Genomic DNA, 57,671 nt, shown 5'->3' with positions numbered 1-57,671 from the left:
GATGTCAACATCTGTGCTATCTTGTCGGAAATCTCTTCATCGGTGAAGGGAGCGTAAATATTCTTTACATAATTCACAATATGCTCCTTCTTCATATGCCGCTGTGCTATCGATTTTTTATATGTTTCGTCGATCACGGACTGCATGCCGCGTTCTTTTAGGAGTTCTATGGCTGCTTTGAAAGCGATGAATTCGCTCATTCTCGACATGTCTATACCGTAGCAATCGGGATAGCGTATCTGTGGTGAAGAGGATACGATGATGATCTTTTTCGGATTGAGTCTGTCCAGTATTTTGATGATGCTCTGTTTGAGTGTAGTCCCGCGGACAATACTGTCGTCGATAATCACCAGACTGTCTACACCTCTCCTCAACGAGCCGTAGGTCACATCATAGACATGTGCGGCCAGGTCGTTCCTTGTATTTCCCTGCGCGATAAAGGTACGTAGTTTGATATCCTTGATCGCCACCTTCTCAGAACGTACCCGTTTGGAAAGGATTGTGTCGATTTCATCCTTACTCAGCGAACTTCCTTTTTCGAGGATAGTGAGTGCCTTTTTATGATTGAAATGATCCTCTAACCCCTGGAGCATCCCGAAATAGGCTACCTCCGCCGTATTAGGGATAAAGGAAAATACCGTATTGTCGAAATCCCCGTTTACGGCATCCATGATCTTGGGAACCAGCAGTTCTCCCAGTTTTTTTCGTTCCAGATAGATGTCATGGTCGGAGCCGCGTGAAAAGTAGATCCGTTCGAAAGAGCAAGGGGTGATCTTTTTCTTCTTTTCCTGTATCTGATGCAGGTTGATAGAGCCGTTGCGCTTTACAATCAGGGCTTCGCCCGGATTGAGTTCATGCACATCTTCTTTCTTCAGGTTGAATGCCGTCTGGATGACCGGGCGTTCCGACGCTACTACGGCCACTTCATCGTCGTGGTAATAAAATGCAGAGCGGATGCCCCATGGATCACGCAGTACAAAAGCATCGCCACAACCGATCAGCCCGCAGAGGGCGTAGCCGCCGTCCCAGATTCCGGATGCCCGTTTCAGCAAAAAAGGGATGTCTAGTTTTTCCCCGATCTGACGGCTCACTTCCTGGCCGTTCATCTGCTCTTTTCCCAGGTGATCATACTGGTATTGTACCTCCCGGTCAAGATAATGGCCGAGGGATTCCAGCATGACAAAGGTATCGGCATAATCGCGCGGATGCTGTCCCTCCTGAAGGAGTTGATGGAACATTTCATCCACATTGGTCATATTGAAATTCCCCGCTAAAGCAAGGCTTCTTGAAGCCCAGTTGTTACGGCGCAGGAGCGGATGCACGTAGCTGAGACCGCTCTTCCCGGTAGTACTGTACCGCAGGTGTCCGATAAAGAGTTCCGCGGCAAAGGGAACTGATGTCTTGACAAATTCAATATCGCTCAGTTGTTCTTTTGAGAATTGTTGAAATGATGCATGCACATGGGAGAATATCTCCGATATGGCACCCGATCCCAGCGCCCGTTCCCTGAAAATATACTCGTTGCCGGGGGAAGCCTCCAGCTTCACAGCACCCAGTCCCGCTCCTTCCTGTCCACGGTTGTGCTGCTTCTCCATGAGCAGGTACATTTTGTCCAGTCCGTATTGCCACGTTCCGTACTTATTGTAATAATAATCGAGGGGTTTGAGGAGGCGAATTATCGCAATCCCGCATTCGTGCTTGATAATATCAGTCATTGAAAAACCTTTCTGTATTAAGGGTACAAATTTACTCTTATTTGTGGAAATTTTGCCGGTATCAGCACGATAATCTTATCAAAAAAATGTCAACGAACCGGTTTTTCGGATAGTTTAATTACTTAGGCGTTTTCTGCGCTCGGCAAAACAAATTTATTTGTTTTGCTCTTGCTTAACGAAAACGTTGGTGTTATCTTTGTCTATATAAACAAAAACGTATGGATTGGGAACGCTTATTATCTGCAAAGAGGTTTGGGATGGAGCATTATGAGAATGCGAAGAAGCATGAACGAACGGAGTATCAGCGCGATTACGACAGGTTGATCTTTTCGTCGCCTTTCCGTCGGTTGCAGAACAAAACGCAGGTATTTCCATTGCCGGGAAGTATTTTTGTCCATAACCGGTTGACACATAGTCTGGAGGTTGCCAGCGTGGGACGTTCGATGGGAGAAAACATAGGGCGTGAATTACGCAAAAAATATCCCGGCTCGGATGCTCATTTCGAAGAGATCGGCTCAATTGTTGCTGCTGCATGCCTGGCGCATGACATGGGAAATCCACCGTTTGGACATTCCGGTGAAAAGGCCATTTCCACTTTCTTTTCTGAGGGAAAGGGTGCTTTTCTCAAGAGCGAGGTGGAGCAGGAAGGGGGCCGCTGGAGCGATTTCACCTGCTTTGAAGGGAATGCCAATGCCATACGCTTGCTGATGCACCAGTTCAGGGGAAGGCGGGAGGGAGGTTTTGCAATGACCTATTCCACGCTGGCTTCTATCGTGAAATATCCCTACTCTTCGGAATTAAGCGGAGGGAAAAATAAATTCGGTTTTTTCGCTTCAGAGGAGGACGATTACCGTCAGATCGCGGAAGACCTTGGTATACTCAAACAAAACGAGTCTCCGTTGAAATTTGTCCGCTATCCATTGGTTTATCTGGTGGAGGCCGCCGACGATATCTGTTATCAGGTGATGGATATAGAAGATGCGCACAAGTTACGTCTACTCACCACTGAAAAAGCCATAGAACTGTTACTGGATTTTTTTGAAGGGGAGAGCCGGGAACGATGTATGAGAATTTTATCGTATGTAACCGATGTGAACGAGCAGATCGCCTATTTACGTTCCGCTGTCATCGGCCTGTTAGTCGGTGAGTGTTCGGTACTGTTCCTTGCAAATGAAGAACATATCCTGGCAGGAGAATTCTCCGGCACACTTATCGGAAATGTTTCCCCTGTGGTAGCAAAGGCTTATGGTCGGTGTGCAGAATTTGCCCTGCAGTATATATATCGCTCTAAAGATGTGCTTGATATTGAATTGGCTGGTTATCGGATAATAGGATATTTGCTGGAGGTATTTACAGATGCCATTCGGAATCCCAAACACGCCTATTCGAAACTCCTTCTTGACAGGATTCCGGAACAGTATGAAACGAATTCCCGGAGCCTGTACGGAAAGACTCAATCCGTGATTGATTATATTTCAGGTATGACGGATGTCTATGCGCTTGATTTATATCGCAAAATAACAGGCATTGGTTTGCCCGTTGTTTGATTCTACTTACGATTTGATAAAAATAGACATTTTTTTATTTTTTATTGAAATTATTTGCGTGGATTTAATTTCTTTTTTATATTTGCATCGTGGTTTTTTCATAATAGTATTAGATTTAAGGTTAACATGTTTGGCAGAGTGTCGAGAGACATTCTGCCGAATGCTTTTAACAAGTTGAAATTTTGATTATAGGAATAGGATGTTGAATTAAAATTTAGTCAAGGGTGAAAATCAACAAACACAAAAACGTTATTAGCATCTTCTTCTTTACTTAGTGAAGCAACCAATTCCTTCAACTTACCACTTAGCTGGTTTGCATTATATGCTTCTTCGAGTTCGGTAAAGTCCAATTCAAAATGGTACTCTTTTTCATAATAATTCGAAAGACGCGGATTAATATAGAAATCTTTTCCCTGATAGTCAGGTAGAGTAATTTTCTGACGGAATATTTCACCCGTTTTTTTGTCACGCATATAATATTTTGGAGAAGGAGAGCTTCCGGTCTTCAAATAGGGATAAACAGACATGAATTGAAATCTACCTGCATCCATGCAAATATCCATGACGGTCATTGGATTAAAATCGCTCAATAAAGGTTTTTTATGCATATATGGAGTTAAGGACTTGTCTTTGCCATAAAGAAAGACCGTGTCAGCTTCCGGATTATACAAAAGAAGTCCATCCGGGCATTTTCTCACACGTCCATAGTTAACCTGACCAATGAAAGTATCGCCTAAGTCCCTATAACTCAAATTTATGTTCTTATTTGGCAATTGAATGTAGTCTGACACAGTCCCATCTGTTTGGGAAATAAGGAAGAAAGATGAATCGCCACCTTGTTCCGTAAAAGTGATTTTCTCCGCAGAATTATTTTGGACGATAGTTTGCCATAATTTAGTGTTGTCATACACCAATATGGATTGGTCATCGAACAAGGCCATTTGTCCATTGATATTTATTTGCGGCAAGGTTATTTTTCTTTTGTATTCACCGGAAGAAGAATAAACCATTATATGATCACTAAAATCCGGGGAAACAAAAACATCATCCCTCGCTTCGTCATACATTACAGAAGCCGCATCCCGATACTCTTCCGGCCCTTGACCCCTATGATTAAAACGCGACCTGGGATTTCCATCTTTTGAAAAGAACAGCAAGCTATGAGAAGAGCGATCTATGACAACTATCCTGTTTTGTGTTACATAATCGATACTTCCTTTAAAAAGATAGTCATCACTTTTCGAAGTTAGATGCACATAAGTAATATCAGCAATATCCGTCAAAACAATTCCTTTTTCAGGATACTCTTTCGAGACGTCAATGAACGGCAATTCTTCATGTGATTGTTTGTCTGAAGAACAACCTATCACAAAGATTGACAGGATCAAATACAATACAACTCCTTTTTTCATATTTTCGATTCAATAATTGACATACTTAACTTCGATCCTATGTAAAAGCAATATTTACATCCTTAACATCGGAGAGTTATTAGACTTCGTATACTGCGCAAAATCATCAAGGCAGGATATCCTTGGTCCCGTTCGTTCCCTTCAGGTCAGGGCTTTTCACTCGGCTTAATTCACATTACCCTCGTGGGGGACATTATTTCATCGGCTAATGGTTGGCAACTGCCGCCCCATAGTAGATTTGTACCACCAAGTAATTATTCAACTTCTTAGGGTAACCACAAATATAAACTTTTTTGTTATATTGAGTGATATTTCATTGAAAATTATGAGATTCTATACAATTTATTCGGAAGCTTATGATAATTTAGTGGCGAAGCAGAAAAAATGCTTTATATTTTTTATCTCTCCTAAACTTTTTTATTTTTGTAGTATAAAATTAAAGTATGCGAAAAATAATTTTCATTCTTTCTATTGTCTTCCTTTCTTTGTCTTTTATGCAGTGTAACTCGAATGAAAAAGCACTTACAAAGAAACTCGAGGAGATGGCTGTCAACCTCAATACGTCGGCTCCGGTGATGCTTGATCAGTACACCCGGTTTGAAGAGGCTTCGGTGATACAGGGGAATATATTTCGCTATCGGTATACGGTATTGAATACATCAAATCCCGATTCGTTAGTCGAAAACGGATTGCAATCATTAAAGGAAAATATCGGAAAAGAATTTTCATCGAATCCCGATCTCCGTATTTTCAAGGAGAACAATGTGACCATTGAATATGTTTACAACGATGAAAACGGGCGGACTATCCGTTCATTGCAAATTACACCGGAACTATTTCGTTAAGCGAATACAGAGGCAAAACTTGTTTTGACTATGTTGAGCGTAGAATTGAAAATCGAGGAGCGAAGGTGACTCAAATAGCTAATATAATTGAAGATTACCAGTAAAAGAAGGATATATGAATCGTTATTTTTATATTGACGCTGAAGGAAAGCAAAAAGGAACCTTTTCGCCCGAAGAATTGAGACAAGAAGGAATAAAACGCGATACACTTGTGTGGACACAAGGGATGGAACAGTGGAAACGGGCTGAAGAGACGGAAGAGTTAAACTTCCTGTTTTCCGACGCGTACAGGAAGCCTCTGGCAAGTGAGGACCAGCCCCCTGTCCGGTATGACCGGCCCGGAGAATCTACCGAAACACAGCAAATTCAGCCGATGCCCAGGACATGGTTGGTGGAGTCGATCCTGGTCACCATCCTCCCGTTTATGCTTTGCAGTAGTATACTAAGCCTCCTTGGAATTATCGGTATCGTGTATGCTGCGCAAGTAGAATCTTTTTATAACAGGGGTGATTACGCTGCTTCGCTGGAATCTTCCCGTTCTGCGGCAAAATGGACTAAGATCGCCATGTGGATTGCCATCGGATGGATCGCACTTATCATCATTGCTATCATACTGTTTGCTGTATTTATCGGTTCGATTTCGGGCCTTGCCGGTATGGAGGATCTGTTGAATACTTAATCGTAGAAAAATATTGTAATGGAATATCGAAATGACCCGGAGGGACAAGATTCCCGGTATGAAGAAAACTATTCTTCGACCACTCCTCCTCCTCCTCTGCCGCCTCAAGAGCAGCAAGAGTACGACATACCCCCGTTGAAACCCGGCAACTGGCTGTGGCAATCCATTTTGGCGACTCTCTTTTGCTGTATGCCTTTTGGAGTTGCGGGGATTATCTATGCCGTAAAAGTCGATTCACTTTACTTTAACGGAAAATATGAAGAGTCTGAGCGGATGGCCCGGAAAGCAAAAATGTGGACGCTGATTTCCGTAGGAGCAGCACTGCTGTATTGGATCTTATGGATAATCATGTTCGCTACCGGTAATTTGCCGGAATATATGGAGAATATTATTGAGAACAATGCAAGCGGTTATAATTTTTAGGCGCTGTTGTGCGTAAAGAGCTAAAAATAGGAATAGGCGCTGTCGTAACTGTATTAGTTGCGGCAGCGCTTTATATTTTTTACACTTTTGATCCGGAAACACAACCTCTTTTTCCGAAATGCCCTTTTCTTCTCGCTACCGGTTATGAATGTCCGGGATGTGGCTCGCAGAGAGCGGTCCATAGTCTTCTGCATTTTAATATAGGAACTGCGTTGAAGTACAATGCATTTATGGTATTGGCGATTCCCTATATTTTTCTGGGCATTTACCTTCAATATTTTGGAGGAAAAAAACGATTCCCCTCAGTCGAAAAAATTTTGTTTGGAAGATGGGCAGCACTTGCCTTACTGGCTTTTATCCTTGTTTTCTGGATAGCCCGGAATGTATAGGAAAGAGTTAATATATACTTTTATAACCTGTCCAGTTCACTGCCGGCCGCTCCCTGGCCTTTATATGCATTACGTGCGGGATTGAATGTATAGGTTAGTTGCAGGTAAACTCCCCGTGAATCCCGATTATTCCATTTCCAAAAAGAAACATTGTCCAGAAAAAGTTCCCACTGTTCCCGTTCCGTATTAAAGACATCCGTAAACGCGACTGTCATATTCAATGCATCATTGAAAATTTTTTTATTGAGCCTTATATCCGTGCGAAAGTTGGAGTGTGCTGATATTAAATCAGTGTTCCCCGGCCTGTTTCCCAAAAGATTGACCATCAAAATATAGTTGTGCGGTAGAGTGAACGTATTATTAAGCCTATAATGCCAATAAGGTCTGTTGTATGTCTCCCCTTTGTAGGTGAGATCCTGAATGATTACCCCTAATTCTGCATTGGGTTTCCACCATGCTATGGTGGGTGAGTAGGATAGACTGCCCTGGAATGCACCGCTATGTGCTATATTTTTTGGTTGGGCCAATAACATCGCTTTGTCCTGGAATTGTTCCAGTGTTATGATGATATTGTCTTTATACCAATTATAGGATAGATCGACATTCAGGTTCTTCCACCCGAAAAGATAGGAAACGCGGCTGGTGAAAAGGGGGCGGAGCGCCGGGTTTCCTCCTTCGTAAGTATAGGGATCGATATACATGATACTGCTGCGCAATTGCCCATAGGAAGGCCGGCGCACAGTACTTCGGTAGCTCAGCGACATATTGACCGTTTCTCCTTTGTAGCCAAGGGAGACGGAAGGAAGCACATTATTGTACTTACGGCTTTGCTCGTCGCTTCGTTCCCCCATATAGTAATAATTGAAGTCGATGTATTCATACCGCAATCCTGCCTGTAAAGAGAGTAATTCCCATGTGCGGTCATAAAATAAGAATCCGGCGGCCAGTGTCTGTTCGGATCTGTTATCGTTCGACGGCAGGTCTTCGGCAACCTCTTCATTCAGCATACGGTATTCCTGATCGTTTTCCGTATATGACGTTTCCGTGCCGACGGTTATCTTTCCTGAAAACAAGGGGGTTGTGAGCATCAATTTGCCGGCATACAGAAAATAATTATTTGAATTTTCACTGTCTACCTGGGTTGTTTCATTGCTTTGCTTGTCGGTGTTCGTCGTGTAGATAGGTGTTTCATTGCCGCCGTTCAGCCAATCCCCTTCGAACCTGAGTTCAGTTTCTTCATTTAATTTACCATTGTAGTATGTATTCAGGTAATGGCGGTGATTTTCTCCCCCATTCCATGTGTACATATCCATATTCCGGTCATTTACTCCGTCGGTGAAATGTTGGGATATTCCGCTCATTGTAAATATATTGCCGAAAGAGCGATCGTGGTTGTAACGTATTCCAAATGTATGTTCCGGAGAGATATTGTAATTAAAGCCTGCATTCATCGACCAATCTTTCGTGGTTTTTGTATTCATTTCAAGCTCCTGGGCGATGGTATGAAGCTGTTCGGCTTGTAGTTGGATGGTGTTTTTCTGTTTCTGATAAGAATTATACTGGCTGAATTCGAGCCCGCCGAAAATATCCAGTCCGCTTTTCCGGTAATTGAGTTGGATACTTTCGTTGTGATCAAATCGACTTCGTTGACGGATAAAAGAGTATAGCGACCCGCTCAGCCCTTCACCAACCGCCTTTACAGTGGTTATACGGATCACTGCGCCGACCGTAGCATCGAACTGGGCTCCCGGATTTAGTATCACTTTTACATCTTTAATGTCGGAACTCTTCAGTCGACGCAATTCGTTTTTATCACGTACCAGACGATTATTTATATAAATAAGGGGTTCGCCACGTCCGAATATACTAAAAGTACCGTCTTCCCCGCTGACAAAAGGGAGTTGCGCCAGTACCTCGTTGGCTGTTCCCAACCGGCTGAGAAGCGTATTCTCAATATTTGCCGAAAGTCCGTCAGAATCCATTTTGAAAGAGGGACGGACTGCCGTTACCGTCACTTCTTCCAGTTGGGTGGTTTCCGCTTTTAGTACGATTATCTGTTCCGGTATTGCAGCTACGGTTTTGGTTTCATATCCTATAAAGGATATTTTCAGAAATTCATTGGCTGAATTTTCCGATATGAGTGAAAACTTGCCTTCGCTGTTGGTGGTGGTTCCGGACACCAATGAGGAATCGGGTAGAGAGTACAACGCTATATTAGCGAATTCAACGGGATCGTCATTCTGGTCCTTGACGGTTCCATTCAGTTGAGCATTTAAAGATAAGAGTGAGCAAAAAGTTAAATATATCAAAATTATTGTCTTCATATAGCGTTTTTCCGATTAGACACGACGGAAAAGAATGTCGTTACAAAAAATCGAAAAACTTTTTTCTACCCGTTCAAAAGATCACGGTTCAGCTACAATATCAGACTCTAACGGTTTACCCATTTCATATACGGTTTCAGGCACAATATCAATAGTGCCATCTTTCCACTCCAGAGTGTCCGTTACTTTAAAATTCCTAAAACACTCCCTGTCGCGTAATGGTCGGCATAATCCGACAAATATAAATTGGTTTGATTTAATAACCAGATAATTACCTCGTTATTAATGTAGTTTTTCCTTCAAAAAACGGCCTGTATGAGACTGCTTGCATTTCACGATTTGTTCCGGGGTTCCTTCAAATACTATGTATCCTCCGGCTTTACCTCCTTCCGGTCCGATATCGATAATATGGTCGGCACATTTGATGATTTCCATATTGTGTTCGATAATGATTACCGTATGGCCGCGCTCTATCAACGCGTTGAATGCCTGAAGCAGTGTTTTGATATCGTGGAAATGGAGACCGGTAGTGGGTTCGTCGAAGATGAAAACAGTCGGCTGCGCCTTTTCTTCACCCAGGTAGTAGGCAAGTTTTACCCGCTGGTTTTCACCGCCGGAGAGGGTAGAGGATGACTGTCCCAATTTGATATATCCCAACCCCACATCCTGAAGGGGTTGCATTTTCTTTATTATTTTTTTCTCTGTCGACCCTTTCTGTTGTCCGAAAAAGTCGATCGCCTGGTTGACCGTCATCTCCAGAATGTCGTGAATGGTCGCTCCCTTATATTCTATCTCCAGCACTTCGGGTGAAAACCGTTTGCCGTGGCACGACTCGCATTCCAGCCGGATATCAGCCATAAACTGCATCTCAACGGTAATGGTCCCTTCGCCTTTACATTCACTACAGCGTCCTCCTTCCACATTGAATGAAAAATAGGCTGGCGAGAAACCCATCTGTTTGGCTAATGGTTGTGCTGCAAAAAGTTTCCGGATCTCGTCGAATGCTTTGAGATAGGTGACCGGGTTGGAACGTGACGACTTCCCGATGGGATTCTGGTCTACATATTCCACTCCTTTCATCAGGTTGAGATCGCCTCCGATGCTGTTGAACTCGGCATGTTCCAGTGCAGTACCTTTATAATGATGTTGCAGTGCGTTGAAAAGAACATCGTTCACAAGTGATGATTTACCTGAACCGCTGACGCCCGTCACTACAGTCATCACGTTCAGCGGGAATTTCACGTCGATATTTTTCAGGTTGTTCTGCCGTGCCCCTTTCACTTCTATATAGTTATTCCACTTACGGCGAATCTTCGGTATTTCGATCTGCTCTTCGCCCGTAAGATATTTAACAGTGTAGCTGTCGCTTTTTTCCTGCAGTTCGGCCACATTACCCTGATAGATCACCTCGCCTCCCAGTCGACCCGCCTTGGGACCTATGTCGATGATATAATCCGCTGCACGGATGATTTCTTCATCGTGTTCCACTACCACAACCGTATTCCCCATCTGTTGCAATTCACGCAGTACGCCGATCAGCAGATAGGTGTCACGTGAATGGAGTCCTATACTCGGCTCATCGAGGATATAGAGTGATCCCACTAAACTGCTGCCCAGCGACGATACCAGGTTGATACGCTGGCTTTCACCACCCGAAAGAGTATTTGAAAGCCTATTGAGCGTAAGATAGCCGAGGCCGACGTCTAAAAGGAACTGTACCCGGTTCCTGATCTCTGTGAGGAGCCGTTCCGCGATGGCAGCATCGGTTTCGTTTAATGTGAGTTGATCGAAAAACTCCTTTAGTTCTGTGACCGGTATTACCACCAGTTCTGTGATCGCTTTTCCGCCTACCTTTACGTAAGATGCTTCTTTCTTGAGTCGCGAACCTTTGCACAAAGGACAACCGGTCTTACCACGGTAGCGTGCCAGCATGACGCGGTACTGTATCTTGTAAAGGTTTCTCTCAAGCATCCCGAAAAAATCATTGATGCCATAAATGCCGAGGTCGTGGCGACCGTTCCAGAGGATATCTTTTTCGGCATCTGTCAGATCGTAATAGGCGCGGTGGATAGGGAAATCGACTTTATAGGCATTGTGTACGAATTCCTGCCGCCATTCGCTCATCTTTTCCCCTCTCCAGCACTGTACGCACTCCTCCTTTACCGAAAGGCTCTTGTCGGGGATTACTAAATTCTCATCAATACCTACTACCTTTCCAAACCCTTCGCACTTGGGACAAGCACCGGCAGGACTGTTGAAGTTGAACATCATTTCGGTGGGTTCTTCGAAAGTGATACCGTCCGCCTCAAAACGATTGGAAAAGGTAAACGACTCAATCCCGTTCTCACTCCAGAAACGGACAATACATTCACCGTTACCTTCCAGAAAAGCAGTCTCCACCGAGTCGGACAACCGGTTCACTGTTGCCTTGTCGGAGGAGCAGGAGAGGCGGTCGATCACTAATAAGACTTCATTTGCTGCCGGCAGTTTTTTCTGTTCCAATAGTTCGTCGATCCGGTAAAACTGTTCTCCCACATCCACACGGGTAAACCCCTCTTTCAGCAGTATCTCCAATTGACTTCGCAGGTCGCGCCCGTTCCGCAACTGGACATGCGACAGTACCGTCATACGGGTGCCTTCACGGTATTCCTCCATTTTTGTCACTACATCGTGCACGTAATGGCGTTTTACCTCCACACCGGAAATAGGGGAGATGGTTTTGCCAATGCGGGCATAAAGCAATCGTAGATATTCATAAATTTCAGTGGAAGTGCCTACCGTAGAACGTGGGTTGCGTGAGGTGGTCTTCTGTTCGATGGCAATAGCGGGTGGAATACCCCTTATATAATCGCACTCCGGCTTATTCATGCGCCCGAGGAACTGCCGTGCATAAGCCGAAAGGCTTTCTACATAACGGCGTTGTCCTTCGGCATACAACGTGTCGAATGCCAGTGATGATTTTCCTGATCCGGAGAGTCCCGTGATAACTGTAAAAGTGTTGCGGGGAATGTTTACGTCGATGTTTTTGAGGTTATTGACGCGTGCCCCTTTTATTTCGATCTGTTTTGAATTACTCATATAACCTTTGCTATAACCCACAAAGATAACTATTTTATCTCCAAAAAACAATGTGCATCCATCATATTCGCCAAATCTGCCGGTAAAGGTCCTGGGTGATAAAAAGAGGCCAGTCGCCCGATAAATCAAAGAAAATAATTATTTTTGTCGATCAATATGGAAATCTCACTTCCGGAATCTGTTTCCCAAAACTCTCAAGAATCACTCTATGGAAGCTTTTCTGTCAGAATTACAACATGAGTTTACTTTACCGTTTTCCAATCCGGTATTGATATTCGCGCTGCTTCTGTCGATTGTGCTTCTGGCGCCTATCCTCCTGAAACGGATCAATGTGCCGAGCATCATCGGGTTGATCGTGGCAGGTGTGATTATCGGCCCGCACGGGCTTAACTGGATAGACAATACCCATGCCGGTGTGGAGATGTTCTCCACCATAGGACTGTTGTATATTATGTTTATAGTGGGGCTGGAACTTGATTTGGGAGAGTTTGTACTGCATAAGAACAGAAGTCTCGCTTTTGGGTTTTATACTTTTGTTATCCCGCTGCTTGTCGGTTATCCTGTTTGTCATTACCTGCTCGGTTACAGTGCGGATGCCAGTTTTCTTACAGCAAGCATGTTTTCTACCCATACTTTAGTGGCCTATCCCATCGTGAGCCGTATGGGAATTGCGCGTAACCAGGCGGTCGCGATTACAGTGGGAGGTACCATCCTTACCGATACGGCCGTACTGATCATCCTTGCGCTGGTCTTGTCAAACAGCAATGGTGGATTAGATGCCGGTTTTCTTATAAGGTTGCTGCTCTCGCTACTGCTCTTCTCTCTGATTATTTTCCTGATCGTGCCCCGTATTACCAAATGGTTTTTTAAAAGGGCCACCCCCGAGAAATATTCTACCTTTATCTTTGTCCTGTTCTTGGTGTTTTCTGCCGGTTTTCTGGTGGAACTGGGAGGAATTGAACCCATTATCGGGGCATTTGCCGCGGGATTGGCGCTGAACAGGTTGATCCCTCATTCATCGGCGTTGATGAACCGGATTGAGTTCTTCGGCAACGCCCTTTTTATCCCCTTTTTCCTGATTTCGGTCGGGATGCTGGTCGATATTTCCGTGGTGCTGGACGGGCCGCGTACCCTCATCGTGGCGTTGACCCTCATCCTGATGGCGCTGCTGGGAAAATGGTTGGCAGCATGGGCGACGCAGAAAACATTCCGCTACTCAAATACCCAGAGAAACCTTATTTTCGGGCTGAGCAGTTCACATGCAGCTGCTACGCTGGCCATTATCCTTGTGGGGTACAGGGCGGACTTGCTGGATGAATACATCTTAAACGGTACTATTATACTGATCCTGCTCACTTGTATTGTAGCTTCGGTTTTCACGCAACGAGCCGCTAAAAAGATTGCGATCAGCGAAGAGAATGAGCCTCTTACCCCCTCTTCCATGGGTGAGTTTGCCCAGGAGAAAATTCTGGTACCTATTGCCAATCCTACCAATATCGGACAGCATGTGGAACTGGCATTGCTCCTGAAAGATAAAAAATCGGTGAACCCCGTCTCCCTGCTCGGGGTAGTACCTAACAACCAGGAGGCCGAAAGGAATATAGTGAGCTTCAGGAAACAGTTACAGGGACTTGTCTCGAGAGCTACAGCAGCGGAGGTGAACATAGATATTATCACTACTATCGACCATAATCCGGCGGACGGTATTGTGCGGACAGCACGCGAAACGATGTCGGACATTGTTATCCTGGGATGGCCGGGCAGGGCCGGGTTATGGGATAAACTGCTGGGAGAGAAGGTCGACCTGATCATCAAGAATATGGACAAGAACCTGTTTGTCTGTCATGTGGAGCAAAACCTTATTTTAAGCAAACGGATTGTAGTTGTCTCGCCGCCACTGGCTGAAAAGGAAGATGGATTCGGATTGTGGGTAAGTAAGGTGGCGAAGTTATCCTCCGAGTTGTCGATCCCCGTGTTGCATCTGGGACACCCTGAAACGCAGGAGATTATCTCGGGACAGAAGAAATCGGGAAACTTTACTTTCCAGCCGTTTGTGGATTGGAGCAATCCCCTGTCCTGCGGTGATCTGGTCAGAAAAGACGACCTGATTATACTGGTTTCCGCCCATGTCGGATATATATCTCATATCCCGGTTTTGGAGAGTCTGCCCACCCGGTTAGAGAATCGTTTCCCGCATCATAACCGCATTGTTGTCTATCCCAAACAGCACCTGGCGGATCAGTTGCTGGAGACGGAAGACCATATTTTTATTCCTTAGGATTCAAGATTCAAGATTCAAGATTTAAGATTTCAAAATAAATTGGTAATTAGTCATTGGTAATTAATAATATGAATGAGGTTGTTCGATTTAGTTGTTTTTTGTTTATTGTTACGCTGATCAGTGCCTGCGGCACTACAAAACAATCCCTGACGCGTACTCCCGACGCTGCTCCGAAACGTGAATTTCGCGGCGCATGGGTACAGACCGTGGGTCAATCGCGTTACAGCCAGATGAATAGCGCTGCCATGAAGCATTATCTCTCTGATATGGCGCGAAAATTCGATGAAGCGGGTATCAATACGGTGATTTTCCAGATACGTCCCGAGGCCGACGCTTTCTACCGGTCGGAGTTAGAGCCCTGGAGCAGGTTTCTGACCGGTGAACAGGGGAAAGCGCCCGACGACCCCTCCTTTGATCCGCTGGCTTTTATCATCGAAGAGTGCCATAAACGGGGCATGGAATTACATGCCTGGCTGAATCCCTACAGGGTAAAGACCAATATCAACAATACCCTTGCAAAAAACCATCTTTATTGGAAACATCCGGAACGTTTCGTTCAGTACGGTACACAGTTATTTTTCGATCCGGGATTGCCCGAGAACCGGGGATTTATATGTGAAGTGGTACGCGATATCGTTACGCGCTACGAGGTGGATGCCATCCATATGGACGATTATTTTTATCCTTATCCTATTGCGGGCTCCTCTTTCCCCGACGATCACAGCTTCAGTATGTACGCCGCTTCTCAGGGTTTTTCTCCTTCTCAGCGTAGCGACTGGCGCCGTAACAACGTAAATCTGCTTATTCAGCAGATAAAACTAACCATTGCCGATACCAAGCCGTGGGTACGTTTTGGTATCAGCCCCTTCGGGATTTACCGGAACAAGCGGAGCGACCCGAATGGTAGCGATACCAACGGTTTGCAGAATTACGACGACCTGTACGCCGATATCAAACTATGGGTGGAAAAAGGATGGATCGATTACAACCTGCCGCAACTCTACTGGGAGATCGGCCATAGTGCAGCCGATTACACGACTCTCTTACACTGGTGGAATGCCAATAATTTTGAGCAGCACCTTTATATAGGACAAGACCTGAAACGAAGCATCGACAGGAATGAACTGAATGTGAAGATCCGGCAGTCGCGCGAAATGTCTTTCGTACATGGTAATTGTTACTGGTACGGCTACCAGATCCTCGACAACTTTGGCGGAGTAGCGGATGCACTGAGAACCGATATTCATCGTTCCAAGACATTGATCCCGGCTTATACGCATTTGCATAAAGGACGTCCCGCAGCCGTGAAGAAACTGACGGATGTGTATACCGAAGATATGCATTTCCTCACATGGGAATATAAAAAGGAGCCGTCAAACCCTGAATCGGCACAACGGTTTGTGGTTTATCGCTTCCGTCGGGGAGAAAAAGTGGATATCAACCGGGCAGAGAATATTGTAAAAATCACGCCCGACAATTTCTTCGTATTGCCTTATGAAGGTGGTGAAAGCCGCTACACTTATGTAGTAACCGCATTGGATGCTTTTCATAATGAAAGTAAACCGGCAAAGACCAGGGTGAAATTATAGAGTAAAGGTGAATATCAATATTGTTTTGTATAAGAAAAAGTGTCTTATCATGCAGATATCCATCTGGTTATAACGAAAAAGTTCTCTCTTCCAAAAGAAGAGAGAACTTTTGTTGGTGTTACTTCGAAAGGTATAGAGGAAGAAGCTAAAATATATAATTTAACGCGACGGCAAAGTTTCTCGGATCTGTCGGATTCAAATAACCACCACGATAATATGCCGTATAACCGGTCGAGTCGAAGATATTGTTAAAGAATGCTCTTATGTGGTAGTTTTTATACCGGTAACTTACATGAGCATTGACAGTAGTATAAGGATCGGCCATAAACGGAGGGGTATTGGGTTGTACGTCATGTCCGGGTACGACTGTATAGGTATATTCCGCGAGCGGACGCTCACCCACATAATATACACCTACCCCGAATGACAGGTTCCGTAAGCCTCCCGAGAGGATCGAATAGTTCAGCCAACCGTTAGCGGTATGCTTGGTTGCATTCATTGGCGAAGAACCTTCGTGGTAATAGGGACTATCACGATAAGCAGCATCCAGATATGAGTATCCGAACACAACGTCCATATTTTCAAGTAACCTCCCGGTTAAGTCCAATTCAATGCCCTCTCTTGTAAGGTTACCGGCCTTGATATAATACCCGGTTCCGTTACCGCTTTCGTCTAATGCCTCGTATGTAAGGTTGTTGTTCCGGATCAGGAACCAGGTTGCATTGAAACGTAGCCTATTATCGAACCATTCGCTTTTAAAACCGGCTTCGAACTGCTTTTCGCGTGCAGGACCTACCGGTGTTTGTCTGTCCTCCAGCAATAAATTCGCTGCTCCCCGCAAAGAAGTGGTCGTCGTATAAGACGCGAAAAGATTAAAGTCTTTAAACGGTGTAATGATCACGCCGAAAAGCGGGTCCCATACGTCTCCGCCGGTTGAGGAAATGGTATTGTCACTGATCCCGCTTACCTGGCTGTAACGCAATCCGAGCGAAGCTTTCAGATATTGGTTGAACGTAATTACTTCCTGGAATAGTAATCCGTAAGCATATTCCCGTGTCGTAGCCGGTGTCCCGTCGGTTAATGTCACCGAAGGAGCTGTGTTAGGGATCCCGGCCAGCACATCAATTGTATCCACCACCACGGAATTGGTGCCAATGGTTTTCGCATCAAACCATCGATAATCAAATCCGACATTGAAGGTATGTTTGACCGAACCAGTCTGAATATCTTTTCCCATAAAATCAATCTGAAGAACCCCGTTCTTATCGTTTCTCTGGCTGCCGCTATACCTTCTTGAACGCAAATTATAATCTCCGGTGGAAGTTGCATTTCCCAATTGGGACACATGCGCCCTGACGGATTTTATATCCAGATCGGAGCCGGCATAAGCCACTCTTACGCTGTATCCGTCACCGAGGTCACGGGTGGCATGTGCCATATACGATAAGGCATTGCTTATCTGGCGATCGGTAGAAAACCCAAGGAATTTGTCGTGAGGCATTTCGTAAATATTATTTACGCTGTCGGCGCTCAGGTTCACGGTTCCCTGGTCGGGTGTGCGGGAGTCGTGCAGGTAATCCATTTCCAGTCGGTTAGAAAGCCTTGTCCCCTGAAATCGGAGTGAACTCTTACGCCGTTCTTTACCACCGGAATACCACGGTAACCTCTTGATGTCAGACTTTCGGATGTATTTCCATAGGTCGCGAATGTTGTCAGGCCGGGCGCATTGCGTACCGCATCGTTCAATGTCAGTGCACCTTGTTCGGTAATCATTTTGTGGGAGATTACCGAAATACTTTGTACCTGTTCATCCAGCCGAAGCGGGATACGGGTAAGCGCATCCATTTTTTCAGGTCTTTCGCGACGTGCTCCGAATACTTCTATTTCCGATAATATATTTCTATCGGGCAGTAACCGGAAATTGATCTCTTTCGTCATTCCTTCCTGAAATTCTATTTCCCGTTCAATCGGCTCGAACCCCACATAACTCACCACCACTTTATATTGTCCGGCAGGTACACGGTCTATTTCGAAGTTCCCGTCCCCGTTGGTATCATCACCTATGCCTAGCTGTTCGATAAAAACAGTAGCGCCAACCAATATCCGGTCGTTATTATCATAAACTTTGCCTTTAAAAGTGCTGTTTTGTTGTGCAAAAGCACTTAAATTAACAATAAAGAGAAAACTGAGAAAGAAAAATAACGTCTTTATAGCGATTAATAATTGCGTATCCATATGTGTATGATTTTTAAAATTTGTATACATTACGGGGGACATACCGGTAATAAACGGCCTTGCTCCTCCTTCAATCTACAAAGAAATAGGAAAAGATAAAAGGAGGCAATCCCAAAAACATATGATTTTGAAGTAGAAAAAATCCCATTATTTAGGGATTATTCAAACCCCGTGATCCATCCTGTCCGGAAATCATATATATTCTTCCTTCCTATCAATAAATATCGATTTTATTTAACCGTGATGAGGTAAAATCGCTTTACGGATGTTATCTTTGTACCCATATTAAAAGGAGAATGGATGATTGAGAACGAACGCTTTTGTGAGGAGAATGAGAAGGAGGCTACCAAACCGGGATTACCCCATGACGAAGGGGTTACCGGCCATAATGAACAATTTCCGATGATCGCCAAAACACTGGCAGAACTGGAAGATGTACTGGCGGAAGAACTGATCGCACTGGGCGCGGACAATGTGGAGTTGGGTACCCGAATGGTATCGTTTACCGGTAATAAGGCGCTGATGTATAAGGCGAATGTGCATTGCCGTACGGCGTTGCGGATCCTGAAACCTTTTTATACTTTCAAGGCGGAGAGCGCCGATGAGGTATATGAAGCGGTGAAAAGTTTTAACTGGGATGATTACCTCTCATTAGACACCACGTTCTCCATCGATGCCGTAGTCTTCTCACATATTTTCACTCATTCCAAATTTGTGGCATACAGGGTGAAGGATGCTATTGCCGACTGGTTCAATGAGAAGTATGAAAAACGTCCTTCGGTAAGCGTGTCTAATCCCGATATCGTGTTGCATATCCATGTGGCGCATAACAAATGTACCCTCTCGCTTGATAGTTCGGGGGAGTCGCTCCATAAGCGGGGTTACCGGGTAGCACAGGGAGACGCTCCGCTGAACGAGGTACTGGCGGCCGGCATGATCCTGAAATCGGGCTGGAGAGGGGAGTGTGACTTTATCGATCCGATGTGTGGTTCGGGAACATTGTTGATTGAAGCGGCCATGATTGCTCTGGGTATCCCTCCTGGTATTCACCGGCCCCATTTCGCTTTTGAAAAATGGAAAGATTTCGACAGTGAACTTTTCAGCACTATCTATAATGATGATTCGGGGGCACGGGAATTCAATCACCGGATTATGGGGTTCGATATTTCTCCCAAAGCCATTGCTATTGCTGAGAAGAATGTAAAGAACGCGGGATTGAAAAAATATATTGATCTGGAGGTGAAACCGTTCAAGCAATTTGCTGAAGCACCTGTTAAAGAGGGTATACTGATGACGAATCCTCCTTACGGGGAACGTCTTAAAGTAGAGGACCTGGATGAACTCTATTCGATGATCGGTGAGCGGCTGAAACATGTCTTTCCGGGATATCGCGCTTATGTACTGAGTTACCGGAAGGAGTCGTTCGATGCCATCGGACTCAGGCATTCTAATCGGTTCTTTCTCTATAACGGTGCGTTGGAGTGCGAGATGCGCGAGTACGAGATCTTTTCCGGGAAACGTGATGACCACCCGACAAAGGGAGTATCCCGAGAGGGAGGCCGCTCCGGTGGTTTCGGCGCCCATTCCGAAAGAAATTCCAGAGAGGGGTATCGTCGTTCCCGACGTGCAGGCGAGGCCGATGAGGAGAAGTCACGCGACAAGTACCGTTCTAAAAGGAGTGACGATGAACGGGATAAGCCTTTCAAAACTGATAAACCGTTTACGCCGCGTAAGCCGTCTTCCCGCTCTGACAAATCTTTTAATCCTGATAGATCATCCGATAAACCTTTTAAATCCCGGGAGCGTCCTGTTCCCTACAGAGATAAACCGGAATCCCGTTCCGGCAACGCAGGAGACAAACCTCTTAAATCCCGGGAACGTTTCTCTCGCGAAGATGGAAGAGGAGGTCGCTCTGACAAAACGGGAGCTAAATCTTTTAAATCCGATAAGCCGTTCTCCGGTAAAAAATTTTCTGATAAGGATGCTAAACCGGGAGATTTTAGGAAAAAATGATTACATATCGTCCAACAGAAGACAAGCTGTTTCCATAGCTCCAGTTCCTGCTCTCGGTTATAAAACTTCATACGATTATAATTATTTGTTTTATCGCCGTCGTTATTTTCGGGGTAGCGGAATTTATACCCATCCACCCATTCACCCCGGTGTGAACTTGTTTCGGGGGTAGATATGTGTAGATTTCAATTTTGAAATACCACTTTTTTTATTATCTTTGCCACATCGAAGTATAAAAAGTGCTGAAAACAATCCGTTTCCATTGTTCCGGAAGACTCTGCGGATTTGTTAAATAACCTGATTATAATATGCAACATAGACCTTCCCGCGATGCAGGTGGCCGATTTTTTGCTTTTGTCGAAAAGGCAGGGAATGCTTTGCCCCATCCCGCAGCCCTTTTTGGTATATTTGGTGTGATCACGTTAGTTTTGTCAGCAATTGGCAGTTATTTCCACTGGCATGGTATTCATCCTGCTACAGGAGAACAGGTGGAAATAGTGAACCTGCTCTCCCGCGACGGTATCCACCGTATCCTGCTCGATATGGTGGATAGTTATACCGGCTTTGCACCGTTGGGGATCGTGATGGTGGCGATGCTGGGTATCGGGATTGCCGAGAGCAGTGGACTGATAAAAGCCGCGATCAACGCCCTGTTGATAAAAGCGCCTCCTAAAATGATCACATTTATGGTCGTATTCACCGCTATCCTTTCCAATGTGGTGTCTGATATCGGTTATCTGCTGATCATCCCGTTGGGTGGCGTGATTTTTCATGCGTTGGGCAGACATCCCATTGCCGGTATTTCGGCCGCTTTTGCCGGTGTGAGCGGCGGTTTCAGCGCCAATATCTTTATCGGTACCATCGATCCGTTGCTGGCCGGGCTTTCAACGGAGGCGGCACATATTATCGATCCCGATTATTATGTGATGCCCACAGCCAATTACTATTTTATGGCGGTCTCCACCATCGTGATCGCCGTTACGGCTACGTGGGTATCAAGAGCATGGATTGAACCACGTCTGGGAACCTACAAAGGTGATGTGCCGCGGGAAGAGGTCGGACAATTATCTTCTGCCGAGAAGAAAGGATTGATCCGTGCGTTGGTTGTATTTCTCGTATGGTGCACGATCTTCCTGATAGGGTTGATCCCTGATAACGGTTTTTTCCGTGGTGACGATAATACCATCCTTCATACGCCCCTGTTAAGAGGGTTTATTGCTGTGTTATTCTTAGTGGCGGGTACGTGCGGGATCGTGTATGGGTATACGGTGGGGACTTTCAAGAAGCATGGGGATGTGATTACGGGGATGAACAGCAGTTTCAAGGGATTAACCTCTTTCCTGGTACTGGTGTTTTTCGCAGCCCAGTTTGTAGCCTGGTTCCGGTGGAGTAACCTCGGATTGTTGCTTGCCGTGAACGGTGCCTCATGGCTGCAAAGTATAAATATAGGATTGATACCGTTAGTGATCCTGTTTATCCTTTTCTCCGGTTTTATCAATATGTTTATGGGGAGCGCCTCGGCAAAATGGGCGATCATGGGGCCGGTATTCATTCCTATTTTCATGTTGTTGGGTTATTCACCCGAATTGTCGCAGGCCGTATACCGTATCGGTGACAGTGTGACAAACATTATTTCTCCTATGATGAGTTTCTTTGCCCTGATCATTGTCTACTATCAGAAATATGATCCAAAAGCGGGTGTGGGAACCCTTATGGCTTCGATGATGCCTTATTCCATTGCATTCTTTATCGTATGGACGCTGCTGATGATCATCTGGATACTTCTTGGGCTTCCGTTAGGACCTGAATCACCGTTGTATTATACGCCTGATTGATCGTCACACATTATTGAATTGATAACCATTGTTTAATCGTTTCCGGTTATTTTATTTTACGTGGATTGACTTTAAAAGAGTGGAGATACCGTTCTCATTGAACGCTTCAATGGTGAAATAATATTCCTGATCGGTGGTCAATGCCTTTAACAGTAACTGGTTGTCGTCATAAATGAGCCAGGAACTGTACAGCTTATCCGGAGCGATCCCCCAACGGATGTTGTAGCCCTGTGCATCTTTTTGTGCATTCCAGGTGATCATCGCGTCACGGCGGTCCTCCTCTCGTTGTACATGGAATCCAGTGACAGGGCCAGGCTTTTTTCCCTCTCCAATCCCGAATACGCGGATATCGGAGATAGCCAGGTGGGGAGTGGGTACTTCTATATTTTTGTACCGCAGGTAGCGGATCCTTTCAGGTTCTGGCAATTCCACATAGTCATTGGGATTGTCCCTGAAACTGTTACTTTTATCTATCAATACTCTCCAATCCCGGCCGTCCAATGAACCCTCCACCACATACCTGTGCCTTAATCCGGGGATTCTCCCGTACATGTCGGATTCGTGATCGAAGTAGTTGATCTGCGCGGCATGTACCATACCCGGTTTTTGCAGGTCTATAGTGGCCCATTGACTGTCACTGTTGTCCCCGGCAAGCCAGTAGGTTTTTACCTGTTCGTCAGTCAGATTTTCGGCGGTATGATCTCCTACGGATGAAGAAACCGTGACCGGTTTTTTATAAGATAACAGCATCCAGCCGGCAAATTTTCCCGCTTTCCCGGGTTCTGACGGTGCGTAACGCGGATAATCACCGAAATAGGTATCTGTCCACATCAGATCATCGTTATCAAAATGGAGCGGGAACATGCAAAGCCGTCGTTCCCAGTTGACATTGTAGGAGAGCGCCATCGAGGCAAAGTGCCAGTAAAGGTCTTGCGGACCTTTTACGGTACTTCCATGTCCCGCTCCATTCATAAATCCCCCCGGTTTAAAACTGACCGGATTGTTGGGGGCATATTCAAAAGGCCCCAGCGGATGGTCGCCAATATACACGCCATCGGCATACACATTGAATTCGGTTCCCGGAGCTCCGTATTGCAGATAATATTTATTGTTGTGTTTTGTCATCCAGGGTCCTTCAATATACCCCGGAATGGTGTCGCTGTTGTTCTCGCCGAATCTTTCCCATCCATGCTTGTCCATATCCTTATTGAAAAGGGAGTCTACCTCTCCGTAACGGATAAAGCGGTGATCCTTGTTTAGTCTCTGTCCACGGATGGGGTGAAGGTTGGATGATCCCCAATAAACATAGGCTGAGCCGTCGTCATCTATGAAGAGCGCCGGATCCTGAAGATTATGGAGGATGGCGGGAACAGCTTTCCAGTCACCTCGTTTCGGATTGTCGGTATACAGCACGCTCATTGCTCCGGAAGGGTCTCCCATCACATAGAGGACCGAGTCTTTATAGTTGTGGGCGGCCGGCGCGTTGCTTCCCTGAGGATACCACTTCTCAGGCTCGATGAAATTCCAGTTTTGCAGGTCGGTAGAGTGCCAGTAACCCATGGAACGGGTGACGAACATATAGTACTCTCCCCTGAATTCCACCACTGCCGGATCGGCTCCCGAGCGATAAGAGATATCCTTGTCGGAATTGTAGATCATATAGGTGTAATCTATATTGATCGGATTACAATAGGTGCGCATCCTCGCATTTTGTGCGATGGTATTGAAAGAAGCCATACACAAAATGATCGCGATGGCGGTGGAGAGATTTTTATTGTTCATAATTCATAATTCAAGATTCAAAATTCAAGATTGAGCTTCGTTGATTTGGATTTCTACCCGGGCACCTAACCACCTGATCACCCTTCCACTTATCATTCAATCCAGAAATCGATCTCATTGGAATTATCGGCAGAATGTTGTGCTACCCAGAGTTTCATATTGCCAGGTTCGGTTTTTTTCTGCATATCAATACCATAGAAAGCCAGATCATCAGAAGTTAGCTCAAACGTTACCTGCCTGGATTGTCCTGCTTTCAATGCGATCTTTTGAAATCCTTTCAACTCTTTTACCGGGCGGGTTACGCTGGCTACAAGTTGGCGGGTGTACAACTGTACCACGATCTCACCATCGACCTCCCCTGTATTCCTTACATTGGCTGTCACTGTAATCTTGTCGTCTTCTGTTTTCAGTGTCTTTTTATCGATCTGTGCATTACTGATCCCGAACGTGGTATAGCTCAGTCCGTATCCAAAAGGATAAAGTGGAGTGATGGAGGTATCGAGGTAGTTGGATTTGTAATCTACCGACTCATTATTCAGATCCACCGGTCGACCGGTATTCTTCTGGTTGTAATAAATAGGGATCTGGCCTACGTTCCGGGGGAATGACATCACTAATCGTCCCGACGGGTTGTAATCACCCGCGATCACGTCGGCTATGCCGTGCCCTCCCTGTGTGCCGGGGAACCAGGCCTGCAGGATAGCGTCCATTGTTTCATCTTCCCATGAGAGATCGAGCGGACGTCCGCTCAGAGTGACCAGCACCACTGGTTTACCGGTTTCTTTCAATGCCCTTAGCAGTTCCCGTTGCGGTTCGGGCAGGCGTATGTCGGTCCTTACGGCTGCTTCACCCGACCAGTTGAAATCTTCTCCCATCGCGGCGATCACGATATCGGCACGCCGTGCGGCTGCTACTGCTTCGGCTATCTTCGCGGATGTGGTTTCAGTGATGGAACTCCCTTCTGCATAGATAAGTCTTACCGTGGAACCTTCATATTTTTCCGTAAGTCCTTTCAGGATAGGTACACTTTTATTACGGTCACCCAATCCGGCCCATTCGCCGTTAAGGTTGATGGAGTCGTTCATCAGCGGTCCGATTAGGGCGACTGTTTTTCCGCTTTCTTTGGTGACGGGAAGGGTTTGGTTATCGTTCTTCAGCAGCACCACCGATGACGAGACGGCTTTGCGTGCCGTCTCCATGAATTCGGGCGTCATCGTGTTTTGCTTTGCCCGCTCTTCGTCGAGGTAACGATAGGGATCGTCGAAGAGCCCCAACAGAAACTTCATTTCAAGGATACTGCGTACTGCATTATCAATACTTTTTTCGGATACTTTTCCTTCTTTGACTGACTCGGCCAGGTACTTAATAAACGTAGCACCGGTCATGTCCATGTCGATTCCCGCATTTACCGCCAGTTCCGCGGCATGCTTCTCGTCTCTTGCCACGCCGTGGGGCACCAGTTCGTTCACACCGGTGTAATCACTGACCACAAATCCTTTAAATCCCCATTCGTTACGCAACATCTCCGTCATTAACCACCGGTCTGCAGTAGCCGGTACACCGTTGATCTCGTTAAAAGAGGCCATGAAAGTACCCACGCCTGCTTCGTGTGCTGCCTGATAGGGCGGCAGATATACATTCCGGAGGGTATGCTCCGACAGTTCGGCTGTGTTATAATCCCTGCCCGACTCGGCGGCACCGTAAGCCGCCAGGTGTTTGCCTGTGGCAAGGAGCGTAGTGAGTTCACGCAGGGAGTTGACGTCTCTTCCTCCCTGAAATCCGAGCACCCTGGCTTCTGCCACTTTGCTACCCAGGTAAGGATCTTCGCCTGCACCTTCCATTACCCGACCCCAGCGGGCATCCCGACCAATATCGACCATAGGAGCGAAGGTCCAGTTGATCCCGTCGGATGCCGCTTCGATAGCTGCGATTTCGGCAGTCCGTTGCATCATCTCCAGATCCCAGGAGCAGGCTTCTGCCAGTGGGATAGGGAAGATGGTTTTATAGCCGTGGATCACATCCTGTCCGAAGAGGATCGGGATACCCAGCCTGGTTTCTTCGACGGCAATTTGCTGCATCCGACGGATCCCCTCTACAGAGGTAGCATTGAAGATACTGCCTATCAGTCCTTTTTCCAGATAGGGCTGGAAGTCATCGGACATCACCGGGCCGGTGATTGACCAGTTGGCGGAGAATTGCGTCATCTGTCCGATCTTCTCTTCGAGTGTCATCAGTTTCAGTACTGAATCCACCCGCTGCTCAATCCGCTTGTCACCACTAAAACTTTGCCACTTGCCGTTTCCCGAAGTGCCGGATGAAGGTGATCCGCAAGCAGCAAGCAGGATCACCGCCAGCACATATACTGTTGAGGTAATGTATTTTCTCATTTTTTGTCGTTTCTATTGATTACGTGTATATTAATTATTAATTACCAATTAATTTATTTTGAATCTTGAATCTTAAATCTTGAATTATTATTCCCTTTACTCACTTTTCACTCTTCATTTTTCACTCTTCACTCTTCACTATTAATTTTCATACGTGAATCCCAGTTTCTTCAACCCTTCCTGGATCTCAGGTGCCCCCATGAACAGGTTCCAGAGCAATCCGGTACGGTAGTTTTCGATCATTGGCGTAATAGTGAGTTGGTCGATAGCCAGGTATCGTTGCGGATACCAGTTGTCCTGTATACTGAACGCATCGTAAAACCCATACTTTCCCCATATCTTATCGCCCAGGTCGAAATAGAAGTGCTTCAATGCTTTCATCGATTGTTCGGGCGTGTAAGGGAAGCTGGATAATGATGCAGTAGGCGTAATTACGCCCAGGTCATTCTTCACCGGCATATGGGCCGAATATCCGTTCACTGAATAGCTGGCTGTCAGTCCCCAACAATTATCGCCATATCCTTCAAACCCTTTGGGGTTCTCCACGCAGTATTCGTAGTTTATAAGCGCATGATTCCTATTAAGTTGCCAGTAATCGGCATATTGGTCTTTCAATCCTTTCGGACTGAGCCCGATATGGGAATAGTGCGACCAAAACAGAGGCCCCCCGTATGCTTCCGCTCCGTTATGCTTCAATATTAAAGGATGGCCATAAGCCACGGCTTCGCTTTTGATGTCTCCGCCACGGGCCCATCCATTATGGTAAGCCGAAGCCGGGATAGAGTGGGTAGGAGAGGATGCTGCCAGAATATAAGTGATAAGGCATTCGTTGTAGCCTTCCAGCGGGAAGTTCATCTCCCAGCCGTATTCCGGGCTCCAGTGCCAATAAAGTACATCCTGTCCGTTCAGGTACCATGTCCAGTCCATTTCCCGCCAGAGAGTATCAATCTTTCCCGCCAGTTGTTTTTCGCTCTCGTTTCCGTTCTTAAAATATTCCCTTACGCAGAGCAAGCCTTGCATAAGAAAAGCGCTTTCTACCAAATCGCCGCCGTTATCTTTCTTCCCGAACGGTTTTACTTTTCCTGTGGGGCCGTGCAGCCAGTGAGACCATACTCCGTGAAAGCGATCTGCAGCAGCCAGGTAGTCGGCTATCTTATGTAACCGCTCAACACCCTCTTCACGGGTAATAAAGCCACGTTCGATACCGACGAGCAGACCGGCAATACCGAACCCGCTACCCCCTGTAGTAATCACATCTGCATCATCCTGAGGATAAATCCCATCCATGTGAATACGTTCCGGTGCCAGTCCCGATATGGGTTCAGCTCCTTCCCACATATAATTGAAATGTTTTTTTTGAATAAAGTCGAGTAATTCGTCGTCCGATGCGAAAGAGGCGGGACGGCTTTCTTCCCCGGTTGTAGCCGGCTCTTTTTTACTGCTATTGTTGCACGCTATGAGAAAAATACCACTGATAGCCAGTGCGATGATTGATAAGAGTATGCGATTATTCATCTTTACTATGATTGTATTATTATTTTCTTTGTTGGAACAGCCATGACATGAAGTCAGGCCTGTTAAAAGCAGGATCCCAACTGCCGTGGTTCACTCCCGGGAACTCTATGTATTCTACATCGGCTCCTTCGGTTCTCAGTTTCAGGTAAGCTTCACGTGAAAACCGGACGGGTACGACCGAATCGGCATCGCCATGAAATATGCGGAAAACGGTTTTTGAAGAGAAACCATTGAGCCGGTCGGTATGGATGCCACCACAAATAGGTATTGCTGCTGCAAACAGGTCGGGAAAGCGGCAAACCATATCGAATGTCCCCATTCCGCCCATCGACAAGCCGACTATATATATTCTGTCCTTGTCTACGGGATATGTTTCAATGATCTTACCCAACAATTCCTTCGTCAGTGCCAACGGTTTTGATATTTCGGCATCGAGGGGAAAAGGATTTTCCTGCTGAAAACCGTCGGGCCTTTTTGGGCTTGGCCAATAGAGATCTTCAGGACATTGGGGAAAGAGGACAAAAGCGGGATATTCTTCCCGGTTTACGGGATTGGTAAACATCAACCCGCCGTGGCGTAGTTGTGAAATATTGTCCGAACCCCTTTCTCCCGCTCCGTGCAGGAACAGCACAAGCGGATATTTTTCTCCCTGTTCGATCTTCTGTGGATTTAACTGGCGGTAAAGCAGCGAATCACCCCGTTGGGATATATAGATCAGGGAGTCATATTCCTGGTACTGGGCAAAAGCTGTTGTCACTAAAAGGCAGTGAAACAGAAAAAGTAGTGGAACTATTTTTACAATGTGTTGCATACGATTAAATATTTAGAAATAAGAAGTGAAGAAGTGGAGAAGTCCAAGAAGTGAAGAAACCCAATTCCCAAATTTTTCATTTTTCACTTTTATCCCCTCACTTGCAAACATTTGACTCTTTACTCTTTATTCACTTTTAATTCTTCACTTGTCTTTGTTCTTTACTCTTTAATTATAAGTAAATTCCAATTTCGTTAATCCTGCCTGTATTTCGGGAATATCCATAAACAGATCCCAAATCAGACCGGTGCGGTGATTTTCGATCATAATGATGATAGGGCCCTGGTCGATGGCGATATGTTGATCGTCGAACCAATTCTCAGAAAGGTTGAATGCATCCACGAACCCATGTTCAGCCCAGAGTTTGTCACCCAGTTTATAGTAGAAGAAGTGCAGTGCCCGCATCGACTCTTCCGGCGTGTAAGGCATGGATGCCAATGCTGCGGTAGGTGCGATCACACCCCGGTCGTTGGTTGGAGAGTGGGCGCTGTACCCCTGCTTACCGTCGCTGGCGGTCAGTCCCCAGCAATGTTCGCTGTAACCGCTATATCCGTTGGGATTATCCACACAATAACTGTAGTTGATCATTGCATGGTTTCTATTTTGTTCCATATAATCGGCATATTGGTCTTTTAATCCGTTGGGATTCAATCCGAGGAACGAGTAGTGGGCAAAGAACATCGGTCCGCCGTAGTTAGGACCTAAAGGCAAAGTGATGCCATGGTACGAAGCGCCGTTTCTCATCCCGCCATTCCGTGCCCATCCCTCGTCATATACTTCTTTGGAAATAGGGTAGGTAGGAGATGCTGCCGCCAGCAGGTAAGTGATCAGGCTCTCGTTCCATCCCTGAATCTTCAGGTTTTGGTGCCATTCATGTTGAGGACTCCAATGCCAGTAGAGTACTTTTTCATCCTCTTTTTGGAACCATGTCCAGTCAATTTCTTCCCATAACCGGGTAATGTCTTCCCGTAGTTTTGTTTCTCCGACAGTATTACTATCGAAATATTGCCTTGCTGTCAGTAATCCTTGGAACAGGAGGGAAGTTTCCACCATGTCAGCTCCGTCATCGTAGGTGCTGAATGGAAGGGTTGCGCCCGTTTCTCCATGTATCCAATGGGAAAATGCTCCGTGGTAGCGGGTCGCTTGGGTTTCCAGAAAAGAGACGATAGTTTGTATGCGGTTGAGTGCTTCCTCTCTGGTGATAAAACCTCTCTCTACTGCTACGATCATTGCCATCACGCCAAAACCAGTGCCGCCGGTAGTCACCGTGTTGCCAGAAGTGGATCGTTCGCGTGCCATCCCGCTTACCGGATGTCCAAAATCCCAGAAATAACTGAAGGTCTGTTTCTGGACTAATGTAAGTAACTCTTCATCGGAGATGCGGGGGAATTTATCCACCGGATCTATCCCGGTAGTGATCGTATATATTTTTTCTGCTGAGAAGTGTGCTCCTGTTGTTGATCCTAATCCTACCCGTATTATTAGTTGATATGAAGTATAAGAATTCAATGTAGTCACTGATGCTACGGAGACTGTATTGTTTCGGATTTCGTGCGTTAATTCAATGAATTCTCCGGCTGAGCTACGCAATGCAATATTGTTTTGTGCTGTATTTGCATCGATGGATTCCGAAAAAGTGAGTGTGACCTGCAGGTCTGGATCAACGTCTTTATAGGAAGAAGCATTTGCTTCTCCATCGATCTCGATTTGTTCCAATTGGAATGTGCCGGAAACAGGATTATCTTCTTTGCTTCCACAGGAAGTGAAAAAGACCACTCCCAGGGATAGTAAGAAACAACACCATTGCTGAAAGCCTGTTTTGCCCATACTGATTATTTGTTTTGTATACTTCACTCCGTAATTTTAAGAGAGGAAACAAAAAGGGAGGTTTGACTCCCTTCTTCTTCTCGCTTTTTACCGGTAGCGGCAGAAATTACCAGTTTGGATTCTGCGTCATTTCCGGGGTATCAATCAATTGCTGATTGGGTATAGGAAATAATTCGTGTTTACCGATAACAAAGGTTTTGTTGTCCGCGGCCATAGCCTCCTGAGCTTGCCCTGTCCGAACGAGATCGAACCAACGGTCGTGTTCAAAGGCGAGTTCCAATCGGCGTTCTTTCCAGATAGCTCTTCGAAGTTCGGCCTGATCTGTCGTCGTAACTGCCGGCAGATCTACCCGGTCACGAATAGTATTTAATGCTGCCAGCGCTTCGGAAGTGCGTCCCAACTCGTTTGCCGCTTCTGCCTGTATTAGGTAGATCTCACCCAGACGCAAATACCTTATATTCTTGTCCGTATCGCTTGCACCTTTGTTGGCACTTGAATAGGCCTTATAATTGTACATCGGATTTTCAGTGTTCCCGACAACGTATCCGTCGTATAACGTGGAGTTGCGGAATATGATAGTCGCATCCCGCCGGATCTCATCACCTTCATCATTGAATGCTGCCAGAAGGTTTTCCGAGGGAGTGTTGAATCCCCATCCCCATCCGGTAGTACCGCGTGCTCCCTGGGTTTGGGAGTATTGTTGTACACCATGTGCAATGGATTCACCGCGTGCCTGTATCTCGAAGAGTGACTCCGAAGAGTTTTCCCCTTCCACTCGCCAGATCATAGAATAGTCGTCCAACAGGCTATAGTTGTATTCCGAAGAATTAATCACCGCCGTAGCCGCATCATATGCTTCCTGCCATTTCTCCTGATACAGATAGACTTTTGCCAATAATCCGTGTGCGGCTCCTCTGGTTGCACGCCCTACGTTGGCATCGTTATAAGAAGCAGGTAATACCTGCATTGCTTCAGTCAGATCCTGTTCAATAAAAGCATATACTTCCTCTTTGGGAGCCCTGTTGATGTCGTCGATATGCTGCAGGGTGACGTCTCCCCAGCCTCTTACCAACCAGAAATAGCAGACTGCACGGAGGAATTTACTCTCACCGATAAGCCTGTTTTTATAGGCTTCATCAGTAAGACCATACTCTTCTGCATATTCAATTGCCTGGGTTGCACGCCCTATTGTTTTGTACCAACGCGACCACATAGACCCAAATGACGGAGCAGTACTGGTAAAGGTCAATTCATCGAACAGATTCTTATCCGTTCCGCTATCGGAGGGAGAACTTCCTTTGTCCGCGTTATCTGATATTATTTCTGTTACCGCGAGGAAGGAGAATCCATAATCCCAATCCGTGAACATCCCGTAAACGCCATTGACAAATTGTTCGGGGGTATAGTTCTCTTCACTATCCCCTGCTTCCACTCTTTCTTTTGATTCGACATCAAGGAAATCATCGCATGATGATAACACGAAGATAGTCGCTAGTATAAGTATAATATTGAAATATTTCATGATCTTAATTATTGTATAAGTTAGAATTGCAGATTTATACCAAATAAGAAGTTGCGGGTAGTGGGATAAGCAGATAGCTCAATACCCGGAGTAAGGCTTGGATTCCCGTCGGAACTTATTTCAGGTGTGAATCCTGAATATTTGGTAAACATAAACGGATTTTGTGCCGTAGTATATACTCTCAGGCTGGTGCCTTGTGCAACTAAATCCTGGAATGTATAGCCCAAAGTGATATTGTTAATACGGAAGAATGCACCGCTTTCGAGATAGTAAGAGGAGGCAATAGGAGCCCTGTTAGGTCCCGGGTGTACATTGGTAGAACCTTCTCCCGTCCATCGGTTTCTGTATGTTTCATACGCGATGTTCTCGCCACCATTGATGCGACCGTATTTTAATCCGTTGTATACTTTATTTCCGGCTACTCCATAGCCATCGATACCGAAATCAAAATTTTTATATTCGAGATTCAGGTGTACTGCATAGTTACTGGAGGGCAGGTAGGAGCCAAAATATACTTTATCCCGATCATCGATAACCCCATCTCCGTTTTGGTCCTTGTATTTCAATTGTCCGGGTTGAGCTGTGCCATAAACAGCATCGGCATTATTGATCTCTTCCTGCGATTGCCATACGCCGTCGGCTTCAAGCATCCACCATGCATAAATCGGTTGACCTTCCTGAAGGCGTTTGGATATCTGACCATCTGCCAGACTACCTCCGGTTGCTCCGTTATAGGTATCTTTCACTTCGAGCACCTGGTTTTTATTATAGGAATAGTTTGCTCCTATTTCATAAGCCAGGCCATTGGCTAATTGGTCACTCCATGCTATGCTGAACTCTATACCTGTATTTTGTACCTTCGCTCCGTGGTCATAGAAGTCTCCTTCATACACGGAGTTCAATACTGGTTTTACCAGTAAGATCGTATTGGTATTGGTTTTGTTATAATAATCAAAACTACCTGATAGCCTCTGATCCAGTAAGGTATAATCTATACCGACACCCCACTCTCTGGTGACTTCCCAACTTAAATCCATGGCGGGGGTACCGAATCTGGCACCATATACCAGATTCTGTCCTGTTCCGAAGACATAATTCATGTTTGCACTACCCGGGTCTGTAAGTATCTGTGACACATTCAGCGGAACGTTGTGATTCCCTAATTTACCCCATGTCCCTTTTAATTTCAGGTGATCAAGGAATGTAACATCTCTCATGAACTCTTCCTGAGACAGAGTCCATCCCAGTCCGATAGAGGGGAAAGTACCCCAATAATCCTGATTCTGTTTAAAAGTGCTGGCTCCGTCTCGTCTTAATACTGCGGAAATATAGTATTTATGATCGAAGTTGTATTGCAGGCGCCCAAAATAGGAGGCGATGGCTGTAGGTGTATAGCCAAATTGAGCTACCTCCGTTTCATAATCACCGGATACCATGCTGAGATTCCAGTATTGTGGCTGTCGTGGGACTTCATATCCTTTCAGTGTGCTTTCATAACCAATCCTGTATTTTTCACGAGAGAGGCCGAGTACCGCTTCCACGTTGTGGCGGTTGAAACTCTTGTTGAAAGTGGCAAAACCTTCCCATGTCCAGCGGAAAGTCTCGATATCCTTTAATTGAAGCGAATTGACCGCATAGGAGGTGGCTGTCGGGTTTGCTTCTTTAAGTGCCAGGAATTCCGCTTCGGTACGTACCGGATCTGCGCTTAACCACCCGTTCTTTATATCGGAGAACTGTCTGTTCTTGTTGTAATATTTGGTTCCTCCAAAGCGGGAATTGACTTTCAGGAAGTCTGTTATCTGGAATTCACCCTCAAATCCTCCCTGTAGCGTAATCACCGATTCCCTTTCATTATTTTGTGCCACATTATAGACCGGATTGCCAATGGAGTTCAGTGAGCCGATTACATCTCCGGGGGCCCCTTCATAATTGACAATACCGGTGGTGGTATTGACAAACGGCCTTCCCCATTTTCCATTGGCATAATGAACCGGAACGAGGGGTGACTGCCGATAAGCCTCATTGAAGGCTCCGAACGGTTTCTTTACTTCGTTTGAAAAGGAGATGTTCAACGTTTGATTCAGTTTAAGGCGATTGTCGAAGAAAGAGTATTCATTGTTATTCCTGATCGTAGACCGCCTGTAATTCTGGTTATCCAGTAGCCCGTCTTCATCATAGTAATTATAACTTACGTAATAACGAACGGTTTCACTTCCTCCGGTCACTGATACCAGGTTATTGTTTACAATACCGGGACGGATAAGTTCATCATACCAATCGGTATTATAAGGCTGGGAAGAAGCATTTTGTAATTGGATCGGATTGGCCAACATCGATTGATTTTGATTGTAATGCTCAATATATTGTTCTGCATTGGCCATCTGTACCCTGTTCAGGATATTTTTTACACCTACATATGATTCAACTCCAACCTTGGGTTTTCCTGACTGCCCTTTTTTGGTTGTGATAAGAATAACGCCGTTGGCTGCCCTTACTCCATAGATGGATGCAGATGCTGCATCTTTCAGCACATCCATCGATACAATATCCGAAGCGCTGATGTTCCTGATATCCGTTACGGGGAAACCGTCGACAATATAGAGAGGATCACGACCTCCCAATGCTGTTCCCAAACCACGGATTACTACTGTCGGTGTTGACCCGGGTGCATCGTTGTTGACGATATTTACACCCGATATCTTTCCCTGTGCCGATTGCAAAGGGTTTAGAGCGGGTTGTCTGGATATTACGTCCTCACCCACGCTGGCGATTGAACCGGTCAAATCGATCCTCCTTGCCGTACCGTATCCGATTACTACTACTTCTTCGAGTGCCTGTACATCTTCTTGCAGGGTTACATCAATGGTGGTCCGTCCATTGACGGGTTCCTCCCGGGTTGTCATCCCTATGTAACTAAAAACCAGGGTTGCATCGCTTGGTACATTCGACAAAGAGTAATTCCCGTCGATATCTGTCACGGTACCTTCAGAAGTACCTTTCACTAACACGGTGACCCCTATAGCCGGAGTCCCTGTGGCTTCTTCTATTACCGTTCCCGAAACGGTTACCTGTTGAGCAGATAAAAGTAGAGAACAGAAGAGAAAACTTAATACTGTTACAATTTTCAGTTTCATGGATCCTTTTTTAAATTTGTTTAATCACATTAGTCGTTTTTTCATTCCTCACAAATGACAAGCGGGGCTTGTCTATCATATTATTTAGAACAAATGTAGGGTTCGACCGGTGCGTTAACGAAATTAAAAGCCTCGTTAAAAATACGTTATGTTGTATAACATGTTTTTAAAGGGTACTTTTTTACTACTACAGTATTGGGTAATCTTCTGTATATGTGTTTTTTATATATTTATTTTTTTGCTGTTAAATGGTATCCTTTATTGGAACTTGATCATAAAGTCTACTAAATTATCGGTTTCGGAAAGGTTCAATTTCTTGCGTAGACGGTAGCGGGCTGCTTCCACTCCCCGGATAGAAATATTCAACATCTCGGCAATTTCCTTGGAGGAGTAGTTTAGTCTGAGTAGTGCACATAATTTCAGGTCGGTAGGTGTAAGAGAAGGGTACTGTTCTTTCAGTTTGCGGAAGAAATTTTCATGAATCAGGTCGAAGTTACTTTGGAATAGATTCCATTCATCCTCTTCAGGAATATTTTTCCCGATTATGGAGAGGAGTTCATTTCCCTCAGTGCGGTTGATTTTTCCGGCAAGGATTAGTGACTGGATATGTTCCCGCAAACTCTTTAAAAATTCGGAATGATTGATCAGCATCATAGCAGCACTTGCCAGTTCTTTCCCTTTGTGGGTGAGTTCCGCTTCCAGTTTTTCATTTTGTAAGGTGGCAATCTCTTTTTCCTGTCGTTCTATCTGTGCAAGGCGCCTGTTCTCCTTTTCCTCAAAGAGTTTGTGTTTCTTGCGAACAACCCTTTGTATATGTTTCTTTATTAAAAAATCTGCCAGAGCCCCGATAATAAGGAAGTAAAACAGGTAGGCCCATCCGGTTTTATACCATGGATTTTTTATCCGGAATGTATAACTCACGGTGGACAACACTTTTCCCGAACTGTCTTTCACACGTGCATACAAGGTGTAGTCTCCTGCAGGAAGGTTATGATAATAGGCCGACCGGCTTCCATCGGTATTTACCCATCGATTATCGTAACCTTGTAAATAGGTCTCCGTCAGGAATATCTTTTTAGAGAATTCAGGGTACAATAACCGGAATGCAATGTTATTATTCTGGTAAGCGATGACTCCTTTTTGAGAGGGGGCCAAGTAGAATATCGGATCATTATTACGGTTGTAGAATTCTATGGATGCAATTTGCAGGCCGATTTTTACTTCCAGTTCTGCTTCCGAGAATGAATATTTTCCTATCCCCCCGTTCATGCAAAAATAGGAGATATTGTCATCGGTTACCAGCAGGTTGGCTCTTCCCGCATTGGGCGGGTTATTCAGGATACTGTATGGTATACGGTCTTTGATGACGTATTTGTTTTCACTGTATTCCACCAGAACATACTCTTTATGGCGTATGAACCAAAAGAGCACATCGTTCACGGGAATAATGCGATGGGTGTCGGCAAGGCCGGGCAGGTCGTTGTTCAGCAGATCGAAGGGGATGACCTTGTGTTCAATATCGTCATATGTGAAAAAACGGTCACCATCTGCAAAAACAATTCTTCCCCTCAATTTCATCACCTTGATGGGCCGGTATGTAGAGACCTGTGTACTGTCGAACGACAAATAATTCTCTATTTCAACCACCTTCCGAAATTCGCTATCCAGTTTTAAGCGGTATACGCCCTTGTACATATGTCCTGCCCAGATATTGCCAGCGTGATCTATTTCAAGGTTTTTGATCAGATCTGAAAAACCTTCCACCGCATGGCTAAATGTCCAGTTACCGGAACTGTCCTGACTATAGACAAGCAGGGAGGTATAAGTAGATTCCAATAGAATATCCCTGCCATTAATGGTTGCCTGTTTCATATCCATACCACCTGTGTGTGCTCCCTGAATACGAATTTCGCGCATATCTTTCAGGAGGGATGTTCCTAAGTTATGTCCCACGAAGATCTGATTACCGAAACTTTTGATGAACCACGACTGGATATCGAATCCCGGAACAGGGAAAAGTTTTCCATCAGTATCGGAAAAACTGAAAATTCCCTGATTAGTTGCCAGGTATAGGCGGTTGTCGTGAAACAGGATGTCTTCTACCGGACCGATCTGGCTATCTACCGGTTCAAGAAAAGACAAGGAGGAGTGTGTCCTGATGTTGGAGATGCCGTTGTCGAGAGCAGCCCAGACTGTCTGGTCACGATCTCTGAAAAGTGCAAGTACGGTATTGTTATTGAGTCCATTGTTCCGATCGATATGCCATAACTGTTCACCGTTTTTATCAATCGCAAAAATGCCGCTGTTGAGTGTTCCGAAGATGTATGAATCGCCTGAAACGATAGCACGGTTAATAGTGCTCTGAAGCAATTCATTGCTGCCGGAAATATGCCATCGTGTTAATGTGCGTTCTTCTTCGGAGAACCGGTATAATCCGTTTTTGGAAGTAACCAGTAACCAATCTTCCCCATAGGGGAGCAGGGCAACTACATTGTCGTTATTCCACTGGTCCCGTGTAAATACGGGATGAAAATTTTCACCGTCGAAAAGGCTGAAACCGCCGCCGATGAGTTGCGCAAACATCTTTTCTCCCACGGGGAAAAAGTATAATACCGCGGGGTAGGGCTTTTGGATCCGTATCTCCTGTCCATCGTAGACAAAGATTGTCGCAAATGTCTGAAAATAGAGTTTTCCATCGAACGGATAGATACTCCATATCTCATCATTATGAAACTGGTGATCCTCAATATTGTGACTGAGTGAGTGATAGACAAGCTGGTTGGTTTCGTTGGATTCGAAATAACCGAACTCCTCGAAAGAGCCCACGTAAATGCGTTCGGAATTGTTATTGGAATCGATATAGATAGATTTAACGGAGAGGTTATTAGGCAGATTATGTAAGTTCCAGTTGACGCCGTCATAACTGAGCATTCCGTTATCGTTGCCGAAATAAACTACCCCATTGCTCCCCTGGGCAATAGCCCAGTTTTGGTTACCAGCGTTATAAAGGTCGGTTGTATAGTTGTAAACGGGAGGGATAAAGGGTATCTCCTGTGCGGCTGATGACACGGCAAAAGTCATGAAGATCACGGTGAAGATCGCCGTGCAAAACAGTTTTCTACAGGCCGGTTGTGTCGTCATATCTGAATATCAGCGCAATTACAGGAGTTTATTTTTTCTCCAGTATATTTTCAATCTCTTTTTCGCTTAACACTTTTACATTGGTGAAAAGGAATTTGGTATCGAGAAAATTACCGTATTGGTTACATTCGATGACAGCGTCATTGAGACTTGACTTTACATCCTTGTTAAAAGGAAAAAGCATTAGAATGGTAAAGTAATTCTCCCTGATCTCAAATTTTTCAATTACGACATCTGCTTTTTGCAGTTGAAATGTAAACTCACGCTCAACCATCTCTTTCTGCAAATCGGTAAAGTGTTGCCTGTCATTGGTTGTGAAAAGTGCGAAGAAACGCAATTTCTTGTCCTGTCCACCTAATCCGGAGGAGATATACACTTGCTGGTGGCCGGAAAGGTCCGAGCTTAGTACGATGCGGCTGCTTACCAACGCCATGGACGACCAGTGTAGCAATTCCGGTTCCAGCGGACTACTGTGGTAGGTCTCGATGGAACGGTAAGCTCCTACGTCGGGGATAGATGCCAACAGGGTTAGACTCCTCTTCTTACGCTCGACAGACTCGTTCGGCGAAAATAATATGGCCACTTCATCATCGCGCACAAAGGGGCTGTTCTCCTTCCGTAATCGGTCGAAATACCTGAAATACTCCATTTGCTCCTCAATGGGTACCAGGTCTTCGAGAATATGGAATGAGTCTATACCTTGTTCATTCAGTGTCTGGCGTAATTTCGCCAAAAGATCATCGTCGCTCATAGTTACAAAGATAAAACTTTTTCGTTAAGCGAGTGCAGAACAAATTCATTTGTTTTGCCGAGTGCCGAACTATTTCGTTAAGCGAGTACAGAACTATATTTTATTTCATTAAATTTCATCAAATAGGCTCTTAATTCCTCAGAATTATATAAATTCGCATGATTAAACAGAATAGACGTTTCTGATGAAAATTAAAATAGTCAATAAGTCACGGCATCCGTTACCCGAATATGCTACTGTTTCTGCAGCCGGTATGGATTTGCGTGCAAATTTAGAAGAATCTATAGTATTGAAACCGCTTGAACGGACATTAGTGCCCACCGGTATTTATATTCAACTGCCAGAAGGGTATGAAGCCCAGATCCGTCCCCGTAGCGGATTGGCCATCAAACATGGTATTGGAATAGTGAATGCTCCCGGGACTATAGATGCAGATTATCGCGGTGAAATAAGGGTGATCCTGGTGAATCTCTCGAATGAGGACTTCACTATACAAGACGGAGAGCGTATCTGTCAGATGGTGATTGCAGAACATGCCCGTGTGGAGTGGGACTCTGTGGAATCACTCGACGAAACGGAGCGCGGCGCCGGAGGATTCGGCCATACCGGCAGGCAGTAATAACTTTATAGAAACAAGAATGTTATATCCAATAACTGTAATAAAAAAAATACTTTTCACTTTTTTTCTGTTTGTGTCGATATCAGCGATATGTCCGGTAGAAATGGTGGCGCAACAAGAGAAACAGGGACAGCAGATCCAGCTCAATGAAGAGACAAGACGGAAATTCGACTATTATTTTTACGGGGCATTGAACGCGAAAGCCCTGGGGAATTATGATCAGGCGATCGATTTGTTTCAACATTGTTATGCACTGGATTCTACCAATGCCAATGTATTGGTCGAACTGGGAACATTTTATAATGTGTTGCAGGAGAAAAACAAAGCCCTTGATTTTTTCCGGCGGTCGGTTACCTATGATCCCGATAATTATTATTATAATATGATGCTGGCCGGTTTAAGCAAGGAACTTGACCTAAAGCAGGAAGTAATTGATATCTATACTCATTTATCGCAATTGTATCCTGAAAAACTCGATGTTCGGTTTGAACTGGCGAATGCTTATGCCGAGGCAGGAGAATTTCAGGAGGCAGTCGATACGCTCGACGAATTGGAAAAGAATACCGGTATCAACGAGATGATTGCTCTGAATAAGTTCCGTCTCTATTCAATGATGGATGAGAAAGAACAAGCTTTCGACGAGATCAAGCAGATCATTGAAAAAAATCCCTCTGAACCGAGATATCTTATTCTGATGGGAGATCTGTATCTTGAAGATAATCAGAACGAAGAGGCGCTGAAGTATTACGAGAGGGCCAAAGCGATTGATCCCGATTATCCTGCGCTTATCCTTTCCATGGTAAATTATTATGAGAGAACCAACGATAAGCAGGCGGCACAGGCAGAGTTACAAAAGGCCGTTGCAAACTCGTCGATGGATGTAGAGGTGAAATTACAATTGCTTACCCGCTATCTTGGTATTCTGCAACAGAGCCAACAGGATATGAAACAGGTCAATGCTCTCTTTGAGACACTCTTTGAACAACATCCTAATAATTCCCAGTTAAATATGATTTATGGGAATGTCCTTTTATTGCAGATGGACAAAAAAGGTGCTGCAAAACAGTTCGAAATATATACTGAAGCGAATCCGGAAGATCCTGCAGGATATGAGCAACTACTCCGTATTGCTTTACCCGATCAGGATCTGGAAAAAATAAAAGAGGTGACCACTGAGGCGTTAAAACATCTGCCGCAGGAAGCTCAATTCTATTTCTATTTAGGGGCAGTTCACTATCAACAGGAAAATCACCGTGAGGCGCTGAAAGTTTTTGAGGATGGATTGGCCAATGCTACTATGCGAAACCCAATTGTGGAGTCCGATTTTCATGGACAGATTGGCGATCTGAATTATTTTCTCGGTAACAAAGAAAAGGCTTTCGAAAGTTATGAAAAGGCATTGCAACTGAATCCGCAGAATCTGCCTGTTTTAAACAATTACAGCTATTATCTGTCATTGGAGAAGAAAGATCTCGATAAAGCGGAACAAATGAGCGGTATCACGGTGAAGGCGGAGCCTACGAATCCTACTTATCTCGATACATATGGGTGGGTGCTGTATGAGCAAGGCTCTTATACATTGGCTAAGATCTATATAGAACGGGCTATTGAGAACAGTAAAGAGGATGATCTTTCGGCAGAAGTGGTGGAGCATTACGGAGATGTCTTGTTCCGAACCGGAGAGAAAGAGAAAGCATTAGAGCAGTGGAAGAAGGCCAAAGAGTTGGGAGGTGATTCCCCTGCATTGGATAAAAAAATTAAAACCGGCAAGTTGTAATTATGGATATTTCTCGTTATCGACATATTTTGATCATCTGTTTATTATCAGCAGTGGTATTTACTGCATGTAAACCGAAACAGAAGATTGTTTACTCCACCTCCCCGGTGGAGGATAAAGCCTATCATGAGCTTTTCAATGATATTATTGCCAGGGAGTTCCCCTATCGTACCTTATCAGCCAGACTCAATATGGGAATGACTTCCGGTACGAAATCATATAGCTCCAGGGCCAATCTGCGGATTGTGAAGGACGAAGCTCTTCAGATCTCTATACAGCCGCTTTTCGGTGTGGAGATGTTCCGGATCTACATTAACCCTGATACGTTGTTTTTACTCGACAGGATGAATAAGCGGTATGTGTTGGAATCGTTCTCCACGTTAAAGGAGCTTTATCCTGTTGGATTCGACTATTATACGATGCAATCGCTATTCACAAATGCACTTTTTGTATCCGGGAAAGAGGAGATTGATGCAGGTGATTACAGCGCTTTCAGCTATAGTCGCGCCTCAGATCAGAACTATCGTATGACGGCCAAAGACGCCAATTCGGGGATCGATTATTCATTTACGGTCAACGGAGATGACCGGATCACCTTTGCCCATCTCATGCAGTCGGAGAAAAAACAGTATATGCAGTGGGAATATCATAATTTTATGGTGTTAAATAATATTACATTTCCACATAAGATGAATATCACGCTCTCATCTGTATCACGGAAGATCAATGCCGAGTTACTCTTTTCCGATATAGTTACGAATGACTCCTTACAATTGGAGTTGAATGTTCCGTCGAATTATACGAAAACGTCTATCGATGAGATACTGAAAATTCTTTCTCCGAAGTAATTTTAGGTGGAAAGATGCCTAAGACTGGGAGAATGGGAGAATTGGGGGGAAAAGTCAATAGCCAAGAACCAAAACTCCTGAACTTCTTGACTTCAGACTTCTTAGTTCTAATTTCTTAGTTCTATATAAATGATCGTATGAAAAAGATTCTTCTCGTCTTCCTTGCCCACGCAATCGCCGTTCTCCTGCTGTCCCAAACCCAGCAGATTGAGAATTTGCAACGACAGCAGCAGGCATTGATGGAAGAGATAAGAAATACGAATAAACTTTATCTTGATGTTAAAAAGCAGACCACAACAATCTTAGATCGAATCAACCTTATCAACAACCAGATATCGGCCCGCAAAGAATTGATAGATGTACAGAGCCGGGAGATAGAAGCGTTGCGGAAAGAGGAGGCACGTCTCGAAAGTGAGATATCCCGACTGAATAAAGAGCTGAAAAAGAAGCAGGAATATTATGCCGATGCGATGAAAGGGATGCTGAACCATAAGTTCAGCCAGAATAAACTGCTTTTTATCTTATCAGGAAAATCGGTAGGGGAATCATTACGGAGAATGCAATATCTGCGTGAATATTCCAAATGGCAGAAAATACAGGCTGAAGAAATAAAGAAGCAGCATGCTGAAATAAAAGAAAAACAGGAGTTACTGGCTAAAGCCAAGGTTGACAGAGAAAAAGCATTGGCTTCGTTACAGGAGGAACAGAAAAGATTACAGGGAGAAGAGAAAACACGTCAGTCGGAGATGGCGACTGTTAAGGGACAGGAGCGGGAATTGCAGAGGACACTTCGGGAAAAACAGCAACGGGCAGACCAGTTAAATGCCCAGATTGAGAAACTTATCGCCGAAGAGGTGGCACGGCTGGAGCGTGAGGCAGAGGCCAGGAGAAAAGCTGAAGAGGCTGAACGGCGGAGAAAAGCTGAAGAGAAGCTGGCTGAAGATCGGAGAAGGGGTGAGAGCCGTGAGGAGACCGGGCGTGAGACCCCCGAGAAAACAGAAGAGCGTATCTCCGGTGCTGCACCGGGACCCAGAATTGAGGCCGGCAGCAGTACAGCATCGGCCGAAACCTTTAATCTTTCGAAAGATTTTGCTGCCAACAGGGGCAAACTGCCCATGCCGGTTACCGGAACAGCAGCCATTGTGGGTAATTTCGGTGCCAAAAAACATAATGAATGGAATGTTACTACCAATAGTAACGGGGTTGATATTCAGGCTGAAAGAGATGCCAATATCCGTAGCGTATTCGATGGAGAAGTTTCGAAAGTATTCTCCTTCCCCGGCTCCAATACCTGTGTGATTGTGCGTCATGGTGATTACTATACATTCTATGCCAATATATACGACTTGTTTGTAAAGCAGGGAGACAAAGTGAAAACCGGACAGTCATTAGGGCGGATCTTTACTGATCCGGATACAGGTGTCTCCACGATGCATTTCCAGTTGTGGCAAAAGACAAACAAACTCAATCCGGCTCCGTGGCTTAGCAGGTAATTGGGTGAACATCAACTTAATAATGACCGAACATCAATGAGTAATAATTGAAAATAAAACATATGTCGCTGAAAATCAGACTAATTATCATGAATTTCCTCCAGTTTGCAATATGGGGGGCCTATCTTACTTCCATGTCTCGTTATTTGGGGCCTGCCGGACTGGGATCGCACATCGGTATTTTTTACTCCGTACAGGGGATAGTATCCATTTTTATGCCTGCCATTATGGGGATTGTGGCCGACAGGTGGGTGCCTGCACAAAAATTGTTGGGAATAAGCCATCTGGTTGCTGCTTCCTTCATGCTGTCTGCCGGTCTGTATGGATTATATAGTGGAACGGAAGTCTCGTTCTCCACTATTTTTGGCCTTTATGCATTGAGTGTAGCTTTTTATATGCCCACATTGGCTTTGTCCAATTCGGTAGCTTATACTATTCTTGAAAAGGGTGGAATGGATACAGTCAAAGCGTTTCCTCCCATACGTGTATTTGGTACGATAGGTTTTATCTGTACTATGTGGCTTGTGGATATACTGGGATACCAGACTTCTTCGATGCAGTTTGTAGTGAGTGCCGTATTGGGCGTTATGTTGGGGATTTATGCGTTCACATTGCCCAATTGCCCTGTGTCAACGGCGACAGGTAGTAAGACCCTGTTTCAGGCGCTTGGGTTGGATGCCTTCAAACTTTTTAAAATAAGAAAGATGGCGATCTTTTTTATTTTTTCGATGCTGTTGGGTGTCGCCTTGCAAATCACTAACGGATTTGCCAACCCATTCATCGCCAGTTTTGAAGCTTATCCGGAGTATGCCGGTACTTTTGGCGTAAAGCATTCAAATATATTGATATCCCTTTCCCAGATATCGGAAGCGCTCTGTATCCTGTTGATCCCTTTCTTCCTGAAACGTTATGGTATTAAGAACGTGATGTTGATTGCCATGCTTGCCTGGGTACTGCGCTTCGGGTTCTTCGGATTGGGTAATCCCGGCAGCGGTGTGTGGCTGTTGTTATTCTCTATGCTGGTATATGGTGTGGCTTTCGATTTCTTCAATGTTTCAGGATCATTGTTTGTTGACAAGGAAACCCCGCATACTATCCGTGCCAGTGCACAGGGAATGTTTATGTTGATGACTAATGGGATAGGTGCCACAGTGGGGACATTATGGGCACAGTGGGTAGTGAACCGGTTTTGCTCCTGGACAGACGTAACCATAGGCTCTACAACTACATCGCTTCTGATTGGTGATTGGCAAAGTGTCTGGTTTATTTTTGCCGGTTATGCTCTTGTAGTTACCATTCTGTTTGCTATCCTCTTTAGATATAAGCATGTGCCGGATAAATAAGAATTTCATGTACGGTTCTGTGAGAGGTTTAAGGTGAAATCCCCTTTATCTACTTCGACTGAGAGGAGGGGGGAGCAAGCTCCCACCTACCCGATTGCGAATTTTGTAATCACCAAATTCAGCTACTTCTCCACTTCGGGTTTTGATTTCGGAGTCCAAAAAGTCACTTAGTAAGAGTTTTGCGTCCTCATCACTCAAAGAAAAACTTTTCTGTGTTAAATATTATTTTAATGCAAAATAATTGTCAATAGTTCGTTATAATTTTGCTATCTTCGCTTTTGTTAGAAGATGAATCTGTTAATTAAAGAAGTAACTGCTATGATTCACTTCCTGAAAAAGTTTGCCGTTCTGTCGTGCACCTCCGTTATGTTAATAAAGCATAAATCATGGGGGGGGGGTATTTTGCATTATTTAACAAATTAATAAGCTATTGTAAGTCTTTCCATCTAATACCAAATTTACAGAATCTTATCCTGAAATATTCCAAAGTAATTTATTTCAGCCCCAATTATAAAATCCGTTATTTGTTTCGGATATGCGTGAATTTCCTTGATCCAACCTGTTTCTTTATGGAGCGGGTTTGGGTATGGGAGCGGTATGAACGCTTTCGTACATCTCTTGACGTTAAATACGTCAATATCTCAATCCCAAATATCATAATACTAAAATCTAAAAAATCGTATGAAACGAGCATGTAAGTCTATTTAATGATGCGATGATAATTCTAATCCACAAATCGATAAATCATTAAATTAACTGGTTATTGTGGTTCCATACCCATAGTGTAAACAAATAAACTAATCGTATGAAAAAAGAAATGTTAAATCTACTGAAAGGGATGATGTTCATAGTTATATGGACATTATCTTTGAATCTATTTGCACAGAATCTTACTGTGAGTGGCACGGTAAAAGATGCAGCGGGTGAGTTGCTTACCGGTGTAACCGTGCAGGTACAGGGTACTTCTACCGGTACCGTCACCGATGCGGATGGACGTTTTGTGCTCCAGAATGTCCCATCTTCGGCTTCATTAGAGATATCTTACGTCGGAATGCAAACGGTAATTATACCGGTTGATGGGCGTACCGATTTTGATATTGTGCTTGAGGAAGATACCGAGTTGCTTGAGGAAGTGGTGGTCGTCGGTTACGGTACGCAGACACGCCGCGAAATCACCGGTTCCATCGCTAATGTATCGGAAGAGCACTTTAATAAAGGTATTAACCGTGATGCCTCCGACTTGTTACAGGGGAAAGTAGCCGGATTAATCATCACTTCAGGTTCGGGCGATGTGACACGCAGTTCGCAGATACGCCTGCGCGGAACCTCTACCTTGCAGAACGACCAGGGACCGATGATCGTGATCGACGGCATACCCGGTGGAGACATGTCCACCGTATCTCCTTCCGACATCGAGTCGATCTCGGTGCTCAAAGACGCTTCATCGGCAGCTATTTACGGATCGCGTGCCGCGGGAGGGGTCATTCTCATCACTACCAAGCGCGGATCGGGAGCCAAGAACCTTATGCAATACGACGGCTATGTGTCGATGGATGTTGTTGCCAATAAACCCGATATGATGAACGCAGCACAATGGCGTGCGACTAACAGGGAACTGGATAACGATATCAGCAACTACGATTCATACACGGCCGATACCGATTGGTTCGGGGAAATGCTTCGTACGGGAATATCCACCAACCATTCCCTTTCTTTGTCGGGTGGAGGTTCCAAACACAATTACCGCGCTTCATATACTTATCTGGATCGGACCGGTATCGCTCGCGACAATTATATGAAACGCCATTCATTCCGTTTCCAGTTCCAGCAGCGCGCCATTGATGACCGTTTGCGTGTAGGACTTACCGGTTCGGGTAATTTGTCGGATATGCGCTTTCCTTTTGCCGATGATTTCATTCTCGCTTATAACATGCCGCCGGTTTTTCCGGTCTATAACGAGGACGGGTCGTATTTTACCGGGGCCAACAATAATTACGATCAGGGAAACCCCGTGCAAAACCAGGATCAGAATTACCGGAAAGCGAGTAGCAACTATTTTTACGGAGCGGGAGATCTCCAGTTCGATATTGCCGAAGGCCTCAATGTAAAGGCATCACTCTACAAAAGCCGTTTCAGTAATGACTACAGCGAATGGCAGGATCCCCGCAACTCACGCGGACAAGGTAATAACGGCCTTGCTATCCGCCAGGCGCGCAAATGGGATCGTGAGCTGATGGAATGGACTGCTAATTATCAATCGAACTTTGGCGGTAATGATTCCCATAAACTCGATGCTATTATCGGTTATTCGTGGGAGAATAACATCTACTCGGGCCAGCGCTCCCAAGCGACCGACTTTATCGTCAGTTCCATGGGAGCCGACAATATCCAGTCAGGGAACTCTTTGAAAATAGGGGAGGTCACTTCCAGTAAAAATGCCTACAAACTGATCTCGTTTTTCGGGCGTGCGCATTACAGCTATCAGGACCGTTATATGGTGACCGCCACGGTCCGCAGGGACGGGTCGTCCAAATTCGGGCAAAACCATAAATGGGGGACATTCCCCTCGGCATCGGCCGCCTGGGGCATTTCACAGGAGTCGTTTATGAAAGATGTCAGCTGGGTGAACGACCTGAAGTTCCGTGTCGGATACGGAGTTACGGGTAACCAGGATGGGTTGCAGCCCTATAAATCCCTCGAACTCTATTCGGCCGCCGGGACCTATTATAGTAACGGTGCGCAACTGATCGCTTATAAGATATCGCAGAATGCCAATCCCGACCTCAAGTGGGAGTCAACCGCCATGTTGAATATAGGGTTTGATTTTTCATTGTTCAACAACCGCCTCAGCGGTACCATCGAATGGTATGACAAGCAGACATCCGACATGCTATATACCTATGATGTGTCTACACCTACCTATGTTTACAATGAAATCCAGGCAAACGTGGGAGATATGAGTAATCAGGGAATCGAACTACTGCTGAATATCGATGTGGTGAAAAACAGGAGATTTACCTATACGACTTCCGTCAACCTTGCACACAATAAAAACAAAGTCACCAAACTTTCCAACGAATTGTATTCGACCGGACGCATCTATACGGGCGACCCGTGGATACGTGGTGCATCGGGCGTTACCTCGCATGTGGTGGAGGTGGGATATCCCATAGGACAATTCTATATGTTGAAATGTACCGGTCTGACCGAAGACGGTAAGTATATTATCGAAGATATCAATGATGACGGACAAATTACCGATGACGACCGCACCTATGTGGGTGATTCGCAACCCGACCTGACCTTCGGCTGGAATAATGCGTTCACCTGGAAAAACTGGGATGCCAGTATTTTTTTCAGGGGTACCGTCGGAAATAAAGCACTGAATAACCCCCGTGCGGCGTATGGAAACAATACCTATATAAGCGGAGCCAATGCCCTGAACGACGAACTGGTAACTACCTTAAGTGAAAACTCGCGTGTAACGTCTTTCTATCTGGAGGATGCATCACATATACGGCTTGATAATATGGCTGTCGGATACACGTTCAATACCCAATCAATTGGCTGGCTCGAAAAAGCACGCGTGTACCTGGCCGGACAAAACCTGTTTGTCATTACCGGTTACAAAGGGCTTGACCCCGAAGTGGAACTCTTCCGCGGCGAAGCCACCGACAGCGGCGCCGGCCTTTCACCCGGCATTGAGCCGCGTAACTATATGCCCAAGGCACGTTCTTTTACCTTTGGTGTGAATCTGACATTTTAATATGTACCATTTATCCTAAAACATGAAATTATGAACAAAAAGACAACCATATTATCCCTCCTGTCGGGGATCTTACTACTGATATCTTCATTTGCCTGCACGAACCTCGACGAAGTGGTGTACGACCAGCTTGCCGGTGATTTTCCGGAAACCGAACAACAACTCAACGCCATTATCGGCGATGTGTATAATTCGTTGAGAACCTATTGGCCAAGCAATTATCTCTATTTGTCGGAATGTGCCGGATCGATGGCTGTTACGCCTACCCGCCTCGGCGGCGATTGGTACGATGGCGGGCAATACCGCGAACTGTTCATGCATACCTGGACGGCGCAAACCAGCCAGGTGAAAGACGGGTGGAGCAATGCCGCCAACAGTATCGGAAAGTGTAATGCCACTATTTACATTATCGAACACACCGATGTGATTTCTGATGACGTGAAAAAAGTTAAGATGGCGGAAGTCCGGGGTGTAAGGGCTTTCTGGTATTATACCTGGATCGATTATTTCGGAAATGTCCCGTTGGTTACCGACTATTCTCCCACCGACAAGGTGTTGCCCGCGAACCAGTCCCGACAGGTGGTCTTCGACTGGCTCATAAGCGAGTTGAAAGAGATCGCTCCCGACTGTCCCGATGCTTCTTCTTATGCAAGATTCACGAAAGGCGCCGCATACACACTGCTGGCCAAATTACTGCTCAACGCCGCAGCGTGGGAGGTTACTTACGCCGGCGATGCCTATAAGGAAGTGATAGATTATTGCGATCTGGTATTGGGAATGGACTATATTCTCGAACCGGTGTGGAAGGATAATTTTTCGTTAACCAACGACAACTCGCGCGAAGCAATTTTCGCCGTAGCTTTCTCAAAAACGGATACCGAAAACCAGAACCAAATGATGAACCGGACGTTGCATTATAAAGACCAGTTGTCGCTGGGCGGCAGTTTTTCGGCCTGGAACGGCATTTGTGCACAACCCGAATATGTGGAGCTTTTCGATCCCGAAGATCTCCGTTACGAAGGTTCGTTCCTGATCGGAAAGCAATATGACCGGACTACCGGCGAGATCATTATCACCGACCATGGGTACGAATTGGATCATACCGTGGCTGTCACCATGATTCCCGGTACCGAATACGACGGCACACCGTGGGGAGCTGTGAACCAGCACGACGGCGCGCGCTGCCTTAAGTGGCCCTATGCGTCGGATCTGGTGAACGCAATGGAAAACGATTTCCATATCTTCCGCCTGGCCGATGTCTATCTGATGAAAGCCGAAGCGTTGTTGCGTTCCGGGGGAAGCGCCACGGATGCTGCGCAATGGGTGAACGATGTACGCCAACGCGGCTATGGCAGTGCAGAGCACAATTATGAAACGGTAGGGCTTCCGGAGGTTCTTTTGGAGAGAAGACTTGAACTGGCATGGGAAGGATGGTCGAGGCAGGATGATATCCGTTTCGGTGAATTTGAACAGACCATGTGGACGGCTTCCAATTGTGAGCGGGCTACGGGTGAGCATCTCAAACTCTATCCTATCTCACAGGATGCATGGCAGGTCAATCCGAACTTGGTACAGAACCCTGGTTACCCGTCATTCTGACGGATGTAAGAGGGCTTTGCTGCGGCGAACCGTTTGGGTGATAAATGAACTTCCCCACCAGGGAAGGGAATAATATAAAAAAACAGGAGGAAAACCGATAAGACTTCCTCCTGTTTTTTTAGTATGATAATCCTATGGATATAGGATCATTCCGTTATTTTCGGCATCATCACTATTGTTTTCAGGTTACCCTGATCGAGCAGTGCTTTGGCGAAACTCCGAAGATCATCCTTTGTGATGGCATTTACAGTTTCAATATATTGAGTGTGATTATCTTCGCCGTAAAAATATTTGTTGTCGAGAATATTCAGCCAGTAACTGTTCTCTTTCAGATTTTCGTTGTAACTCTTGTTCATATACTCTTTTACCTTGGCAAAATCGCTATCACGCGGGCCATCTGCCGCAAACTCCTTTAGTACGTTTAAAACAATTTGATTGAGATGTTCCATTCTCTCCGGATCGGTGTCGAACATGATCTGCAAGATGGTTTGCCCCTCCGGATAACGGGAGATAGAACCTCCTGCGTATACGCCGTAAGTACCCCCTTCCTCTTCACGGACTTTCTCGGTGTAGATGATATCGAGGATCTGGTCGAACATACTCATCAGTATCCGGTTCTTCATCTCCCGGGTTGTTTTTCCCGTTATTGTGTTGAATACCGAAGCTTTGGGATTTTGCATCTCCCGTTGGAAAATATTTTCAAAGCTTCCTTCCTGGAAGTCCATGGGTATTTTTGCAAATTCACCTTTCCCGGCCTTTCCCGGTAATGAAGCCAGATACTGTTCTACTACGGGACGAACCTTTTCCTCATCGATGTTACCCACGAATGTGAACACAAAACTGCCGGGATTGGAGAACCGTTCGGCATACATCTCCATGATACGGTTGTAATTGACCTTTTTTAGATCATCGGCCTTTATTCTCTTTGTCAATGGATTATCTCCATACAACGCACTCGACACAGAGTCGCTGAACGCTACCATTGGTTCGGCTTCCTGGTTTTTCAACTGCGTCTCCATACGTTGGATGAATGATTGGAAAGCGTCGTTATCCTGTCGTGGAGCAGTGAAATAGAGATAAACCAATTGCAGCATAGTTTCGAAATCCCTGATGGAAGAAGAACCGTTGAAATCCTGTGTGGTGAGGCTGATACCCGGATGCGCGGATGCTGTCTTTCCGGCCAGTACTTTGGGTAGATCGGTTGCGCTGAAATTACCCACTCCTCCCAGTGTAGCCACATTACTCATCAGCCTGCTGTTAACCGGATCCTGTGCCCCATAATGGGAGTATCCGCCGGCACTTGTACCGGTCATTACGATCTGGTCGTCTTTGAAGTCGGTATTTTTCAGGATCACCTTTATCCCGTTTTCCAGTGTCCACACCGTAGCATCCATCGCCTCATCCTTTTCTGCTTTTATGATCTTGCCCGGAGTGGGAGGCGTGGCCACCAACGGCTCATCAATCACCTCTTCGGCATAAGGCTCGATAGTTTCAGCCTGTACCGATGCCAGTACGTTAAGCAATACGTCTTCAGCAGGATATCCCAATCCTTCTTTTTCAGGACCGGTAACGGCAATGACTATGTTTTCATCACCAATCAGCTGTTGAATAGTCTGGTTGATCGCCTCTACCGGAATGTTGGGTACCACCGCCTGGAGGAACTGATATTCGAACTCAATGCCCGGAATAGGTTCTCCGTCGGTAAACGCACGTACATATTCCTGTGAATAGGAAGAGTTCCTCTGCTTATCCCGGTTGTTATACGCATCTTCATATCCTTTGAGGATGTTGGTGCGTGCCACCTCATATTCCGATGCGGTGAATCCGTGCTGTTTTACTCTTTCCGTCTCACGTACCATAGCTGCCAGTGCACTCTCTATCTTGTCTTCGGCGCTTCCTGCCACTACGGTCCAGGCGTCTTTTGTTTTGGCCACGAAGTAATCGTCGTTATACGCAAATGCGGAAGTGAAAGGTGCATCGGGTTTCTGTATGATTTCGGCAAACCGCTGGTTCATCATAGCAGCAGCGGCATTTAATATATATTCTGTGATATACCCCATCTGGGTATTCCTGAACTCGTCGGGCATCGTATCGTGCTTGTAAAACAGCATTATCTGTGTATTACGGGCTTCCTTGTCGGTAGCAATGGCTACGATGGGATCCTTGTTATCAGGAACAGGATAGTATTCCCGTTCTGCCCTTTCTTCATCGAGTTGGATAGGCGAGAACAGTTCCTTTATCTTTTGCTCCATCTCATCCACATCAATATCACCCACAACAATGATTCCCTGCAGGTCGGGACGATACCATTTATGGTAGTAGGCCCTGATCTCTTCCGGTTTAAAATTATTGATCACATCGATGCTTCCGATAGGCATGCGGTTGGCATATTTGCTGTCGGGATACATTTTAGGGAGCAATTGATCCCATAACCGTTGTTGTGCACCACCGCGGGTACGCCACTCTTCCCGGATCACACCCCGTTCGTTTTCGAGCTCTTCCTCTTCAAGGGCAATGGCGTTCGACCAGTCATGAAGCACAAGAAGAGCCGAGTCTACCAGGTTCTTATTGGTTGTCGGGATATTGGATATATAATAAACCGTTTCATCGAAAGAGGTATAGGCGTTGATGTTAGTGCCGAACTTAATTCCATTGTCCTGCAGATAGTTCAGCATGCTTTTTCCGGGGAAATTGGTCGTCCCGTTAAATGCCATGTGCTCCAGGAAGTGAGCCAGACCGGCCTGATTATCTTCCTCCTGCATGGATCCCACTTTCTGTGCAATGTAGAAATCGGCCCTGTTTTCGGGAAGGTTATTTTGCCGGATATAATAGGTGAGTCCGTTTTCAAGTTTTCCGGTCCTCACCTTCGGATCTACAGGGAGAGGAGGGTTTTGCTGTGCATAGGCAACCAAAGTAGCTGCAAGAAGCAATAATGTGAATAGTTTTTTCATATGATTTTAATTATAAATTACCAATTACTAATTACCAATTACTAATTACCAATTACTAATTGATAGGAGTACCCCGAATTTTGAATCTTGAATCTTGAATTTGAAATCTTAAATCCTGTCCAGTACTATTTGCAAAAGATCTTCTATGGAGCCTTTATAGTCGGCATTCGACTTCAGGGCCACACGGTTGGCAATTATAGCGCAGACAGTCATCGCCTTGTGTCCCATCAACTTCCCTAATCCCGCGATAGCAGAACTTTCCATTTCGTAATTGGTGATGGAATGCTCCCCGAAACGGAACGATTCAATTTTAGCATTCAGGTTGGGATCGGCCAGCGGCAGTCGTACATGCCTTCCCTGGGGGCCGTAAAAACCGATGGCGGAGATGGTAACCCCACGGATCATATCGTAACCTATACGGTCGACAAGTTCTTCGTCGGCACTCACCACGTAGGGAGAACAGTGGTATGGTGACCAGCCCACCTCTCTTTGGAAAGCCTCTTCGAAATCCTTTTCGCGGATCGATTCGGAACCGCCATAATAATGGATAAGTCCGTCGAAACCGATTGATTTTTCCGATACCACGTAAGAACCTACAGGGCAATGCGGCTGCATACCTCCTGATGTGCCTACCCGCACCATGGTCAGTTGTTTGAGTTCCTCTTTGACTAATCGCGTATTGAAGTCGATATTGGCCAGTGCATCCAACTCTGTGAGCACGATATCTATATTGTCCGTGCCGATGCCGTGCGAGAGCGCAGTAATCCGTTTCCCTTTATACGTTCCGGTGACGGTATGGAATTCGCGGCTGCGTACATCGCATTCAATGCTGTCAAAAAATGAGGCTGTCATCGTTACACGATCAGGATCTCCCATCATTACAATCTTGTCCGAAAGGTGCTCCGGTCGAATATGAAGATGAAAGGCACTTCCGTCGGAGTTGATGATCAATTCCGATTCAGGTATGATTCTCATAATATGTATTGTCTGTGATAATTATTTTTTATTTCCACCGCCCTGCGGTTTGGCAATAGAGTCCCTCATATCCGTATCAGCCTTGATATTTTCCATCCGGTAATAGTCCATAATACCGAGATTTCCGTTACGGAATGCTTCGGCCATGGCGATCGGAACTTCTGCTTCAGCCTCAATCACTTTGGCGCGGGCTTCCTGGGCTTTGGCCTTCATCTCCTGCTCTAAGGCAATAGCCATGGCCCGCCGTTCCTCAGCGCGTGCCTGTGCAATATTCTTGTCGGCCTGTGCCTGATCCATCTGCAATACAGCACCAATATTTTTTCCTATATCGATGTCGGCGATATCGATAGAGAGAATTTCAAATGCTGTTCCTGCATCCAATCCCTTTTTCAATACCAGCTTGGAGATTGAGTCAGGGTTTTCGAGTACCGATTTGTGCGATACTGCCGAACCGATGGAGGAGACGATCCCTTCCCCTACACGGGCAAGAATAGTTTCTTCACCGGCACCACCCACTAATCGTTTGATATTGGCACGTACCGTCACCCGGGCCTTGGCGATCAACTGGATACCATCAATAGCTACGGCAGAAACTGGAGGTGTATCGATCACTTTCGGGTTCACAGACATCCTGACGGCTTCCAGTACATCGCGACCGGCCAGGTCGATGGCTGTGGCCATTTGAAAAGTAAGGTCGATATTTGCTTTGGAAGCGGATACTAATGCATGCACCACTTTTTCCACGTGTCCTCCGGCAAGATAGTGCGCTTCCAGATTATCGCGGGTAACCATCTTCAGTCCGGCCTTGTGGGCCTCAATCATCGCGTAAACGATGGTGTGGGGTGGTACGCGGCGCAGACGCATCAGGAAGAGTTGCACGAGCGAGATGCGTACCCCTGCCGATAATGCGTTTATCCACAGGAAAAAGGGAACGTAATGAAAGAATATCAATAAAAAGATGATGATTACGGCAATCGTAATAATCAGTGGGAATGATAAAACTGTCATAATAAATTTGTTTTGATGTTTTATATTAAATTATTTTTTGCTCCTCTCCGGGTGAAACAGCTTCTTTTTTCTTTACCAGCACATTGTAGGTTTCCACCTTTACCACTTCTATTTCAGTGTCTTCGTCAAGAAACTCCCCGTCGAATGATTTACCTTCTACTTCCACATCGTTGATCAATACCTGCCCGATGGGATTCAAGCGGGAAAGCGTTACGCCACTGTCACCAACGCCAATTTTCTGCAAATAGGAGGTATCCACTTTCCCTTCGATGTTTGTATCTAAAGAGATTTTTCGTAATGACTTTGATTTCAGCAGCCAGAAAAAACTTCCGCCAAGCAGCACGGCTGTTCCTGCGAGTGTAATATTCCCTACGGTACTACCCTGAAAGATATAGGCATATATTATTCCTCCTATCAGGAAAATAGCACCGGCAATACCTGCAATACTGATCCCGGGGAGCAGGAAGATCTCAATGAGCATGAACACTACTCCCAACAGGATCACGGCGATGATGATGATCAGATCGAATGTCATATACGGTTACTATTGATTAAACTGAGTGCGTATTTCTTCATTTCTTGCTTGCATTTTGAGTCTTTCCATTTCCCTGAAAATAGATTCGCTTTCTTTTTCCAGGCTGAGGATCGATGCTGCAAGAGCGTCGCTTATTGCTCCACCGGCATACTGGTCTCTTTTTTGTGAGAGTTCTTCATTCAGCGCCTGTAACTGTTTTTCATAACCCAACGCCTGAGAAAAGAACGACCTGGCTTGATCATTCCTGAAATCCGACAGGGTATGGTAAGTTGTCCGATCATTGATCACAAATGTAAAATCACCTGCTGTTTCTTGCCTTGAGACTGTCTTTTGCTGTGCCAGTGAACGAAGCGGTCCATAGTCTGCGCCTTCCTTCCATGTGTCGGCAATGGAAGAGATCCGTGCTCTCCGTGCCAGATAACCGGCATCCTCACTTTCGACCAGTTGCACCTGTGGGTTCGGGATAAAGGTATATATACATACCGAGTCGGCCGGTTGAAACCGGTCGGACGCAAACCACCCGATACCTTTCTCTTCATCAATCGCTAACATGTAATCGTTAAAAGGCGAATTAAAGGGCATATTCAACTGATTGGGATTGAGATATGAGTCCGAAGCAAGATTATAGCGGGTGACGAACAGATCATATCCGCCGAAGGAAGATTCACCTGTAGAGGCAAAATAGAGAGTCATCCCGTCACTCAACACGAATGGAAATGCCTGGCTGCCCTCTTTATTGATGGTTTCCGGCAATCTCTTTTCATTTCCAAAGGTCTCGAGCAATTTGTCCATCGTATAGAGATTGGTGCCGGTTGTTGCATCACCTTCGGAATAGTATATCTTGTCCTGCCGCTCATTCATATAGAGTGTTTCATCCGTCGTTGACCGGCCGGAAAAGAACTCCTGTACAGGCATTATTGAACCTGATGAGGCGCTCAGGTTATAAGCCGACAGAAAATCTGACTTCAAAATCACCAGACTGTCGATGATCTGCAGATCTTCCGTGCGGTTGACAGCTCTTTGCAGCCTTTCCGCATTTGCCCGTTTCTGATCCAGTATCTCCAATGCCTCGCTATCTCTGCGTTTGGCCCGTTGGTATTTGTCGAACTCTTTTTCGGCATCTTCAAAACGATACAATTTTGCGTAAAGTTCACCCAGGTAAATGTAGGCATCGGTAATTTTCCGTCCGGAGGCAAATTCGAGGTACTTTTGTGCTTCGAGTATTCTTCCGGTTTCATAGAGGCTTACACCCAGCCATTGATTGATAGACGCATTATTGGGATTATTGAGATATTCTGTCTGAAAAACGGGTAACGCTTCGGCATAACGGCCTTCCAGATACCAGCTCTTGGCATCGTCAAGCGTTTGCGCTTTTGCACAAAAGCAAAAAAACATCAATATACAGATAGAAAAAAAGTTATTTCGTTTCATACAGCGTTACAAACTAATCTTCAAAGATAATAATTTGTTTCATTTTTGCTCCATATTCAGCGAGATAATTTAGGTTGCCGGGCTTTGTCCA

Annotated in this window: 37 protein-coding genes (2 of these 37 only partly in view); 16 read left to right on the top strand and 21 right to left on the bottom strand. The window is 45.4% G+C overall.

What is annotated here, in order from left to right:
* Positions 1-1,715 carry the 5' portion of an amidophosphoribosyltransferase gene (locus F597_RS0102025; RefSeq protein WP_019538044.1) on the bottom strand. Its footprint begins 214 nt before the window's first position, so the window shows 1,715 of its 1,929 coding nt (coding positions 1-1,715); its start codon is at positions 1,713-1,715; its stop codon lies off the left edge, out of view.
* Positions 1,716-1,933: 218 nt separating this feature from the next.
* Here F597_RS0102025 and dgt point away from each other — a divergent pair, with 218 nt between their 5' ends.
* Complete coding sequence (dgt, locus tag F597_RS0102020; RefSeq protein ID WP_019538043.1) at positions 1,934-3,262, top strand: dGTP triphosphohydrolase; 1,329 nt, start codon at positions 1,934-1,936, stop codon at positions 3,260-3,262.
* A gap of 218 nt (positions 3,263-3,480) precedes the next feature.
* On the opposite strand, the gene F597_RS0102015 is transcribed toward dgt, so the two are convergent.
* Positions 3,481-4,674, bottom strand: coding sequence for a 6-bladed beta-propeller (locus F597_RS0102015; protein ID WP_019538042.1), 1,194 nt, complete (start codon positions 4,672-4,674; stop codon positions 3,481-3,483).
* Positions 4,675-5,117: 443 nt separating this feature from the next.
* Here F597_RS0102015 and F597_RS0102010 point away from each other — a divergent pair, with 443 nt between their 5' ends.
* The 4 genes from F597_RS0102010 to F597_RS0101995 all read left to right on the top strand — a co-directional run bounded on the left by F597_RS0102010 (position 5,118) and on the right by F597_RS0101995 (position 7,010).
* The gene (locus F597_RS0102010) at positions 5,118-5,519 is read left to right on the top strand and encodes a hypothetical protein (protein ID WP_157278884.1); all 402 of its coding nucleotides are present in this window, start codon (positions 5,118-5,120) and stop codon (positions 5,517-5,519) included.
* A gap of 115 nt (positions 5,520-5,634) precedes the next feature.
* Entirely contained in the window at positions 5,635-6,198 is a 564-nt protein-coding gene (locus F597_RS21430) for a GYF domain-containing protein (RefSeq protein WP_019538040.1), read from the top strand.
* Between the two features lie 18 nt (positions 6,199-6,216).
* Positions 6,217-6,621 (top strand): CD225/dispanin family protein, encoded by a 405-nt coding sequence (locus F597_RS19950; protein ID WP_019538039.1) that lies wholly within the window; start codon positions 6,217-6,219, stop codon positions 6,619-6,621.
* Positions 6,622-6,629: 8 nt separating this feature from the next.
* Positions 6,630-7,010 (top strand): DUF2752 domain-containing protein, encoded by a 381-nt coding sequence (locus F597_RS0101995; RefSeq protein ID WP_019538038.1) that lies wholly within the window; start codon positions 6,630-6,632, stop codon positions 7,008-7,010.
* A 20-nt stretch (positions 7,011-7,030) separates the two neighbouring features.
* On the opposite strand, the gene F597_RS0101990 is transcribed toward F597_RS0101995, so the two are convergent.
* Both F597_RS0101990 and uvrA read right to left on the bottom strand, forming a co-directional pair.
* The gene (locus tag F597_RS0101990) at positions 7,031-9,334 is read right to left on the bottom strand and encodes an outer membrane beta-barrel family protein (protein WP_019538037.1); all 2,304 of its coding nucleotides are present in this window, start codon (positions 9,332-9,334) and stop codon (positions 7,031-7,033) included.
* 282 nt (positions 9,335-9,616) lie between these two features.
* The gene (uvrA, locus tag F597_RS0101985; RefSeq protein ID WP_026327023.1) at positions 9,617-12,412 is read right to left on the bottom strand and encodes an excinuclease ABC subunit UvrA; all 2,796 of its coding nucleotides are present in this window, start codon (positions 12,410-12,412) and stop codon (positions 9,617-9,619) included.
* Positions 12,413-12,620: 208 nt separating this feature from the next.
* On the opposite strand from uvrA, the gene F597_RS0101980 reads away from it, so the two are divergent.
* The gene (locus tag F597_RS0101980; protein WP_019538035.1) at positions 12,621-14,690 is read left to right on the top strand and encodes a cation:proton antiporter; all 2,070 of its coding nucleotides are present in this window, start codon (positions 12,621-12,623) and stop codon (positions 14,688-14,690) included.
* 71 nt (positions 14,691-14,761) lie between these two features.
* Positions 14,762-16,282, top strand: a complete 1,521-nt coding sequence (locus F597_RS0101975; RefSeq protein WP_044059921.1) for a glycoside hydrolase family 10-like protein — start codon at positions 14,762-14,764, stop codon at positions 16,280-16,282.
* A gap of 145 nt (positions 16,283-16,427) precedes the next feature.
* On the opposite strand, the gene F597_RS19945 is transcribed toward F597_RS0101975, so the two are convergent.
* On the bottom strand, positions 16,428-17,864 hold the full coding sequence (locus tag F597_RS19945; protein ID WP_019538033.1) for a TonB-dependent siderophore receptor: 1,437 nt from the start codon (positions 17,862-17,864) through the stop codon (positions 16,428-16,430).
* Entirely contained in the window at positions 17,819-18,517 is a 699-nt protein-coding gene (locus F597_RS22780) for a carboxypeptidase-like regulatory domain-containing protein (RefSeq protein WP_019538032.1), read from the bottom strand. Before F597_RS22780 ends, F597_RS19945 begins: the two co-directional genes overlap by 46 nt.
* Positions 18,518-18,919: 402 nt before the next feature.
* Here F597_RS22780 and F597_RS0101965 point away from each other — a divergent pair, with 402 nt between their 5' ends.
* Positions 18,920-20,530, top strand: a complete 1,611-nt coding sequence (locus F597_RS0101965) for a THUMP domain-containing class I SAM-dependent RNA methyltransferase (RefSeq protein ID WP_026327022.1) — start codon at positions 18,920-18,922, stop codon at positions 20,528-20,530.
* Positions 20,531-20,838: 308 nt separating this feature from the next.
* Positions 20,839-22,365: an AbgT family transporter gene (locus tag F597_RS0101960; RefSeq protein ID WP_019538030.1), complete on the top strand. Its 1,527-nt coding sequence runs from the start codon at positions 20,839-20,841 to the stop codon at positions 22,363-22,365.
* 51 nt (positions 22,366-22,416) lie between these two features.
* Here F597_RS0101960 and F597_RS0101955 read toward each other — a convergent pair whose 3' ends face one another.
* The 9 genes from F597_RS0101955 to F597_RS0101915 all read right to left on the bottom strand — a co-directional run bounded on the left by F597_RS0101955 (position 22,417) and on the right by F597_RS0101915 (position 39,235).
* A complete protein-coding gene (locus F597_RS0101955; protein WP_245541977.1) occupies positions 22,417-24,102 on the bottom strand; it encodes a family 43 glycosylhydrolase in 1,686 nt (561 codons plus the stop codon).
* Between the two features lie 137 nt (positions 24,103-24,239).
* Entirely contained in the window at positions 24,240-26,534 is a 2,295-nt protein-coding gene (locus F597_RS0101950; protein WP_019538028.1) for a glycoside hydrolase family 3 N-terminal domain-containing protein, read from the bottom strand.
* Between the two features lie 141 nt (positions 26,535-26,675).
* Positions 26,676-28,049, bottom strand: a complete 1,374-nt coding sequence (locus tag F597_RS0101945) for a glucoamylase family protein (protein WP_019538027.1) — start codon at positions 28,047-28,049, stop codon at positions 26,676-26,678.
* 19 nt (positions 28,050-28,068) lie between these two features.
* Positions 28,069-28,860: a carboxylesterase family protein gene (locus tag F597_RS0101940; protein WP_081624305.1), complete on the bottom strand. Its 792-nt coding sequence runs from the start codon at positions 28,858-28,860 to the stop codon at positions 28,069-28,071.
* A gap of 168 nt (positions 28,861-29,028) precedes the next feature.
* Positions 29,029-30,687 (bottom strand): glucoamylase family protein, encoded by a 1,659-nt coding sequence (locus F597_RS0101935; protein ID WP_019538025.1) that lies wholly within the window; start codon positions 30,685-30,687, stop codon positions 29,029-29,031.
* A gap of 106 nt (positions 30,688-30,793) precedes the next feature.
* Positions 30,794-32,209, bottom strand: coding sequence for a RagB/SusD family nutrient uptake outer membrane protein (locus F597_RS0101930; protein ID WP_019538024.1), 1,416 nt, complete (start codon positions 32,207-32,209; stop codon positions 30,794-30,796).
* Positions 32,210-32,229: 20 nt separating this feature from the next.
* Positions 32,230-35,343: a SusC/RagA family TonB-linked outer membrane protein gene (locus F597_RS0101925; RefSeq protein ID WP_019538023.1), complete on the bottom strand. Its 3,114-nt coding sequence runs from the start codon at positions 35,341-35,343 to the stop codon at positions 32,230-32,232.
* A gap of 258 nt (positions 35,344-35,601) precedes the next feature.
* A complete protein-coding gene (locus F597_RS0101920) occupies positions 35,602-38,484 on the bottom strand; it encodes a triple tyrosine motif-containing protein (protein ID WP_019538022.1) in 2,883 nt (960 codons plus the stop codon).
* A gap of 28 nt (positions 38,485-38,512) precedes the next feature.
* Positions 38,513-39,235: a hypothetical protein gene (locus F597_RS0101915; protein WP_019538021.1), complete on the bottom strand. Its 723-nt coding sequence runs from the start codon at positions 39,233-39,235 to the stop codon at positions 38,513-38,515.
* Positions 39,236-39,419: 184 nt separating this feature from the next.
* On the opposite strand from F597_RS0101915, the gene dut reads away from it, so the two are divergent.
* The 7 genes from dut (at position 39,420) to F597_RS0101880 (ending at position 50,680) form a co-directional block, all read left to right on the top strand.
* A complete protein-coding gene (dut, locus tag F597_RS0101910) occupies positions 39,420-39,854 on the top strand; it encodes a dUTP diphosphatase (protein WP_019538020.1) in 435 nt (144 codons plus the stop codon).
* Positions 39,855-39,873: 19 nt separating this feature from the next.
* Positions 39,874-41,631, top strand: coding sequence for a tetratricopeptide repeat protein (locus tag F597_RS0101905; protein ID WP_019538019.1), 1,758 nt, complete (start codon positions 39,874-39,876; stop codon positions 41,629-41,631).
* A 2-nt stretch (positions 41,632-41,633) separates the two neighbouring features.
* A complete protein-coding gene (gene lolB1 / locus F597_RS0101900) occupies positions 41,634-42,479 on the top strand; it encodes a lipoprotein insertase outer membrane protein LolB1 (RefSeq protein WP_019538018.1) in 846 nt (281 codons plus the stop codon).
* Positions 42,480-42,616: 137 nt separating this feature from the next.
* Positions 42,617-43,972 carry a peptidoglycan DD-metalloendopeptidase family protein gene (locus F597_RS0101895; protein WP_019538017.1) on the top strand — a complete coding sequence of 452 codons (1,356 nt, stop codon included), beginning with the start codon at positions 42,617-42,619 and terminating at the stop codon, positions 43,970-43,972.
* Positions 43,973-44,034: 62 nt separating this feature from the next.
* Complete coding sequence (locus F597_RS0101890) at positions 44,035-45,315, top strand: nucleoside permease (protein WP_019538016.1); 1,281 nt, start codon at positions 44,035-44,037, stop codon at positions 45,313-45,315.
* Between the two features lie 838 nt (positions 45,316-46,153).
* A complete protein-coding gene (locus F597_RS0101885) occupies positions 46,154-49,081 on the top strand; it encodes a SusC/RagA family TonB-linked outer membrane protein (protein ID WP_245541976.1) in 2,928 nt (975 codons plus the stop codon).
* 30 nt (positions 49,082-49,111) lie between these two features.
* The gene (locus F597_RS0101880; RefSeq protein ID WP_019538014.1) at positions 49,112-50,680 is read left to right on the top strand and encodes a RagB/SusD family nutrient uptake outer membrane protein; all 1,569 of its coding nucleotides are present in this window, start codon (positions 49,112-49,114) and stop codon (positions 50,678-50,680) included.
* A 146-nt stretch (positions 50,681-50,826) separates the two neighbouring features.
* On the opposite strand, the gene F597_RS0101875 is transcribed toward F597_RS0101880, so the two are convergent.
* The 6 genes from F597_RS0101875 to F597_RS19940 form a co-directional block, all read right to left on the bottom strand.
* Positions 50,827-53,631, bottom strand: coding sequence for a M16 family metallopeptidase (locus tag F597_RS0101875; RefSeq protein WP_026327018.1), 2,805 nt, complete (start codon positions 53,629-53,631; stop codon positions 50,827-50,829).
* A gap of 108 nt (positions 53,632-53,739) precedes the next feature.
* Positions 53,740-54,606 (bottom strand): nucleoside phosphorylase, encoded by an 867-nt coding sequence (locus F597_RS0101870; RefSeq protein ID WP_019538012.1) that lies wholly within the window; start codon positions 54,604-54,606, stop codon positions 53,740-53,742.
* A 21-nt stretch (positions 54,607-54,627) separates the two neighbouring features.
* Positions 54,628-55,614: a flotillin-like protein FloA gene (gene floA / locus F597_RS0101865; RefSeq protein ID WP_019538011.1), complete on the bottom strand. Its 987-nt coding sequence runs from the start codon at positions 55,612-55,614 to the stop codon at positions 54,628-54,630.
* Positions 55,615-55,639: 25 nt separating this feature from the next.
* Positions 55,640-56,149, bottom strand: a complete 510-nt coding sequence (locus tag F597_RS0101860) for an NfeD family protein (RefSeq protein ID WP_019538010.1) — start codon at positions 56,147-56,149, stop codon at positions 55,640-55,642.
* 9 nt (positions 56,150-56,158) lie between these two features.
* Positions 56,159-57,580, bottom strand: coding sequence for a hypothetical protein (locus tag F597_RS0101855; protein WP_026327017.1), 1,422 nt, complete (start codon positions 57,578-57,580; stop codon positions 56,159-56,161).
* A gap of 69 nt (positions 57,581-57,649) precedes the next feature.
* Positions 57,650-57,671: the 3' end of a CPBP family intramembrane glutamic endopeptidase gene (locus F597_RS19940; protein WP_019538008.1), read on the bottom strand. Its footprint extends 962 nt past the window's final position; only the last 22 of its 984 coding nucleotides appear in the window; its start codon lies off the right edge, out of view — the gene reads right to left on this strand; it ends in the stop codon at positions 57,650-57,652.

Source organism: Proteiniphilum acetatigenes DSM 18083, assembly GCF_000380985.1.
Lineage (GTDB): Bacteria > Bacteroidota > Bacteroidia > Bacteroidales > Dysgonomonadaceae > Proteiniphilum > Proteiniphilum acetatigenes.
This window is presented reverse-complemented; position numbering and strand designations above follow the sequence as displayed.

Excerpts from the sequence above, each read along its gene's own strand:
- F597_RS0101975 (WP_044059921.1), top strand. The coding sequence starts at position 14,762 with ATGAATGAGGTTGTTCGATTTAGTTGTTTTTTGTTTATTGTTACGCTG.
- F597_RS0101930 (WP_019538024.1), bottom strand. The coding sequence starts at position 32,209 with ATGAAATATTTCAATATTATACTTATACTAGCGACTATCTTCGTGTTA.
- F597_RS0101935 (WP_019538025.1), bottom strand. The coding sequence starts at position 30,687 with ATGGGCAAAACAGGCTTTCAGCAATGGTGTTGTTTCTTACTATCCCTG.
- F597_RS19950 (WP_019538039.1), top strand. The coding sequence starts at position 6,217 with ATGGAATATCGAAATGACCCGGAGGGACAAGATTCCCGGTATGAAGAA.
- F597_RS0101905 (WP_019538019.1), top strand. The coding sequence starts at position 39,874 with ATGTTATATCCAATAACTGTAATAAAAAAAATACTTTTCACTTTTTTT.
- lolB1 (WP_019538018.1), top strand. The coding sequence starts at position 41,634 with ATGGATATTTCTCGTTATCGACATATTTTGATCATCTGTTTATTATCA.
- F597_RS0101855 (WP_026327017.1), bottom strand. The coding sequence starts at position 57,580 with ATGAAACGAAATAACTTTTTTTCTATCTGTATATTGATGTTTTTTTGC.
- F597_RS0101885 (WP_245541976.1), top strand. The coding sequence starts at position 46,154 with ATGATGTTCATAGTTATATGGACATTATCTTTGAATCTATTTGCACAG.
- F597_RS0101965 (WP_026327022.1), top strand. The coding sequence starts at position 18,920 with ATGATCGCCAAAACACTGGCAGAACTGGAAGATGTACTGGCGGAAGAA.
- F597_RS0101990 (WP_019538037.1), bottom strand. The coding sequence starts at position 9,334 with ATGAAGACAATAATTTTGATATATTTAACTTTTTGCTCACTCTTATCT.
- F597_RS0101960 (WP_019538030.1), top strand. The coding sequence starts at position 20,839 with ATGCAACATAGACCTTCCCGCGATGCAGGTGGCCGATTTTTTGCTTTT.
- F597_RS19945 (WP_019538033.1), bottom strand. The coding sequence starts at position 17,864 with ATGGATTACCTGCACGACTCCCGCACACCCGACCAGGGAACCGTGAAC.
- F597_RS0101880 (WP_019538014.1), top strand. The coding sequence starts at position 49,112 with ATGAACAAAAAGACAACCATATTATCCCTCCTGTCGGGGATCTTACTA.
- F597_RS0101895 (WP_019538017.1), top strand. The coding sequence starts at position 42,617 with ATGAAAAAGATTCTTCTCGTCTTCCTTGCCCACGCAATCGCCGTTCTC.
- F597_RS0102015 (WP_019538042.1), bottom strand. The coding sequence starts at position 4,674 with ATGAAAAAAGGAGTTGTATTGTATTTGATCCTGTCAATCTTTGTGATA.
- F597_RS22780 (WP_019538032.1), bottom strand. The coding sequence starts at position 18,517 with ATGGATACGCAATTATTAATCGCTATAAAGACGTTATTTTTCTTTCTC.
- F597_RS0101940 (WP_081624305.1), bottom strand. The coding sequence starts at position 28,860 with ATGCAACACATTGTAAAAATAGTTCCACTACTTTTTCTGTTTCACTGC.
- uvrA (WP_026327023.1), bottom strand. The coding sequence starts at position 12,412 with ATGAGTAATTCAAAACAGATCGAAATAAAAGGGGCACGCGTCAATAAC.
- F597_RS0101950 (WP_019538028.1), bottom strand. The coding sequence starts at position 26,534 with ATGAGAAAATACATTACCTCAACAGTATATGTGCTGGCGGTGATCCTG.
- F597_RS0101920 (WP_019538022.1), bottom strand. The coding sequence starts at position 38,484 with ATGACGACACAACCGGCCTGTAGAAAACTGTTTTGCACGGCGATCTTC.
- F597_RS0101925 (WP_019538023.1), bottom strand. The coding sequence starts at position 35,343 with ATGAAACTGAAAATTGTAACAGTATTAAGTTTTCTCTTCTGTTCTCTA.
- F597_RS21430 (WP_019538040.1), top strand. The coding sequence starts at position 5,635 with ATGAATCGTTATTTTTATATTGACGCTGAAGGAAAGCAAAAAGGAACC.
- F597_RS0101870 (WP_019538012.1), bottom strand. The coding sequence starts at position 54,606 with ATGAGAATCATACCTGAATCGGAATTGATCATCAACTCCGACGGAAGT.
- F597_RS0102010 (WP_157278884.1), top strand. The coding sequence starts at position 5,118 with ATGCGAAAAATAATTTTCATTCTTTCTATTGTCTTCCTTTCTTTGTCT.
- dut (WP_019538020.1), top strand. The coding sequence starts at position 39,420 with ATGAAAATTAAAATAGTCAATAAGTCACGGCATCCGTTACCCGAATAT.
- F597_RS0101860 (WP_019538010.1), bottom strand. The coding sequence starts at position 56,149 with ATGACATTCGATCTGATCATCATCATCGCCGTGATCCTGTTGGGAGTA.
- dgt (WP_019538043.1), top strand. The coding sequence starts at position 1,934 with ATGGATTGGGAACGCTTATTATCTGCAAAGAGGTTTGGGATGGAGCAT.
- F597_RS0101890 (WP_019538016.1), top strand. The coding sequence starts at position 44,035 with ATGTCGCTGAAAATCAGACTAATTATCATGAATTTCCTCCAGTTTGCA.
- F597_RS0101945 (WP_019538027.1), bottom strand. The coding sequence starts at position 28,049 with ATGAATAATCGCATACTCTTATCAATCATCGCACTGGCTATCAGTGGT.
- F597_RS0101915 (WP_019538021.1), bottom strand. The coding sequence starts at position 39,235 with ATGAGCGACGATGATCTTTTGGCGAAATTACGCCAGACACTGAATGAA.
- F597_RS0101955 (WP_245541977.1), bottom strand. The coding sequence starts at position 24,102 with ATGGCTTCTTTCAATACCATCGCACAAAATGCGAGGATGCGCACCTAT.
- F597_RS0101875 (WP_026327018.1), bottom strand. The coding sequence starts at position 53,631 with ATGAAAAAACTATTCACATTATTGCTTCTTGCAGCTACTTTGGTTGCC.
- floA (WP_019538011.1), bottom strand. The coding sequence starts at position 55,614 with ATGACAGTTTTATCATTCCCACTGATTATTACGATTGCCGTAATCATC.
- F597_RS0101980 (WP_019538035.1), top strand. The coding sequence starts at position 12,621 with ATGGAAGCTTTTCTGTCAGAATTACAACATGAGTTTACTTTACCGTTT.